At 71.4% G+C, this 55,577-nt stretch carries 51 protein-coding genes and 1 pseudogene (1 of these 52 only partly in view); 24 read left to right on the forward strand and 28 right to left on the reverse strand.

Annotation, left to right across the window (positions count from 1 at the left end; all coding sequences use genetic code 11):
- The 4 genes from OG276_RS00250 to OG276_RS00265 form a co-directional block, all read left to right on the forward strand.
- Nucleotides 1-1,849, forward strand: the 3' portion of a protein-coding gene (locus tag OG276_RS00250) for a S8 family serine peptidase (RefSeq protein WP_266901434.1). The gene continues 1,523 nt to the left of window position 1, outside the view; 1,849 of the gene's 3,372 nt are visible here — the last part of the coding sequence; its start codon lies off the left edge, out of view; it ends in the stop codon at nt 1,847-1,849.
- A gap of 271 nt (nt 1,850-2,120) precedes the next feature.
- A complete protein-coding gene (locus OG276_RS00255; RefSeq protein ID WP_266901436.1) occupies nt 2,121-3,632 on the forward strand; it encodes a phosphatidylinositol-specific phospholipase C domain-containing protein in 1,512 nt (503 codons plus the stop codon).
- Nucleotides 3,633-3,866: 234 nt separating this feature from the next.
- On the forward strand, nt 3,867-6,218 hold the full coding sequence (locus OG276_RS00260) for a M9 family metallopeptidase (protein ID WP_266901438.1): 2,352 nt from the start codon (nt 3,867-3,869) through the stop codon (nt 6,216-6,218).
- 128 nt (nt 6,219-6,346) lie between these two features.
- On the forward strand, nt 6,347-6,787 hold the full coding sequence (locus OG276_RS00265; RefSeq protein ID WP_266901440.1) for a nitroreductase family deazaflavin-dependent oxidoreductase: 441 nt from the start codon (nt 6,347-6,349) through the stop codon (nt 6,785-6,787).
- A 60-nt stretch (nt 6,788-6,847) separates the two neighbouring features.
- On the opposite strand, the gene OG276_RS00270 is transcribed toward OG276_RS00265, so the two are convergent.
- The 4 genes from OG276_RS00270 to OG276_RS00285 form a co-directional block, all read right to left on the reverse strand.
- On the reverse strand, nt 6,848-9,505 hold the full coding sequence (locus tag OG276_RS00270) for a DUF6493 family protein (protein ID WP_266901442.1): 2,658 nt from the start codon (nt 9,503-9,505) through the stop codon (nt 6,848-6,850).
- Nucleotides 9,502-10,947, reverse strand: coding sequence for an SWIM zinc finger family protein (locus tag OG276_RS00275; RefSeq protein ID WP_266901444.1), 1,446 nt, complete (start codon nt 10,945-10,947; stop codon nt 9,502-9,504). The genes OG276_RS00270 and OG276_RS00275 overlap by 4 nt, the downstream gene beginning before the upstream one ends.
- 246 nt (nt 10,948-11,193) lie before the next feature.
- Nucleotides 11,194-11,562 (reverse strand): hypothetical protein, encoded by a 369-nt coding sequence (locus OG276_RS00280; RefSeq protein ID WP_266901446.1) that lies wholly within the window; start codon nt 11,560-11,562, stop codon nt 11,194-11,196.
- Between the two features lie 130 nt (nt 11,563-11,692).
- Nucleotides 11,693-12,253 carry a MarR family winged helix-turn-helix transcriptional regulator gene (locus tag OG276_RS00285; RefSeq protein WP_266901448.1) on the reverse strand — a complete coding sequence of 187 codons (561 nt, stop codon included), beginning with the start codon at nt 12,251-12,253 and terminating at the stop codon, nt 11,693-11,695.
- 165 nt (nt 12,254-12,418) lie between these two features.
- Here OG276_RS00285 and OG276_RS00290 point away from each other — a divergent pair, with 165 nt between their 5' ends.
- A complete protein-coding gene (locus OG276_RS00290; RefSeq protein ID WP_266901450.1) occupies nt 12,419-13,549 on the forward strand; it encodes an NADH:flavin oxidoreductase in 1,131 nt (376 codons plus the stop codon).
- On the opposite strand, the gene OG276_RS00295 is transcribed toward OG276_RS00290, so the two are convergent.
- The gene (locus tag OG276_RS00295; protein WP_266901452.1) at nt 13,539-14,792 is read right to left on the reverse strand and encodes a hypothetical protein; all 1,254 of its coding nucleotides are present in this window, start codon (nt 14,790-14,792) and stop codon (nt 13,539-13,541) included. The genes OG276_RS00290 and OG276_RS00295 overlap by 11 nt on opposite strands.
- A 666-nt stretch (nt 14,793-15,458) precedes the next feature.
- On the opposite strand from OG276_RS00295, the gene OG276_RS00300 reads away from it, so the two are divergent.
- Nucleotides 15,459-15,902 carry an IPT/TIG domain-containing protein gene (locus OG276_RS00300; protein WP_266901454.1) on the forward strand — a complete coding sequence of 148 codons (444 nt, stop codon included), beginning with the start codon at nt 15,459-15,461 and terminating at the stop codon, nt 15,900-15,902.
- A 133-nt stretch (nt 15,903-16,035) separates the two neighbouring features.
- On the opposite strand, the gene OG276_RS00305 is transcribed toward OG276_RS00300, so the two are convergent.
- Together OG276_RS00305 and OG276_RS00310 are read right to left on the reverse strand one after the other, a co-directional pair.
- Nucleotides 16,036-16,377, reverse strand: a complete 342-nt coding sequence (locus OG276_RS00305) for a HopJ type III effector protein (protein ID WP_266901456.1) — start codon at nt 16,375-16,377, stop codon at nt 16,036-16,038.
- 317 nt (nt 16,378-16,694) lie between these two features.
- Entirely contained in the window at nt 16,695-17,135 is a 441-nt protein-coding gene (locus OG276_RS00310; RefSeq protein ID WP_266901458.1) for a hypothetical protein, read from the reverse strand.
- A gap of 218 nt (nt 17,136-17,353) precedes the next feature.
- On the opposite strand from OG276_RS00310, the gene OG276_RS00315 reads away from it, so the two are divergent.
- Together OG276_RS00315 and OG276_RS00320 are read left to right on the forward strand one after the other, a co-directional pair.
- Nucleotides 17,354-17,812 (forward strand): GNAT family N-acetyltransferase, encoded by a 459-nt coding sequence (locus tag OG276_RS00315; RefSeq protein ID WP_266901460.1) that lies wholly within the window; start codon nt 17,354-17,356, stop codon nt 17,810-17,812.
- 200 nt (nt 17,813-18,012) lie between these two features.
- Nucleotides 18,013-18,735 carry an alpha/beta hydrolase gene (locus OG276_RS00320; RefSeq protein WP_266901462.1) on the forward strand — a complete coding sequence of 241 codons (723 nt, stop codon included), beginning with the start codon at nt 18,013-18,015 and terminating at the stop codon, nt 18,733-18,735.
- 10 nt (nt 18,736-18,745) lie between these two features.
- Here OG276_RS00320 and OG276_RS00325 read toward each other — a convergent pair whose 3' ends face one another.
- Both OG276_RS00325 and OG276_RS00330 read right to left on the reverse strand, forming a co-directional pair.
- Nucleotides 18,746-18,979 carry a helix-turn-helix transcriptional regulator gene (locus tag OG276_RS00325; protein WP_266901464.1) on the reverse strand — a complete coding sequence of 78 codons (234 nt, stop codon included), beginning with the start codon at nt 18,977-18,979 and terminating at the stop codon, nt 18,746-18,748.
- Nucleotides 18,979-19,563, reverse strand: coding sequence for a DUF2975 domain-containing protein (locus tag OG276_RS00330; RefSeq protein ID WP_266901466.1), 585 nt, complete (start codon nt 19,561-19,563; stop codon nt 18,979-18,981). The genes OG276_RS00325 and OG276_RS00330 overlap by 1 nt, the downstream gene beginning before the upstream one ends.
- Before the next feature lie 410 nt (nt 19,564-19,973).
- Here OG276_RS00330 and OG276_RS00335 point away from each other — a divergent pair, with 410 nt between their 5' ends.
- Nucleotides 19,974-21,323, forward strand: a complete 1,350-nt coding sequence (locus OG276_RS00335; RefSeq protein WP_266901468.1) for an amidohydrolase family protein — start codon at nt 19,974-19,976, stop codon at nt 21,321-21,323.
- Between the two features lie 88 nt (nt 21,324-21,411).
- On the opposite strand, the gene OG276_RS00340 is transcribed toward OG276_RS00335, so the two are convergent.
- The 4 genes and pseudogenes from OG276_RS00340 to OG276_RS00355 all read right to left on the reverse strand — a co-directional run bounded on the left by OG276_RS00340 (nt 21,412) and on the right by OG276_RS00355 (nt 25,308).
- Complete coding sequence (locus tag OG276_RS00340; RefSeq protein ID WP_266912429.1) at nt 21,412-22,470, reverse strand: chitinase; 1,059 nt, start codon at nt 22,468-22,470, stop codon at nt 21,412-21,414.
- 102 nt (nt 22,471-22,572) lie between these two features.
- A pseudogene (locus OG276_RS00345) lies at nt 22,573-23,124 on the reverse strand (carbohydrate binding domain-containing protein); the annotation flags it as partial.
- Nucleotides 23,125-23,432: 308 nt separating this feature from the next.
- Nucleotides 23,433-24,929 carry a UDP-N-acetylmuramoyl-L-alanyl-D-glutamate--2,6-diaminopimelate ligase gene (locus OG276_RS00350; protein WP_266912431.1) on the reverse strand — a complete coding sequence of 499 codons (1,497 nt, stop codon included), beginning with the start codon at nt 24,927-24,929 and terminating at the stop codon, nt 23,433-23,435.
- A 223-nt stretch (nt 24,930-25,152) separates the two neighbouring features.
- Nucleotides 25,153-25,308 (reverse strand): hypothetical protein, encoded by a 156-nt coding sequence (locus OG276_RS00355; protein ID WP_266901470.1) that lies wholly within the window; start codon nt 25,306-25,308, stop codon nt 25,153-25,155.
- 149 nt (nt 25,309-25,457) lie between these two features.
- Here OG276_RS00355 and OG276_RS00360 point away from each other — a divergent pair, with 149 nt between their 5' ends.
- Nucleotides 25,458-25,622: a hypothetical protein gene (locus OG276_RS00360; protein WP_266901472.1), complete on the forward strand. Its 165-nt coding sequence runs from the start codon at nt 25,458-25,460 to the stop codon at nt 25,620-25,622.
- On the opposite strand, the gene OG276_RS00365 is transcribed toward OG276_RS00360, so the two are convergent.
- Entirely contained in the window at nt 25,619-26,653 is a 1,035-nt protein-coding gene (locus OG276_RS00365; RefSeq protein ID WP_266901474.1) for a questin oxidase family protein, read from the reverse strand. The genes OG276_RS00360 and OG276_RS00365 overlap by 4 nt on opposite strands.
- A 360-nt stretch (nt 26,654-27,013) precedes the next feature.
- On the opposite strand from OG276_RS00365, the gene OG276_RS00370 reads away from it, so the two are divergent.
- From OG276_RS00370 to OG276_RS00380, 3 genes are all read left to right on the forward strand, one after another.
- Nucleotides 27,014-27,178 (forward strand): hypothetical protein, encoded by a 165-nt coding sequence (locus tag OG276_RS00370; RefSeq protein ID WP_266901476.1) that lies wholly within the window; start codon nt 27,014-27,016, stop codon nt 27,176-27,178.
- Nucleotides 27,179-27,352: 174 nt separating this feature from the next.
- Nucleotides 27,353-27,577, forward strand: a complete 225-nt coding sequence (locus OG276_RS00375) for a hypothetical protein (protein ID WP_266901478.1) — start codon at nt 27,353-27,355, stop codon at nt 27,575-27,577.
- Between the two features lie 212 nt (nt 27,578-27,789).
- Nucleotides 27,790-28,068 (forward strand): hypothetical protein, encoded by a 279-nt coding sequence (locus OG276_RS00380; protein ID WP_266901480.1) that lies wholly within the window; start codon nt 27,790-27,792, stop codon nt 28,066-28,068.
- A gap of 170 nt (nt 28,069-28,238) precedes the next feature.
- Here OG276_RS00380 and OG276_RS00385 read toward each other — a convergent pair whose 3' ends face one another.
- Complete coding sequence (locus OG276_RS00385; protein ID WP_266901482.1) at nt 28,239-28,901, reverse strand: deoxynucleoside kinase; 663 nt, start codon at nt 28,899-28,901, stop codon at nt 28,239-28,241.
- A 539-nt stretch (nt 28,902-29,440) separates the two neighbouring features.
- Between OG276_RS00385 and OG276_RS00390 the strand changes: the two genes are divergently transcribed.
- The 4 genes from OG276_RS00390 to OG276_RS00405 all read left to right on the forward strand — a co-directional run bounded on the left by OG276_RS00390 (nt 29,441) and on the right by OG276_RS00405 (nt 35,110).
- Nucleotides 29,441-30,892 (forward strand): cytosine permease, encoded by a 1,452-nt coding sequence (locus OG276_RS00390; RefSeq protein ID WP_266901484.1) that lies wholly within the window; start codon nt 29,441-29,443, stop codon nt 30,890-30,892.
- Between the two features lie 50 nt (nt 30,893-30,942).
- Nucleotides 30,943-32,112 carry an agmatine/peptidylarginine deiminase gene (locus tag OG276_RS00395; RefSeq protein ID WP_266901486.1) on the forward strand — a complete coding sequence of 390 codons (1,170 nt, stop codon included), beginning with the start codon at nt 30,943-30,945 and terminating at the stop codon, nt 32,110-32,112.
- Between the two features lie 167 nt (nt 32,113-32,279).
- Complete coding sequence (locus tag OG276_RS00400) at nt 32,280-33,449, forward strand: agmatine deiminase family protein (RefSeq protein WP_266901488.1); 1,170 nt, start codon at nt 32,280-32,282, stop codon at nt 33,447-33,449.
- 245 nt (nt 33,450-33,694) lie between these two features.
- Complete coding sequence (locus tag OG276_RS00405; RefSeq protein ID WP_266901490.1) at nt 33,695-35,110, forward strand: amidase; 1,416 nt, start codon at nt 33,695-33,697, stop codon at nt 35,108-35,110.
- 32 nt (nt 35,111-35,142) lie between these two features.
- On the opposite strand, the gene OG276_RS00410 is transcribed toward OG276_RS00405, so the two are convergent.
- The 3 genes from OG276_RS00410 to OG276_RS00420 all read right to left on the reverse strand — a co-directional run bounded on the left by OG276_RS00410 (nt 35,143) and on the right by OG276_RS00420 (nt 38,837).
- The gene (locus OG276_RS00410) at nt 35,143-37,095 is read right to left on the reverse strand and encodes a DUF2264 domain-containing protein (RefSeq protein ID WP_266901492.1); all 1,953 of its coding nucleotides are present in this window, start codon (nt 37,093-37,095) and stop codon (nt 35,143-35,145) included.
- 105 nt (nt 37,096-37,200) lie between these two features.
- Entirely contained in the window at nt 37,201-37,932 is a 732-nt protein-coding gene (locus OG276_RS00415; RefSeq protein ID WP_266901494.1) for a hypothetical protein, read from the reverse strand.
- Between the two features lie 239 nt (nt 37,933-38,171).
- Nucleotides 38,172-38,837 carry a TetR/AcrR family transcriptional regulator gene (locus OG276_RS00420; RefSeq protein WP_266901496.1) on the reverse strand — a complete coding sequence of 222 codons (666 nt, stop codon included), beginning with the start codon at nt 38,835-38,837 and terminating at the stop codon, nt 38,172-38,174.
- A 105-nt stretch (nt 38,838-38,942) separates the two neighbouring features.
- Here OG276_RS00420 and OG276_RS00425 point away from each other — a divergent pair, with 105 nt between their 5' ends.
- Entirely contained in the window at nt 38,943-39,977 is a 1,035-nt protein-coding gene (locus OG276_RS00425; protein ID WP_266901498.1) for an aldo/keto reductase, read from the forward strand.
- Between the two features lie 22 nt (nt 39,978-39,999).
- On the opposite strand, the gene OG276_RS00430 is transcribed toward OG276_RS00425, so the two are convergent.
- The 5 genes from OG276_RS00430 to OG276_RS00450 form a co-directional block, all read right to left on the reverse strand.
- Complete coding sequence (locus OG276_RS00430; RefSeq protein WP_266901500.1) at nt 40,000-40,260, reverse strand: hypothetical protein; 261 nt, start codon at nt 40,258-40,260, stop codon at nt 40,000-40,002.
- Nucleotides 40,257-40,562, reverse strand: a complete 306-nt coding sequence (locus OG276_RS00435; RefSeq protein WP_266912433.1) for a DUF6247 family protein — start codon at nt 40,560-40,562, stop codon at nt 40,257-40,259. Before OG276_RS00435 ends, OG276_RS00430 begins: the two co-directional genes overlap by 4 nt.
- Before the next feature lie 103 nt (nt 40,563-40,665).
- The gene (locus tag OG276_RS00440; protein WP_266901502.1) at nt 40,666-41,307 is read right to left on the reverse strand and encodes a hypothetical protein; all 642 of its coding nucleotides are present in this window, start codon (nt 41,305-41,307) and stop codon (nt 40,666-40,668) included.
- Nucleotides 41,308-41,503: 196 nt separating this feature from the next.
- Nucleotides 41,504-42,124 carry a TetR/AcrR family transcriptional regulator gene (locus OG276_RS00445; protein ID WP_266901504.1) on the reverse strand — a complete coding sequence of 207 codons (621 nt, stop codon included), beginning with the start codon at nt 42,122-42,124 and terminating at the stop codon, nt 41,504-41,506.
- On the reverse strand, nt 42,121-43,164 hold the full coding sequence (locus OG276_RS00450; RefSeq protein ID WP_266901506.1) for a TlpA disulfide reductase family protein: 1,044 nt from the start codon (nt 43,162-43,164) through the stop codon (nt 42,121-42,123). The genes OG276_RS00445 and OG276_RS00450 overlap by 4 nt, the downstream gene beginning before the upstream one ends.
- 387 nt (nt 43,165-43,551) lie before the next feature.
- On the opposite strand from OG276_RS00450, the gene OG276_RS00455 reads away from it, so the two are divergent.
- The gene (locus tag OG276_RS00455) at nt 43,552-44,469 is read left to right on the forward strand and encodes an NAD-dependent protein deacetylase (RefSeq protein WP_266901508.1); all 918 of its coding nucleotides are present in this window, start codon (nt 43,552-43,554) and stop codon (nt 44,467-44,469) included.
- A 46-nt stretch (nt 44,470-44,515) separates the two neighbouring features.
- Here the strand turns inward: OG276_RS00455 and OG276_RS00460 are convergent, their stop codons facing one another.
- Nucleotides 44,516-45,577 (reverse strand): oxygenase MpaB family protein, encoded by a 1,062-nt coding sequence (locus OG276_RS00460; RefSeq protein ID WP_266901510.1) that lies wholly within the window; start codon nt 45,575-45,577, stop codon nt 44,516-44,518.
- A 97-nt stretch (nt 45,578-45,674) separates the two neighbouring features.
- Here OG276_RS00460 and OG276_RS00465 point away from each other — a divergent pair, with 97 nt between their 5' ends.
- The gene (locus OG276_RS00465; RefSeq protein ID WP_266901512.1) at nt 45,675-46,337 is read left to right on the forward strand and encodes a TetR/AcrR family transcriptional regulator; all 663 of its coding nucleotides are present in this window, start codon (nt 45,675-45,677) and stop codon (nt 46,335-46,337) included.
- Between the two features lie 29 nt (nt 46,338-46,366).
- Here OG276_RS00465 and OG276_RS00470 read toward each other — a convergent pair whose 3' ends face one another.
- Both OG276_RS00470 and OG276_RS00475 read right to left on the reverse strand, forming a co-directional pair.
- Entirely contained in the window at nt 46,367-48,004 is a 1,638-nt protein-coding gene (locus OG276_RS00470) for a glycoside hydrolase family 13 protein (protein WP_266901514.1), read from the reverse strand.
- A 97-nt stretch (nt 48,005-48,101) separates the two neighbouring features.
- Nucleotides 48,102-49,064, reverse strand: a complete 963-nt coding sequence (locus tag OG276_RS00475; RefSeq protein ID WP_266901516.1) for a helix-turn-helix domain-containing protein — start codon at nt 49,062-49,064, stop codon at nt 48,102-48,104.
- Between the two features lie 142 nt (nt 49,065-49,206).
- On the opposite strand from OG276_RS00475, the gene OG276_RS00480 reads away from it, so the two are divergent.
- The gene (locus OG276_RS00480; protein ID WP_266901518.1) at nt 49,207-50,235 is read left to right on the forward strand and encodes a trans-acting enoyl reductase family protein; all 1,029 of its coding nucleotides are present in this window, start codon (nt 49,207-49,209) and stop codon (nt 50,233-50,235) included.
- A 244-nt stretch (nt 50,236-50,479) separates the two neighbouring features.
- Nucleotides 50,480-51,088 (forward strand): GPP34 family phosphoprotein, encoded by a 609-nt coding sequence (locus tag OG276_RS00485; RefSeq protein WP_266901520.1) that lies wholly within the window; start codon nt 50,480-50,482, stop codon nt 51,086-51,088.
- Between the two features lie 45 nt (nt 51,089-51,133).
- On the opposite strand, the gene OG276_RS00490 is transcribed toward OG276_RS00485, so the two are convergent.
- Nucleotides 51,134-52,216: a terpene synthase family protein gene (locus tag OG276_RS00490; RefSeq protein ID WP_266901522.1), complete on the reverse strand. Its 1,083-nt coding sequence runs from the start codon at nt 52,214-52,216 to the stop codon at nt 51,134-51,136.
- 371 nt (nt 52,217-52,587) lie between these two features.
- Here OG276_RS00490 and OG276_RS00495 point away from each other — a divergent pair, with 371 nt between their 5' ends.
- On the forward strand, nt 52,588-53,622 hold the full coding sequence (locus OG276_RS00495) for a hypothetical protein (protein ID WP_266901524.1): 1,035 nt from the start codon (nt 52,588-52,590) through the stop codon (nt 53,620-53,622).
- Between the two features lie 58 nt (nt 53,623-53,680).
- Complete coding sequence (locus tag OG276_RS00500; RefSeq protein WP_266901526.1) at nt 53,681-55,060, forward strand: MFS transporter; 1,380 nt, start codon at nt 53,681-53,683, stop codon at nt 55,058-55,060.
- A 76-nt stretch (nt 55,061-55,136) separates the two neighbouring features.
- On the opposite strand, the gene OG276_RS00505 is transcribed toward OG276_RS00500, so the two are convergent.
- A complete protein-coding gene (locus OG276_RS00505; protein WP_266901528.1) occupies nt 55,137-55,379 on the reverse strand; it encodes a hypothetical protein in 243 nt (80 codons plus the stop codon).
- Nucleotides 55,380-55,577 lie beyond the last annotated feature (198 nt).

Raw genomic sequence — 55,577 nt, forward strand, 5'->3', positions numbered from 1 at the left:
CACCGAGCAGCCGTCGGTGTCCCTCGGCACGGCCCAGTGGCCGCACGCCGACGACGTGCCGCTCACCAAGAAGGTCGCCTACCGCAACCTCGGCACCACCGACATCACCCTCGACCTCGCGGTGACCGGCACCGACGCCCGGGGCAAGGCCGCCCCGGCCGGGTTCTTCTCACTCGGCGCCGACAAGGTGACCGTGCCCGCCGGTGGCCGCGCCGAGGTCGACCTGAGCGCCGACACCCGGCTCGGCGATGTCGACGGCGCCTTCTCCGCCTACGTCACCGCCACCGGCGGCGGCCAGTCGGTGCGCTCGGGCGCGGCGGCCGTCCGTGAGGCCGAGGCGTACGACGTCACCATCACGACCGTCGACCGCGACGGCGGCCCTGCCCGCGAGTTCTCCCACTCCCTGTTCGGGATCGGCGGCGCCGCCGACGGCATATGGACGGGCGTCAGCAACGAGTCCGGCTCCGGCACCCTGCGCCTACCCAAGGGCACCTACGCCCTCCACGGCGCCGTGTACCAGGACGGCTCGGACCTCACCAAGGGTGTCGACTGGCTGGTCCAGCCCCGGCTGGAGGTCTCCGGGACCACCACGGTCACGGTCGACGCGCGCACCGCGAAGCCGGTGGACATCACCGTTCCCGGTCTGGCCACGGCCGACTTCGCCCTGCCGTACTACCAACAGACGGTCGGCGAAGGCCACCTCGGCAACGGCTGGGTCCTCCCCAAGGGCTACACCGGGTTCCGCTCCGCCCACATGGGGCCGGACGTGACCGACGGCTCGCTGACACAGAGCTGGCTGGCGACCTTCATCAAGGACCCGGCCACCCAGTACAACGTTGCCCTCGGCGGCGCGACGAACCGTCTCGCCACCGGGTACACACGCCACGTGAAGGCGGGCCAGCTGGCGAAGCTCTCCGTGGACATGGGCGCGCCCGCCCCCGGCAAGTCCGGGTACGCCTACGCCGCCCCCACCCTGCCCGGCATGTCCCAGGGCGACTTCTACGGAGCCGTCCAGCCCGCTCCCGGCACCCGTACGCTCCTGCTCTCCGCCCTCGACGGTGCGACCTGGCGGAGCGGCTTCTGGCAGCTCGGCGCCCCTGACGCGGACGGCAACCAGCGCATCGAGGCGGACCAGGCCGCCCTGGAGCCGAAGCGCTACGCGGCGGGCTCCTCCCACCGCGAGACCTTCAACACCGGAGTGTTCTCACCGCTCCTGGGCAAGGGTCTGGGCGTGTTCCGCACCGCGCCCGATCCTGAGACGGGCGAGCAGACCATCACCGCCTCGGTACCCCTCTTCGGCGACGGCGCGGGCCACGCCGGCTCCTCCTCTCTCACCAAGGCCGCCACGACCCTGTACCGCGACGGAATCAAGGTCGCCGAGAACGAGGACCCGCTGAGCGGCTGGGAGCCCTTCACGGTCGACGGCGCCGACGCCGAGTACCGGCTGACCACCTCCGTCGAGCGGTCCCCCGAGATCTCCGCCGTCTCCACCCGCATCGACACGAGCTTCACCTTCCGTTCCGGCCAGGTCGCCGACCGGACCGCGCTCTCGGTCTCCACGGTGCGCTTCCACGCCCCGCTCGACATCGCCTCCCGCGCCCCCGCGGGCAAGGCCACCCGGATACCCGTGACCGTGCAGGGTGCGGCCTCGGGGAAGAACGTCAAGTCGCTGGCGATCTCCGTGAGCGAAGACGGCGGTACGACCTGGAAGCGCGTCACGGTCACCGACGGCGCGTTCTCCGTCCGGAACCCCGCGAAGGACCGGGGGATCTCCTTCCGGGCGCAGGTCACCGACAAGCAGGGCAACGTCTCCGAGGTCACGATCATCAACGCCTACCTGGGCAAGTGATCCCACTTCCCTGAGCCGACGGCGGTACGGGAGGCCGGTCCCCGGCCTCCCCCTCGCCCGCCCGCCCGCCCGCCCGCCCGCCCGCCCGCCCGCCCGCCCGCCACAAGAGGTTGCGGGCGGGCGGGGGCCGCGGCGGCATCCGCCGCCCTCATTGACCGATTGGCCGTAGATCCTGGCCACCCTTGATCCGAGTAGGACTTACATGCCTCGATCATCCATTCATCAGGTCCATCAGGGGTCACTCCCACGGCTTCGCCGACTGGCACGTCGGATGGTGACCGGTGTCGCAGCCGGCGCGGTCGTGCTCGGTGTCGCCGGCAGCAGCGCTCTCCTCGCGCCGACTCCCGCCCGAGCCCACGGGAGCAATTTCGGGGACGCTTACGGCAACATCGGGTCGGCGACGAACGCCGACTGGATGAAGGACATCGCCGGCGGCACATGGCTCGCGGCCCTGTCGCTTCCCGGTACCCACGACTCCCTTTCCATCCAAGGAGGACCTCCTGCGGAGACGCAGCAGAACTTCGGAAAGAGCGCGAACACCTTGACGGCGCAGTTGGAGCGGGGAATCCGCGCCGTTGACGTCCGGGTCCGCGTCACCGAGGGCAAGTACTTCACGATTCATCACGGATCGTCGTACCAGGACGCCAACTTCGATGACGTCCTGACAAAGGCCAAGGACTTCCTCGGCAAGCACAAGAACGAGACCGTCGTCATGCGCTTGAGGGCCGAGTGCCCCCGCGGGAACGTCGGCACATTCGATTGTGCGAACGATCCGACGAGCGTCGACAGCGCGAAGATCGAAGAGATCTTCAAGGGTTACACGGAGCGCTACCCGAACCTGTTCTACTCCCCTTCGATCGCCAAGGGATCCGTGGCGTACGTGCCGCGCCTCTCGCAAGTCCGGGGAAAGATCGTGCTGGGCAGCTTCGACAACGTCGACGGTCAGTACGGGATCAACACCTTCAACAGCCACAAGGAGGACCACTGGGAGCCGGATGGCATCCCCCAGAAGTTCGGCTTCGTCAAGGACAACATCGACAAGGCCGTCCGGGACGGCAGCGGTGAGATGTTCGTGACGTACACGTCCGCGTCCGACTACAACGGCGACCTCATGTCCCCTGCGCAATTCGCCGGCGGGTACGGATGGGCCAACGGTCAGCCCGCGGTCCAAGGCGTGAATTTCCGGCTGATGCAGTACCTGAACTCCGGCGGCGGCAACGGCCACCTCGGCATCGTCATGATGGACTTCCCCGGCTGGGCCCTGATCCAGAACATCATCGACCGCAACAAGGGCTACACCGTTGCCGGTGGCCACCAGGCGATCTGGCTGGTCAATGCCGACAAGACCTACGTCGACACCAAGTACGGCAAGTGCATGGTGCGGGGCCCGGAGTTCGACAGCACCAAGACGGGCGGTCTGGTCACCCAGCGCACATGTCAGTCGACGGCGCCGAGCAGCCACCAGTGGGCCGCCGTGACACCCTCGTACGACGGTCAGGGCTACTACTGGATCAAGTCCAGCAACGGCATGTGCCTGACCATCCCGTGGAACAACGGCACCCCGCCGTCAGCCGGGACCCAGCTCTTCTGGTGGGGCTGCGAGAACCGCTGGTTCTCCGGGAACCAGATGTGGAACATCATGCCGACGCAGGTCGAGGTCGGAACCGAGCGCCGGACCGCCTTCAGGTTCATCAACCAGTGGACCGGCCTGTGCCTGACGGTCAACCCCGACACCGCCGCCACCGCCGGCGGCAAGGTGACCCACGACACCTGCCCGAAGTAGCGGTTCAGTGTCTCGCGGCCGTCCAGGCCGCGAGACACTTCCGGGCGCCTCGGATCGAGCCACCCTGCCGGGCCGCTCTACCGACCGGATCACTGCAGGAGCGGTCTGGTGGCGCCAGGTGCCAATTCGGCCAAAAGACTTCCGGCGCGATGCGACATGTGAAATTTTACATGTCACACATCAAACGCCCGTGTTACCAGCACGTGGCCACAACGGCCCCGGAGGCCCCCGCAGATGCATCCCTTCCGGATATCGAAGGCCAACGCGCGCAGACTTCCCGCGCTGGGCGCAGCCGCCTTCCTTGCGCTCGGTCTGCTCGCGCCACAGAGCCAGGCCGCCTCCGCCGGCGCCGCGACCCCGGCCGGTCCGTACGTACGGGCAGCCTCGGCCACGGCGCCGCGGTCGATCCCGGTCCCCAAGTCGCCCGACGCGATGAGCAACGGCTCCCGCTTCCGGATCTCCTCGCAGGACAGCGCCGAGGAGTCCGCCATCGCCCCCGCGCCGACCGTGAACCCCGTACAGCCCGTACAACCGCCCAAGTCCGGCAAGGACGGCCGGCGGTCCTCGGCCGCAGCCGGGGACGAGTGCGGCGACCTCTCCGGCGTGATCAACGCGACCGGCGGCGCCCTGGTCCAGCAGCTCAAGGCACTCCCCCGGATCAGCTGTACGTACCCGCTGTTCAACCTCACCGGGGAGAACGCGCGGAAGGCGTTCAACGAAGCCCAGATGGTGACCGTCGCCCACGCGCTGCGCGAGGCCTCCGCCACCTATTCGGGCGGCAACAGCGCCTCAGTCGGCCAGTTGGTGCTGTTCCTGCGGGCCGGCTACTACGTCCAGGACAACCACGGGGACGTCGTCGGCCCCTACGGCACGGCGCTCGACGGTGCCGCGCGCGGCGCGCTGGACGCCTTCTTCGCCTCCCCGCGCAGCAAGGACGTCACGGACGCCAACGGTGAGATCCTGAACGAGGTCGTCACCCTGATCGACAGCACCCACGCGGCCGGCCGCTACGCCGGAGTCGTCAAGTGGATGCTCGGCAGCTACGACGGCACGTGGCCCGGCCAGATGAACCTCGCCATGCAGCACGTCGAGTGGGTCGTCGAGAACGGCTTCAAGGCCAAGAACGACGACCGCGGCTGGCGGGCCGCCCTCAAGGCCGACCCCGCCATCCTCAATACCTGGGCCGGCTTCATCACGCGCAACGGCGCGCAGCTCAACCGCCTGGACGTCGTCAGCAACGTCGGCCGCTTCCTCGGCCACGCCCTCGACGTCCCCGAGCTCAAGGACCGGGTCCGCCCGCTGCTCAAGGACCTGATCAACCGGTACCCGAACGTCGGCCCCACCGCGCCGATCACCATGAACCTGGGCTGGTACACGCGCCAGTACGACAGGAACAACTGCGCGGCCTACGCCATCTGCGACCTGGGCGCACGCGTGCTCCCGGCCATCCTGCCGATCCAGCACACCTGCACCCCGGGCCTGAAGATCCGCGCTCAGGACATGTCCCCCGGCCAGCTGGCGAGCACCTGTACCAGCCTGGTCAACCAGGACGCCTACTTCCACCGGGTCATCGGCGACAAGGGCGCGATCCCCGGTGACGTGAACACCAACCTCGAGGTCGTCGTCTTCGACGACTACACCAACTACTCGTTGTACGCCTGGGCCATCTACGACATCGACGTGGACAACGGCGGCATGTACGAGGAGGGCAACCCGGCCGCCGCAGGCAACCAGGCCCGGTTCATCGCCCACGAGGCGCACTGGCTGCGTCCGGACTTCCAGATCTGGAACCTCAACCACGAGTACACCCACTACCTCGACGGCCGCTACAACATGGCGGGCGACTTCGAGGCCGGCATCGTCACGCCGACCATCTGGTGGGTCGAGGGCATCGCCGAGAACATCTCGTTCGGCTACCGGGGCGAGCGCAACGCAGACGCGATCGCCGAGGCCGGCAAGAAGACCTACAAGCTCAGCGACCTCTTCGACACCGTCTACGGCCAGGACGCGGACCCCGAGGTCAACTCGAACCGGGTCTACCGCTGGGGCTTCCTGGCGGTCCGCTACATGCTCCAGGCCCACCCCGCCGACGTGGAGACCGTGCTCGGCAAGTACCGCACCGGTGACTGGAACGGTGCCCGCACCTTCCTGAAGCAGACCATCGGCACCACCTACGACGCCGGCTTCGCCACCTGGCTGACGACCGCCTGCGCGACCAACGACTGCGGCCCCCTGCCCGAGGCCCCCTCCACCCCGGTGTGCACCATCAGCGATCCCCGTCAGTTCGACGGGCACTGCCGCCGGGATGGCCTCTCTGCCACCGCCGGGAACTACAGCTACCACTTCGTGTACCTGCCGGCCGGGGTCAAGCAGCTGACCATCACCAGCAGCGGAGGCACCGGCAATGCCGACCTGTACTACGGCGGCACCAGCTGGGCCACCACGAGCAGCCACCAGGCCAAGTCCGTCAACCCCGGCAACAGCGAGACCCTGACGGTGGACAATCCGCCTTCCGGATGGCTGTATTTCAGCCTCGCCGCCGCGCAGGACTTCAGCGGGGTGAGCCTGTCCACGCAGTCCAAGTGACCCGGCCCACCGGCTGACCGCGGCCCCAGGTCGATGACCTGGGGCTCACGGCACCCTCGCCCCGGATCCGGCACCGCTTCGAATGGTGGATGATCGATGACGCTGCCATTCGTCTCCGGAGGATCCACATGACTGCCTACGACCCGGCCACTGTGAAACTGAGCCCCCATCCACAGGTCCGCGACCAAGGCATCAGGTACGAGGAATCGGACGGCACGGAGAGTACCGACATGAACGGCTCGCCCTGCTTGTTGCTGGACTACCAGGGCCGCGTCAGCGGTGCCTGGCACCGCACCGTCCTCATCCACGCGCAAGACGGTGACAGCCATCTGATCGTGGCCTCCAACGGAGGGGCCGCCAAGCACCCGATGTGGTTCGCGAGCGTCGAGGCCAATCCCGAGGTGCACGTACGGGTCCTGGGCGAACGCTTCCGGGCACGCGTCGACGTCCTGCCCGCGGAGGAGAAGGCCAGGGTATGGCCGCTCCTGCTCTCCGTCTTCCCCCGCTACGAGGAGTACCAGAAGGGGACCGACAGGGATATCCCGGTTCTCCGGATCAGCCGGGCCTGAAGGCGGCAGATGGCGCACCGCGCAGGACCCGGCGCCGGCCGCCCTCGCCGCGGGCGGCCGCTACTCGCCCCGCGCGGCCGGACCCTGCGCGTTGCGTCGGAGTGCGTCGCGGAGGCGGGACGCCTGGGTGACCAGGCGGGAGCGGCCGGGGCGGGACGCGGCCTCGGCGAGGCCCGCCGGCTCGGGCGACGCCGTTCCCGACTGCTCCACGCAGTCGGCGGCCGTCGCGAGGAGGTCTCCGGCGCCCCTCGCGTCGACCGTGCCGGTGAGCAGTGCGGGGAGCACGGCGGCCAGGACGGCCCAGGTGGTCGCGCAGGCGCCGGTCGCGGCGGAGGTGCGCAGCGAGTCGGCGAGCCGGTTGGGTTTGACCGTGCCCAGGTTCAGGAGTTCGCCCAGGTCCGCGCCCAGGCGCCCTGCGTCCAGTTCCTCCCGGGCGGCGAGGGTGAGCAGCGCGTCCGCGGCCCGCAGCCGGTCTTCGGGGTGGCGGGCGCCGAGGCCGGTGGCCACGGCGAGGTGCAGGGCCGGGCCGGCGGGGCCGCCGGCCGCGGCGAGCCCCGGGAGTACGGCGAGGCCGCCCCGCCCTTCGTGGACGGCGCAGGCCGTGATCGCGGGGAGCCACCATGCTGCCAGTGTCTCCCGGTCCTCGGGTAGGGCCGCGATCAGCAGGGCCTCGTCCCCGCCGTCCCAGCAGCGGCTGGTGGCTTTGCGTGCCTGCGCGAGCTCGTGGAAGGCCTCGGGGAACTCCCGGAGCAGAGTGGTGCGTTCCGCCGTGTCGAGGACCAGCCCCGCCGGGGTCTCCCCGTAGGCGTGCGGTACGGCCGACGCGGTGCGGCGGGTGACGGCCCCGGCCTCTCCGGCCTCGCCGAGCCAGGCCGCCAGCCTGTCCCCCTCCGGTGTGCCGAGGGCCGCCGCGGCAGGAACGGCGGAGGCGTCGCGGCGAACCCGCAGCAGGGCCTGCGCGAAGTCCACCGGGGCGGGCTGCTCGCCGAGGCGCCCGTACTCGGTGAGGCGCTCGACGAGCACCTGGGGATCCAGGGTGCCGGTCTGCCCTGTGGGGGTGGCGAGCAGGAAGGGCAGCGGCCGGGTCGTGACGTGCCGGGCGGCTTCGACCAGGCGCGCCTGGCGGGCGACGGTGAACGCCGTGTGGTGGCAGTCGCTGCGCCAGCCCCCGAGCGCCTCCGGCGCCGGGCCCATCGGGCGCGCGTCCATGACGGCGGCGGCGACGTGCGCGAGCCCGGCCAGTTCGCCGGTGTACCAGTGGGCCCGGGCGGGGTCGAGCCACCACTGGTCGGCGAGCGCAGGGCGCAGCACTGCGTTGAGGGCCGCACGGTCCCGGTGGGCGTGCCGGACCAGGCCGTCCAGGGCTCGCTCGAACTCCTCGACGGTCGTGGTGCGGGAGTTGATGACGGCGGCTACGAGTTCCACGGTCTCCGGTACCGTCCCGGGGGCCGGTGCGAGCGGGGCCGGGAGCGGGGGCGGCGGGAGGAACTCCTGGTAGGGAGCGGCGTCGTCGGCAGGGACGGCCGCGTCCTGCCCGAGGAGTTCGACGGCACGGGTCCGGTGGGCCGGGCTCAGCGACTGGGCCTGCCCGGCGAGTTCGGCGCGTAGGACGGGGTCGTCGGTGAGGTGGGCGGCGGCCAGCTTGAGGGCGCGCTCCTGGATGTCGGTGTCGGTGTGCCCGAAGGCTTCGCCCAGCACCGCCAGCAGCTCGGGTGCGGTGGCCGGGTCACGGCGGAGCTCCTTGCCCATCAGTACCAGCTGGGCGCGGACGAGCTTCTTCTCGGGGCGGAAGAGGACGGCTGCCGACATCTCGGCCAGCAGTCGGGGGGTGAGGTGGCCCGCCGCGGCGAGCCGGGCCAGTATCCGCTGGGCGTGCCCGGCCACGGGGGACGGGGCGTCGGCGGTCAGCGCGATCCAGTCGGCGGCGCGCTCGCGCTCCTCCTCTTCGGTCGGACGGAGTCCCTGCCAGATGGCCTGGTAGGGCTTCAGCTGTCCGGCCTTGCCGCCGCGCAGCAGGCGGGCCGTGCATCCGTCGAGGAGCGCGGCACGGTCCACGATGCCGGCCTCGGCAAGGCCGGCCACGGCTGCCGGCCAGTGGTCGGGATCGTCCGGGTCGCAGCGCCAGCCGAAGGATCGGACCGGCTCGGCGGTTTCGAAGAGGCGCGGCACGAGGGTGGTGACGTGGGGGTCGTCGCGCAGGGCGTGGCCGAGCGGGGTGCGGGAGGTGTCCAGGGCCATCGCCCAGCCCTCGACGCAGCCGTCGGTGGTGGGCATCGGGCAGCCGGTGATGCGGACGAGTTCGATGATCAGCGCGTAGTCCTGCTCGACGGTGGAGGCCCGGGCGGCCAGCCGGTGGGCGAGGTCGCCCAGCCACTGGGGGTCCCGGTCGGCCAGGACGTCGAGCAGGACGCCCGTGGGCAGCGTCTGCCAGCGGCGCATGTCCGCGGCGCCGATCCAGGCGGCCGCGGCCGCCGCGCCGGTGTGGCAGCCGGCTCCGGCGACCACCAGGGCCTGGCCCATCAGCGCCCGTTGCTGCCAGTTGTCCCAGCCCTGGGTACGCAGTTCGCCGCGCATCCGCTTCAGGACGACGAGCAGGTCCCGGCGCTGCGTACGGTCCAGCGCCTTGAGGAGGTCGGGCAGTTCGGCGGTGCGTCCGGCTCGTACCGCCTCGATGGCGCCGTCGGTGGGGGCCTGCGCGGGGGCGGAGGTGGTGTTCATCGTGCGACTCCGGTGGAAGCGGTGCTGACGGAAGCGGTGCTGACGGAAGCGGTGCTGGTGGCGGCTCGGGCGGTGTCGGTGGCGGCCCGGAGCGCCATGCGGGTGGCGAGGGCGTGTTTGCAGGGGCCGCGGCGGCCGCGGTGGTCGGCCCACCACTGGCAGGTGCAGCTGAGGGCGCCTCCGGACTCGCGCACCTGGTAACGGCGTTCACCGGAGGCCACCACGGAGGTGCCGGGGCGGTCCAGGGTGACCGCGCCGGCCTCCAGCAGCGCGCGGGCGGCGACGAGGCGCGGGTTGTGGCGTTCGGCTCGCCGGGCGTCGTAGGGCAGTTCGCGGTGGAAGTACGCGGCTTCGGCGATGTCGTAGCCGACCCGGCCGGCGGTGCCGAGTCGGGTGAGTGCGGCCCGCACCCGCTCGACCGGGAGGCCCGACTGCTCGGCGAGGTCGGCCGGGTCGATGCGCGGTTCCCAGGCGAGCAGGACGGAGATCAGCTCGGCGTCCTCGGCCGCCGCGTCGGTGGCGAGGGCCTCCAGGACGGCGCCTTCACCGGAGAAGCCGCGGTCGGCCTGCGGGGAGAGGGTGAGGGTGAGCCGCATGCCGGGCAGGCCGATCTCCCAGGCGGAGGCGGTGGGGTTGGCGCCGTCCGCCGCGGGACCGTACACGCGCAGGCCGGTGGCCTGGCGCAGTACCCGCTGGAGGGCGGCGAGGCGCTCGGGGCCGGGCAGGCAGACCGCGCCGGGGACGGGCCGGGTGGTGGGGCGCAGCGCACGGCCCGCGGGAACCACCCAGAGCGGCCGGCCCCCACCTGCTCCGCCCGCGGGGGTTCGCGGGAGGGAGCGCAGGAAGCGGGCTGTTTCGGCGGCGCCCAGTTCGCCGCGCAGGTCGAACCCGGTGGTGATGGCCTGGGATTCGGCGAAGCCGCGCAGCCAGCGGTCGGGCAGCGGCACCTTCTTCTCGACGACCGCGCCGTCCAGGGTGGTGACCGCCATCTCGTCGGGGCCGACCCGCAGGTGCAGGGGGTCGTCCCCGGTGAGCCGGGACAGCGCCTCGCGCAGCGGGTTGTTGACGTCGACGTTGGTGGTGCCGTGGCCGGTGTCGGCGTCGCGCAGGCCCTCGGGCAGCACGTCGAGCCGGGCGTACACACCGCAGCAGCCGGAGAAGGACTCGAAGCGCAACCGGTCGCCGTTGCCGGTGACCACCGGATCGAGGGAGGCCAGCAGGGTGCGGCGGTAGTAGCGGGCCGCGGCCACGTCCGCGACGGCGAGCAGGGCACGCGCGGCCGCCTGAGGGGCACTCAGGAACCCTGCGAAGAACTGCGGGTGGGCCTCGGCCCCGGCCGGGGTCAGCCCGCCCGCGGTCTCCAGCCCGAGGGACCGGCCCGTCGCGGCGGAGGTCAGAGAGGAGGGGCGGACATAGGCGAAGGTGTGTGCGGTTCGCGTCATGAACGGGACGTTAGGCGGAGCCACTGACAACGCCGTCGGGACTGTGGACGACCCACGTCTCACCACTCACGACTCACTACTCACGGCCCACGACTTGCGGCCCACGACCGGTCGCGGACCGGCTCCGCACCCGGGAACGGCGAAGAGGAGTCGTACCGCCGATCGCGTCCGGCCCCCGTTGGCCAGGGCTGCCCCAGTGGCACCACCCGGGTGGAGGGACGCGACACGCGATCGGCCGGTCAAGCCTTAGGAGGACCTGCGGCGCAGAGCCATGCGGACCCCGAAGAAGATCACGAGCAGGACGATGACGAGGAGCACGACGATGGCGAGGGTCTTGAAGAGCCCGCCCTTCTTCTTGCTCTTCTTTTTCTTCTTGTTGCCGGTGGTGGCCTGGACTTGGGACGACGTGGGCGTGCGAAGCACGGTCACCGCGCCGGCGCCGGCGAGGAGGGGGCTCTGCGGGAGGGCCGCGGCCGCGGGAGCCTGGCGGACGGATGCCGCGGCTGCCGTGGCGGTCGCCGCGGGGCCCAGCAGTAGCCCGGCGAGTACGAAGAGCGGTACCAGTGCGGACACCGTCGTGCGGGAACGCTTCCTTGAAATGTGATGCTTTGTCACTCTTTCCCCCTTTTTTCGATGCCCCGGCAAGGGCCCGGCGGAACCGGACGGAGGGGGCCTTGCAGCATCGTCCGCGAGTCTGACCGCCCCGGCAAGGAGATGAGCGGAGGTACGAGCCGCGGCCCGACACCTACGTCGCAGGGGGCGCGGGTGACGGCGGAGCGGGGGCCGGGGATTCGTGCGGGGCCGGCGGGTGGCATGCCGCGCGGGCGTCGTCATCCTCCGTGCGCGGCCAGTACCGCCCTTCGAGGGCCTCGGCGCTGCGATTGAGACGGACCAGGACGTCCTCCAGCTCCCGCACTTCCTCGGGGGACCAGCCGGCGACCACCCGGGCCAGGCAGGACCGGTTGACCTCACGGTCTGCGGCGAGCCGACGCCCGCCTTCGACGGTGATGCGCAGCTTACGGGCCATGCCGCCCTCGGGGTCCGCGACGCGCTCGGCCAGTCCACAGCGCAGCAATGCGGCCGTCTGGCGGTTCACGGTCGAGGTGTCGAGCCCGAAGGCCTCCGACAACTGCCCGATGGACATGGGGCCTTGTGTGTCGATCCGGCTGAGCAGCAGGTACGCCGACCGCTCCAGGCGTTCGGGATCGCGCTCGCGCCGGGCCAGCACCTGGTGCCGCGAGAGCAGCATCAGCTCCCGCTCCAGTTTCTCCAGCACTACGCCTCCCCGCTCCTTCCGACGCCCCATTATCGCGAACCCTGGAACCCGGCCACGACGGCCCCCGTACGGCCCGGTCCGCGTGAGGTGGCATCGCACGACGACCGACCTCGCAATATGCATGATACATAGCCTGTGTACTATGCACTTCTCGTTGCCACCCGACGAGTCACAGCCGCAACCCGGAGGACCCGCATGACCGTCACCACGGCCCCCGCCTCACGCGCCGCCGAGATCCTGTCCCGGCCGCTCACCCTGAACGGCCTGACCGTCCCCAACCGCATCGCGATGGCGCCGATGACGCGGCAGTTCTCCCCCGGCGGCGTGCCCGGCGAGGACGTGCAGGCGTACTACGCCAGCCGGGCCGCCGCGGGCGTGGGCTTGATCGTCACCGAGGGCACCTACGTCGGTCACGACTCCGCCGGGCAGAGCGACCGGGTGCCGCGGTTCCACGGAGAGGACCAGCTGGCGGGGTGGGCGAAGGTCGCCGCGGCCGTGCACGACGCGGGCGGCACGATCGTGCCCCAGCTGTGGCACATAGGCATGGTGCGCAAGCAGGGCGAGGCACCGTACGCCGACGCTCCGGCCGTCGGCCCCTCCGGCATCCGCGTCGACGGCACCGAGGGGACCGGCAAGGCGATGACCCGCACCGACCTCGACGACGTCATCGGCGCGTTCGCCGACGCCGCGGCGGAGGCCGAGCGGATCGGCTTCGACGGTGTCGAACTGCACGGCGCCCACGGCTACCTGATCGACCAGTTCCTCTGGGAGCGGACCAACCGCCGCACCGACGCCTACGGCGGCGACGCGGTGGCCCGTACGAAGTTCGCCGCGGAGATCGTGACCGCGGTCCGTGAGCGCGTCGCGGCCGACTTCCCGGTGATCTTCCGCTACTCCCAGTGGAAGCAGGAGGCCTACGACGGACGGCTCGCGCAGACCCCGGAGGAACTGGAGGCCATCCTGGCCCCGCTGGCGGCGGCGGGCGTCGACGCGTTCCACGCCTCCACCCGGCGCTACTGGCTCCCTGAGTTCGAGGGCTCGGACCTGAACCTGGCGGGCTGGAGCAAGAAGCTCACCGGCCGGCCGGCCATCACCGTCGGCTCGGTCGGTCTCGACGGCGACTTCCTCCGCGCCTTCGCCGGCGAGGGCGCGGCGCTCGGCGACCTCGACAACCTCCTGGACCGCATGGAACGCGACGAGTTCGACATGGTCGCCGTCGGCCGGGCGCTGCTCCAGGACCCGCAGTGGGCGGCGAAGGTCCTCGGCAACCGCTTCGACGAGCTGAAGCCGTACGACGCGTCGGCGCTCAGGTCGCTCAGCCGCTAGCCCGTAGCCGCAGGCCGTCCGGAGGGCCTGCGGCCAGACTCGCTCCGGCGGCGGCCCGTACCTCCGGTTCTTCCATCGGGTCGTCGCGGAGTTCGGCGATGCGGTGCAGGGTCTGCGGATTGTGGGGTGCCGAGGCGATGCCCAGGAGCCGTGCGCGTTCCTCACAGTCCCAGAGGGACTCGGTGTACGCGTCGTCCAGGCCGGACGGGTCGATCGCGGCGAGTGCTGTCAGGTAGTCGGTACGCTCGTACGAATGCGGGGTGTGCCGCCAATAGCGCCACAGGACGGGCACCGCGTCGGCGGCCTCGGGTCCGAAGCGTGCCAGCCTCTTGGCCGTGGTGTCGGGACCGCACCAGGTGCGCGTCTCCCACTGTTCGGCGAGTTCGGCCACCAGCCCCGGTATCGCCTCGGGCCCGGGGTGATCGGCCAGGACGTACGCCCCCAGCCGGGCCAGCCACTCCTGCCCGTCCACGGCCCACCCGCGTGCCGCCGGGACGGCGAGGGCTCCGAGTCGGTCGACCGCCCGCCGGAGCAGGGGCAAGGGCCTGCTGCCGTCCCGGGCTCCGAGCGAGGGTACGAGCGGGATCAGCCCCTCGGCGGGCTCCCGCCCGGCCAGAGCACGCAGTGCATCGACCTTCGTGTTGAACTCCGTACCGTCGGCGGCCAGGAGGGCGAGCAGCTCCTCGTCGCTCAGGCCGCCGAGGGACGGCCGCGGACGGAACGTGCGGCCCGGCACCTGGATTCCGAACCGGCCCCACGGTTCGGCGGACCACGGAAGCTCCTCCTCCCCGCCGATCCGGGCGCGCGCGACATCACCCAGGTCCTCCCACCACTCGGTCGGCCAGCTGTCCGCGACCGACTGCAGTACCGAAACCCAGTGCTTGCCCGTCCGAATGTATGCGCGGAGCCCCTCCCGGGCCTCGTCCGAACCGGCGAGGGCGAGCAGCCTCAGCACAGGGGCGACCCGCGGACACTCCTCCTCATCCCCCGCCAGCTGGTCGGCGACCGGCGCCGGCGACAGCTTCAGGTCCCGGATCAGCCGCGCCTGGTAGAGGTAGCGGTCGTCGCACTGGGAATCCCACTTCCAGTCCCGGCGGATCCCGTCGTACACGAACGGCGCGGCGGCCGCCGGGGCACACCGTGCGCGCTGCGCACCCAGCCCCCGGCCGCGCTGCAGCAGCCCTTCCAGCGTGTCGTGGCGGGCGTAGGACAGGGTGCGGGACGTCTCGTCGTCATAGCTCATCACGCCACACCCTGCCCCGGTGCGAACGCGGCGGCCACACATTATCGGCCGGTGCTCCCGGGACCGGGCTCCGTTCTTCGCCGAAGGCCCGCCGCCGGGCCTGCCCCGGCCCGGTCCGGTCCGGTCCGCTGACGCGCCCGGGCAGACGTCCACAGGGGGGCATCATCAGGGCGAACCAGGGTGGCCAGGGCGAGGAGTGCCGGGGGTACGGACAACCACGGCACGGCCACGGCACGGATCAGGGGCGGGCTGGTACGCCGTCGTACGACGAGAGCTCCCAGGGCGGTCAGGGCCGAGCCGACGAGCAGAAGCCTGAACGAGGTAAGGAGAGTGTCCCGGCCGGGGAACAACAGCCAGGAGAAGAGCGCCAGTGGGGTTCCGAAGGAGACCGGCGGGGACACCTCGGAGTCACGGGACGTCCGTCCTGCGATCGACACGAGCCGGGGAGCGAGAACGGGAGCCGGATCGGGAGCGATGTTCATCCCGATCGGCTGGACCCTCCAGCGTGCCGGACCTCCGGGTGAGGGGCCTCGGCCAAATGGCCAGGGCTGCCTCGGCCATCCGCGACATCAGGCGTTTGTGCTGGATTCGCGCAGCACCGCCTCGTCATGATGGGGCGGCCCGGATGCCCCGGTTTCTCCCGCTTCGTCGGAAGGCTTCTTCGCCATGACGCGTACCCAGCGCCGGATCGGCTTCCTCCTCACAGCGGTGTTCCTGTGCAACCTGCCGCTGGGTCACTCCGCACCGCGGGCCGAGGCCGCTGGGCCCGGGCACTGTGCGGCCGGGGTGCCCTTCAGTCGGCCCGGTTCCCCGGACGGGGTTCCGCAGGGGCAGCTCGTCGCGGTTCAGCCGGATGCCGGCCCTCGGAGCGGCGGCAATCAGGTGACGTTGAGCGGTTCCGACCTCAGCACCTATACACGGGTGTTCTTCGGCACCCTGGGGGCCGACGGATGCTTCACCGGGCAGGAGGCTTCGGACGTGGTGGTGCTCAGTGACACCTCCATCGTCGCCATCGCACCCCCGTGGCCCACGGCCGCCACCGTCTCCGTCTACGCGGGCACCGACTGCGGGCGGCTCAGCAATCCGCTCGGCTACACCTACCTCGACTGAGGCCCGCCTCTCCCCTCAGACCGCGGACGGCGGGGCGTCGGTTTCGCCTCCGGCAGCGCGGCGCACGCCTCGGAAAGCCGCGCGCCGGAGAAGGCGCGGTCGGGGCGGATGGCGCTCGCCCGGATATCGCCGTTCAGCTCTTGCGGGCCAGCGGGTTCCCGGCGAAGCTCACGCCTCCCAGGCCGTGGGCCAGGAGGTTGCGAATGTTGCCGTGATCAGTGCCGTCCGGCGTCGCCAGCACGCTGCGGTAGTACTCACCGAATGCCAGCAGCGCCTCTTGGTCGCTCAGCCCTTCCAGCAGGGCCAGTCCCAGCGTCTTGCAGGACCCTTCGTTCTCGCCCGCGGCATTGTCCAGGTCCCCGTTGCGGAACGCCTGCGGCTGGTACTCGTAATGCGCGGCGACGAAGGACAAGGTGTCGGCGAACTCGTGCTCACCTGACGCAAGGCTCGCCCGCAGCGAGTTCAGATCAGTCATGTCGGCTCCCCTGACGTGAGCGGACGACCCGATTGCCGTCCGCGACCGGACGACAATACCCCCCTGTGCTCAGCCGGTAGGAATCGCGCGGCACGTCCGAACGAGCGGCATCTGCGCAGGTCACGCTGTGCGTCGGTGCGACCGGCCGAGATCCGGTTCCGGTCAGCGCCGGCTGGGGCGGAGCGTCCAGCGGCACGGCCACCTGGCCGGAGTCACGGTCCCACCGCTTCGGCCCGGCTCGCACACGCCCGTACCGTCCGAACTCGCGCGTCCGGACGGTCTCCGCCTCGGCGGGAGTGTGCGCGGATGGTCCCCGGTCAGCGGCGACCGGTGGCCAGGACGACGAGGAACTGGCCGCCGCCGGCCTGGATGTCGGCGGTCACCGGCAGCCCCGGTACCAGCCGGGAAAAGCGGTCCACCAGCCAATCAGCCGTCTCTTGGGCGTCCTTCTTGGTCGGGCAGCGACCCACCATCTCGCGGCCGCCCTTGCGCTCCAGCCTCTCGGCCACAGCGATCAGCGGGGCGGGCTCGACCACGTACAAGCGCTCCGGCCAGGCGATGACCACCTTGACCGCACCCTTGCGGCTGTTGCACCCGCGGTGCGCGAGCCGCTCGGCGATCTTGGCCTTCCGGTCGGCCGTCCGGCTGTCGACACTGGGCCCCCGCGGGTCGTTCACCGACTCGTCGGGATCCACCGCTTCGTCGCACACCCAGCACTGCCAGCCGTCACGTTCTGCCACATCATCAAGGAGACTCACCCGAGCAAAGTACCTGCCCGGCCGCCACCCCGTGCACCAGGTCCCCGGCGGCGTCGGGTCAGACCGGTGGGGCGACGGGTTCCACGGTGCCGTGAACGTGCCCGACGCCGAGGATGACGCCGGCGCGTCGGCCGCGTCCGGGCCGCCTTCCCGGCAAAGGTCGTGGGACAACACCCGGTGGGCCGGAGCACCGCGAGCCCTGTCAGGAGAGGTACACCGTGTTCGTCACCTTCGTCCCGGTCGAAGAGATCCTGGACCTTCGCCAGCGGGTCCTGCGGCCGGGGCAGCCCCGGGCGAGCGCGCTCACCGAGGTCGACCTGCTGCCGGACACCTTTCATCTCGCGGCCCGCGCCGACAGCGGTGGCCTCGGGGCCTGCGCCACCTTCAGCACCGAACCCCTGCCCGACACCCCCGCACTGGCGGCCTTCGCGACCGAGGGGGTGTGGAGGCTGCGCAAGCTTGCCAGTGACCCGGACGTACGCGGGCAGGGCTTCGGCAAGGCCGTCCTACGCGCGGGCCTCGACGCGTGCGCCGCGCGCGGCGGCCGGCTCGTCTGGTGCAGTGGCCGACTCGCCGCGGCCGGCTTCTACGAACACCACGACTTCACCCCCGTCGGCGACCGGTACACCGTCCCCGGCATCGGCCCGCACCACCACTTCATCCACGAGCTGCCGTAAGGGCGATCCGTCCACGGAGCCGCCGGGAAAGTCCGTTGTCGGACTATGGGAACCGCTGCTAGCCTCCCGGAGGCCGTGCGAGAGATCGAGGAGGTGGTACCCGTGAACGCAGTATCGACATGGGTGCTCCCCTCCGGGGTCACGGTCGGGCGATAGGTCGTCCGGGAGCGCCGATCTGAGCACTCCCGAAAGGCACGATCGTGCACTTCATTTCCGAACAGCGCCTCGACACCGGCGTCGTCGAGCGCGAGTTCACCCTCGGCGAGATCCCCGGCACCCTGTGGACGCCCGGATCCGCCGCACCGGCCCCGCTGATCCTGATGGCCCACAACAACGGCCTGCCCAAGAACCAGCCCCGGCTGGTGGCCCGGGCCCGGCACTCCGCGGCGTCCGGCTACGCCGTGGCCACCATCGATGCCGCCGGCTGCGGTGACCGGCCCCGTTCCGCCGCCGACGAGCGGGCCCGCGACGAACTCCGCCGGGCGATGCAGGACGGCCGACCGACCGACGAGATCTTCGAGACCTTGGTCGGTTCTCTGGTCGAGAGGGCGGTCCCGGAATGGCGGACCACTCTGGACGCCCTCCTGGCGCTGCCGGAGATCGGCGGCCCGGTGGGGTACTCCGGGTGGACCGCCGTCGGCATCCACTTGGCGGCGGTCGAGCCCCGCATCGCTGCCGCCGGCTTCTTCGCCGGGGGGTTCGTGCCCCCAGCCCAGCGCGAAGAGGCCCGGCAGATCACCATCCCGCTGCTGTTGCTGCTGCAATGGGACGACGAGGGGAATCCCCGGCAGCGCGCCCTGGACCTGTTCGACGCCTTCGGCAGCAAGGAGAAGACGCTGCACGCCAACTTGGGCGGGCACGTCGGCACCCCGTGGTTCGAAGTGGAGGACGGTGCCCGGTTCTTCGGCCGGCACCTGACGTGACACCGGACCGTCAGGCCGGGTCGGCGGGGTCGTGGGTGATCAGGTCTCCCGGCTGGCACTGGAGGACGTCGCAGATCCTGGACAGCGTGGAGAAGCGGATGGCCTTGGCCCGACCGTTCTTGAGCACGGACAGGTTGACGACGGTGATGCCCACCTGTGCGGACAGTTCGGTGAGCGTCATGCCTCGCTCGGCGAGGACCCGGTCGAGGTGGATCCGGATCGAGTGGAGTTCCTCTTCGGACATCAGATGGTCCCTTCGAGGTCCTCTCGCATGCGCACGCCCTCGCGCATGATCTTCCCCATGATGACAGCGGCAAGGCCGGCGAGGATGAGCACCTGGGGCTCGGAGACCGTCGGCCCGGAGCTCTCGATGGGCACCATGCTGGCGACCAGCCAGGACTGCGACCAGCCTGCGACGAGGCCCGCGAGCGGTGTGCCGACGGTGACGAACCAGCCGAGAACGGTGAGCCGTCGCGCCACCTTGTCGGTGAACGGCCCTTGTGACACGACGGCATCGAGCAGCCGGGAGAAGAGCAGCAGCGCGAGGGAGGCGAACAGCATCCAGGGCAGTTGGCCCCCTAGATCGGCGGCGCGCTGTGCCGTGGAGGGGCTGTTCTGGCAGAGGCGCGTGGTGCTGCTGGATGCTTCCACGCCCTGGCCGATCGGCAAGCCGTCCGCCAGCGTGGCATTGGCCCAGAGGCCTGTTTTCACACAGACCGCCCCGTCGTCGAGCATGTGCGTGACGGCCGTGCCGATGAAGCTGAGCCCCCAGAGCATCGCCAGTGCAAAGGTCAGCGAAGCCAGGATCTTCGTGAAACGCGTGTTCACCGCATTCCCCCCTATCGATTGTCGATACGCCTCAGACTAGAGGACCATATCGATAATCGACAAGTCACTGACGGTCGGAGTGGCGGCGATCCACGGCAAGGGGGGGCACAGGCCCAGCCCGCGCCCACGGGTGCGGGCTGGGCCGCGGATGCAACTTCTACAAAATGTTGACGCACCTCTATCGAAATGGCGTCGACACGATGGACGATTCAAGCAAGCCTCCCCTGCCGCACCTGACCATCCGTCAGCGCGGGGAAGGCCGATCCCACCCTCGTTTCGTTGGGAGGCCACACGCCATGAACCCGATCAGCGAGTGTCCCGAACCCCCCTCGACCCCCTTATCGGAAGCCCGTGTCCCTACGCCGAAGGCAGCGGCACCCAGTCGTCGCCGGATCCTGGGCGGCCTCGCAATGGCCGCGGCCGCTCCGCTCGTCCTGGGCGCGGGGAGGAGCCGGCCGCAAGCGGGAGCACCCGCGGGCCGGGCCGTCCTGCTCAGGAACGCCGCCCTCGTGCTCACCATGGACCCCGCCCTCGGCGACGGCCCCCTGGGTACCGTCGAGGGCGCCGACGTCCTCATGCGGGACGGTGTCATCGCGGCCGTGGGGAAGCGGTTGTCCGCCCCACCCGGCACGCACGTGATCGATGCCTCCGGCCAGCTGGTGATGCCGGGGTTCGTCGACGTGCACACCCACCTGTGGCAGTCCTCGATGCGCGGCGGCTGCGCGGACCGCGACCTCTTCGGGTGGCTGGCCGACTGCAACCGGGCGACGTTCTCCCGGATCACGCCCGCGGACATGTACCGCTTCGTCCGCCTCGGCGCCCTCGACTCCGTGCAGTCCGGGGTGACCACGCTCGTGGACTGGGTGGACGCCCTCCCGTACGACACGACGGTCCAGTACGTACGGGCCCTGGCCGGCGCGGGCGTGCGCTTCACCTACGCGATGTTCCAGGGCGAGCGGGACGCCTCGCTGATCACCCGGACGAAGAAGGAGCTCATCGACCCGCTCCCCCTCGCCTCGGCGCAGGTCGCCACCCACGCGGCACGGGCCATCAGGGGCCTCAACCGGCTGCACTGGGAGATCGCGCGGGATCTCGGAGTCATGCTCAACAGCCATGTCCTCGAACGGTCCGAGCAGCGCGCGGACGATCCGATCGGCACCCTCACGGACATCGGTGCGCTGGGGCCACGGCTGCTCATGAACCATGCGATCCATCTCACCGACGACGAGATCGCCGCGATCGCCGCGCACGACGTACGGGTCGCCCACTGCCCGCTCAGCAACATGCGCCTCGGCTCGGGAATCATGCGGCTGCCCGACCTCGGCCGGCGCGGCATCAAGGCAGGGCTCGGCCAGGACGGCGGCACCAACGACTCCTCTGACTTCTTCGCGCTCATGAAGACGGCCATCGGTCTCCAGCGCGCACGCTCACTGGAGACCTCGGTGTTCCCCCAGGTGCACGACGTCCTACGGCTCGCCACGCTCGGCGGCGCCGAGGCGATCGGCATGGACGGCACGGTGGGATCCCTGAACCCCGGCAAACGCGCCGACGTCATCGTGATCAGCCCCGCAGCTCTCAACTTCGCGCCGCGGTTCGACTGGATCAACCAGATCGTCTTCAACGGCCGCCCGGAGAACGTCCGCGCGGTCTTCGTGGACGGCCGTCCCCTCAAACTCGACGGCCGTCTCGTCGACGTCGACACCGACCGCGTCGTACGGGAGGCGGAATCCGCGGCCGGCCGCTTGCGCTCCGCCTCCTGAACCGGGCACTGCCCCCGGGAGCGATGAGCGCTCCCGGGGGCAGTGCCCGCTCAATGCCGCATCTCCCCGCGAAGGTCAGGGGGCGTGATCAACGGCCCTGGAGGGACTTGACGTTGTCGCCGAAGGTCCAGCCCTTCGAGCCGTCCCAGTTGATGGACCACGTCATGAGGCCCTTCAGGGAACCGCCGAAGGCGTTCCACAACTGGCTGACCAGGCTCGGCGCCATGTGGCCGCCGCCCGCACCGGGCTGGGCCGGCAGGCCGGGCACCTGCTTGTCGTACGGCACCTTGATGGTGGTGCCCTGGATGGTCAGGCCGTTGTTCAGGCACGTGGTCTGGGCGGTGAACCCCTGGACGGTGCCTGCCTGGTAGGAGTCACCGGAGCAGCCGTACATGCTGCCGTTGTAGTACTGCATGTTCAGCCACCACAGCCGGCCGTTGTCGGCGTACTTCTTGATGATCGGCAGGTAGGAGCCCCAGATCGACCCGTAGGTGACGCTTCCGCCGGTCACGTACGCGGTTTCGGGGGCCATCGTCAGTCCGAAGCCCGCGGGCATCTGGGCCAGTACGCCGTCGATGATGCGGATCAGGTTGGCCTGCGAGGCGGACGGCGTGTTGATGTTGCCGCTTCCGGTCAGGCCGGTCTCGATGTCGATGTCGATTCCGTCGAAGTTGTACTTCTTGAGGATCGGGACGACGGTCGCCACGAACTTGTCGGCGACGGTGCTGGAGTTCAGGTCGATGCCCGCGGTGGCCCCGCCGATCGACATCAGGATCGTCGCGCCGGCCGCCTTGGCCTGGCACATTTCGGCCGGCGTCGCGACCTTGACGCCGGCGTCCATGCCGTCCTGCCACAGGGCGGTGCCGTCCGAGAGGATCACCGGGAAGGCGGCGTTGATGACGTTGTAGCCGTGCGCGGCGATCCGGCTGTCCGTGATGGGGACCCAGCCCATGCCGGGGTGGACGCCGTTCGCGGCGCCGTCCCAGTTCTCCCAGTAGCCCTGCAGGACCTTGCCCGACGGCTTGGGCTTCGTGGGGCAGGTCTCGCCGGGAGGGGCGGTGGTCGGAGGCGCGGTGGTCGGGGGCGCCGTGGTCGGCGGGGCAGTCGTCGGGGGCGCGGTCGTCGGCGGGGCGGTGGTCGGCGGCACGGTGGTCGGCGGCGGCGTGGTCGGCGAGGGGCTGCTGCCGCCGGGGCCGGCGAGCGATACGTCGTCCGCGTAGTACGCGGGCTGGCCGTACCAGCCGTGCAGGTAGACGGTCACCGAGGTGGTGCTCGGCCCGGTGGTGAAGCCGACGCTGAGCTGACCGTACGACGGGCTGTTCGGCGTCCAGGTGGACGGGGTGCCGGTGATCCCGGTGCCGGTGGCGCCCAGGTAGACGTAGCTGCCCTGGACGTAAGCGCTCAGCGTGTACTGGGAGTTGGGCTGCACGCTGATGGTCTGGACGCACTGGGCGTTGTCCTGGCCGGTCGGCGTGGCCTTGAGCGCGGAGGCGCCGGAACGGACCGGACTGGTGACGGCGACGCCGGAGCCCCCGGAGCAGGTCCAGGAGGAGAGCCCGTTCTCGAATCCGGAGTTGACCACCAGGTTGGCGGCCTCGGCCCCGGCCGCGGCGGCTCCGGCGGTGACGGTTCCGGCCACGGCGAGGCCCGCGCCGATGACGGCGGCGGCGCTCACCCCGGCGAGGGAGCGGTTCAGGACGGTCGGTCCGCGTTGGGCGCCGCTGGTCCGGTCCGCACGAGGGCCGGTGTCAGCCGACAGGCGCGAAGTACGTGATCTCCGACGGAACATGGTGCGCTCCATTCCCGCAGAGCGCCATGGGCATGACCGACGCGTGGGGGCGCGACGCCCGGCTCTGGGTGAGGTGGGGACAGGTGGGGCTGTGCCGGACCGGATCGTAGGAGCAACGACACGGCCGGTCAATAGGTCTGGACCAATAACCGCCGTATGACTCGTCCGGCGGGGACGCGATCCGGGCCCCGGACCGAGCGAGCGCCCAACCCCACTGCCCACGAGGCGAGTCCGACCGACCCCGCGCCCACGGTCGCGGCTCGCACGCGCCGACGCCCCGCGGACCGGGGCCGCCCGGAGGCCCGATCCCGGTGGTGACCTCAGGGAAGCAGGCGGGAGGCGAGGTCGCGTACGGTCGCCATGTCGCTGAACGGGAGCAGTTCCTCGCCCACGATCTGGTGCGGTTCGCTGCCCTTCCCCGCGATCAGGACGATGTCTTCGGGCCGGGCCGCGGACAGTGCGAAGGCGATGGCTTGACGCCGGTCGGCGGAGCGCTCGTACGGTGTGCCGGTGCTCTCGATGCCGGCTGCGATCTGGTCCAGGATCGCCTCGGGGTTCTCGGTACGGGGGTTGTCCGAGGTGAGGACGCACAGGTCGGAGTGGGTGCCGGCGATGCGGCCCATCTCCGCGCGCTTGGTGGTGTCGCGGTCACCACCGCACCCGAAGACCGTGATGACGCGACCGCGGGCGAAGCCCCGGATGGCGGTGAGGACCTTGTCGAGGGAGTCGGGCGAGTGCGCGTAGTCCACGATCACCGAGGTGCCGGCGGGGGTGACGAAGCGCTCGAACCGGCCCGGTACGGGCGGCATCTGGGCGAGCGCGGCGACCAGTCCCTCCAGGTCGTGCCCCAGGACCCGGCAGGCCGCCAGGGCCGCCAGCGCGTTGGACACGGAGAACCGGCCCGGGACCGGGATCGAGGCCTGGTACTCACGGCCGGCGTGGTGCAGCGTGAACCGCGTGCCGGAGGCGTCCGCGATCAGGTCCGTGGCCCGGAAGTCGGCCTCTTCGTCGAGGCCGTACGTCGTCACCGCGCCCGGCATCATCGTGGGGATCCCGGCGCCCACGGCGTCGTCCACGTTGACCACGGCGTGCCGGCACAGCCCTTGGAACAGCCGCATCTTGGCGTCCGTGTAGTGGGCCATCGTGCCGTGGTCGTCCAGGTGGTCCTGGGTCAGGTTGGTGAAGACGCCGACGTCGACGAACGTCCGGTCCATCCGGTACGTCTGCAGGGCCATCGAGGTGGCTTCCAGCACCACGCTGCCGGTGCCCTGGTCCCGCATGCGGCCCAGGAGGTACTGCAGATCGGGCGATTCCGGTGTGGTCAGCGCCGAGGGCGGCATCGGGATCACCTCGTCGCCGATCCGGCTGCCCGCCGTCCCGATCACGCCCACCGAGGCGCCCTCGGAGATCTTGAGGAGCGACTCGACCATGTAGGAGATGGAGGTCTTCCCGTTGGTCCCGGTGACCGCGACCATGTCCATGTGCCGGCCCGGCTCACCGAAGTAGCGGGCGGAGACCACGGCGGCCGCCTTGCGGGTGTCGGGGACCCGTACGAGGCACACCGCCGGCAGCAGCTCTCGCCCGGGGGGCGCCGCGGCGGCCCCCGCCTCGTCGACCAGCACCCCCACCGCCCCGCGCGCGAGCGCCGCGCCGATGGCTGCGGGGCCGCCGCCGCGGTGGCCGGGTACCGCGATGAAGAGCGAGCCCGGCACCACGCGGTCGACGTCGAAGGTGGTGCCCGCCGTGATCCCCGTCGACTCGGTGTCGCCCTGGATGACGTGGTGATCATGGCCGGTCAGCAACCCGCTCAACTTCACGGTGGTCCCTTCGGAGGCGGCTACGGCCCGGCGCACGGCCCTAGCCTGGTGGCAGCGCCGACGGGGCGTCGGTACTGCGGTGGTGGGACGGGGAGGGCGATGCGTCGCCCTCGGGGCAACAGGGCCGGGCCCGACGCGATGATCGGGCCGGGGTACCGGGGCAGAGCCCGTCGCCGAGGATGGTGCGGCGGGAAGGACTGGGCCCGGGCGCGGTGGGAAAGCGCTAGCCGTGGCCGTGCAGGACGCCGCGGCCGACCGTGGGGGCCTTGCCGTCGGCAGCGGTCCGCGGGCTGATACCCGTCCGGACCGCGGAGGCCGCACGCGCGCCAGGGGCGGCCTGCGGCAGGCACTTCCCCGTGACACGTCGTGTGCGGCTCATGGGCCGAGTGTACGTGCGCCCGCCCGGTCCGTACGCCGCGTCCGCCCGCAGGTCGAGGACATCCGCGCCGGTCGGGGCTCCGCCGTCCTGCAACCGCAGGGGCGTGACGCGCATCAGATCATCGGAGACGAGCTCCCGGGAGGACTCGGATGCACAGCCTGTCCTTCGATCGACCCGGCCGCTTCCGGCCCGGGAACCTGCACACGTCGATCGCGGCCGCGTACCGCTGCCCCGGCTCCATGATCACCACCCGGTTCGAGGTGCCCGCCCTGCTCGCGCGTACGGCCGCGCGATCGGGTGGCGGGGCGGGCTAACGCAGCGGTTCGGTCAGTTCCATGGAGCGCAGGGCTGCCGCGAGGGCTGGTCCGTCGCCGATGTCGAGTGCCGTGTCGGTCAGTTTGATGACGTGTTCGTCTCCGTGTGCCAGGGCCCGTTCGAAGACCTCCTCGGAGGTGAAGGTGCCCGGCGGGGTGAAGGCGACCGGGGCGTCGGGGGCGTACATCGCGGTGACGGCTGCGGAGGCCGTCCAGGCTGCTCGCAGGCTGGGTGCCCACAGGGCGGGCGGTAGGGCGGGCAGGGTGCGCAGCACGGCGTTGGGGGCCGTGGCGGCGTGGACCAGCATGGTTTCCTCGCCGTGGCCATGGGTGGCGTAGCGGTGGGTCGCCGCCCGCACCAGGTCGACGAGGTGCAGGCGCGCCTGGTCGGGGTCGGGGACGGATGTGGGGTCCGTGATCGTGGCCGCCCACATCGGCAGGCCCGTGACGCGACGGAGGCGGTCGGGGAAGCTGCCGTCCCGTTCGGTGATGGGTCGTACCGCGTCGAGGGCGACGGCCGCGCCGTCGCCACCCGCTCCGGGCAGTCGGGCGAGGTCCGCGACGGGGTGGTGGCGGGCGGCCCAGTAGCCGAGACCGTGCGCGAGTTCGGCCAGACGTGGTGCGGTGTGTTCACCCGCGAGCAGGGTGCGCACCGCGTGGCCCACCCGGATCAGCGGATGCGTCGAGCCGCCGTACATGCCGGGGAGGAGACGCGGCCACCACTGCGCCAGCACATCGCGCCAGGGGCGGTCGGTGATCTCACGCTCGAAGAAGTCGATCCAGTCGGCGGCGCGGCGCGGATCACCCAGCGCGACATGCCAGTTGGCGGCCGTGACCGGCTCGACGCGCGTCGGGAACTCCTCCAGCCTGCTCGCGTACAGATCGAGCCAGCGGTGCACCGTGCCGGCCTGCCCGCGAACGGAAAGGGCCTCAACGGCCATCGGCGCGTGGTTGGTCAGCCGCCCGAGCCGCTCGGGGCCCGAACCGTGCAAGCGCTGAAGCGCCTCGTCGAGAATGCCTGTCGTATCCATGACGACGACCGTAAGTCCGCAGCTACGAGCGCGTAACGGGCCGAAGACCTAAGTCGCGGCCTAGGTCTCCCGCCGCAGTGAGTTCGTCCTGCGAGGCAGACTGGAAGACCACCAAGCCGCCCGAGTGCGGTGCGGGAGCCCGCCTTGATCCGGTCGGCGAGGCGGGTGCGCAGCCTCAGGGTCACCCAGGAGGGGTACGGCGGAGGCCGCCGGCCCGGCCAGGCATCCCGACGAGGGCGCTCAGCGTGGACTCGCCTTTCGCCAGGACGGGTTGACGAGGCCGGGGATGTCGGGCACGACGGTCCGAATGGTGCGGGCGATCTTACGGTGGGCTGACGGGCGCCCGATATCCTGTGCGACATGTCCCCCAACCCACCCGACCCTGGTGGCGCACGCCCTGCGGCCGAGGTCAACGTCGAGATCCGGGCGCTCGTCGCCGCGGGTGGCGCGGGGACGGAGCGGTATCAGGAGCTCCTCGAAGAGTGGGCCGTGGCGATCCGGGCCGAGGTCGAGTCGGCGGCCTGACGCACTTCCGCCCCACCGGGCGCTGTCCCCGCGTGGGGTCCGGTGGGGGCGGAATCGTGCAGCGAGGCAGCCCGCCTCAACCCTTGAATGGGATACGGAACAGGCTAGCGGCGGGCACTGACAACGGGGTGTCTCCGGGATGCCGCACGGGCCGGCCGCGCGCACGCTGGAGGCATGCCGGACCGTACAGAGATCGTCATTCATCCCGTGTCACCGCAGGGCGGCCGGAAGGTGACCGCCCACCGCCTCGGCGTCGACGCCGACCTCGGCCGGGCGTACGACCCGGCAGACGTGTCCGAGTTCCTCCGCCGGGCCGGCCTCGAGGATGTCGACCTCAGCGAGGACGGACCGATCCGCTGGGAAGGCGGCGGACCCGAGGTGTGGACCGCCGCCACCTGACGCCGGGCGCGCGGCAGCCCTCCCGTGGGGAGCCGGGAGGGCGACGTGCCCGGGATGGTCCGGAGCCACACCATATGCACGGGCTTGGGCAAGCCGGTAGGCATGTGACAGGGGAGATTCCGGATCGCGTGACAGGCCCGGCTACAGGTCATCGAAGTCCCCGGCCTCGGCACAAGGCCAGTTCTTTCGCCGCCCGGGTGCACACTGACGGCATGCCGAGACAATTCGAGAGCGACGCGGTACTGGTGATCGACGGGACCGAACGGGCCGTCTACGCCCGAATCTCCATCTTCGGCGACGAAACGCAGGTCAAGGAATGGTTCGGCTCCCTCACTGCCGACGAGCCCGGGCTCGAGTGGGAGCTGCAGAACGCTCGCGTGGCCATCCTGTGCATGCCGGACGGCAAGGAAGGGTCCGTCAGGACCAGCGACGGCCCCAGCAGGAAGCGGGGCGATGTCGCCTTCACGGGCAGCGGCCACCCGCCCGTCTGATGTGAGACAGAGCAAAGGCCCCCACCCGCGAGGGGTGGGGGCGGCGGGGGCGCCGTGCCGGCCGGCCCGCCATGATCACGACGTGGCGGATCACCGAGGCATGAGGAAGCAGCCGGCTTCCGCTTTGCACCTATTCAGCCGAATGAGGGATGAATCGCGAGACCTCGGCGTCAGGCTCGCAGGCGGCCCGCCGCCAGGGCGTCCTTGACCTCGCGCACCACGCGGGCCGCATCGTCCGGGTCGTGCACCACGTCCGTGTGGTTCATGTCGATGACCAGGACCTCGCTGGCCGAGTAGTGCTTGTGCACCCAGTCGTCGTAGCCGGACCACAGCGTCCGGTAGTACTCGACGAGGCTCTCGTCCTGCTCGAAGTCTCGGCCCCGCAGTCCGATGCGGTGCAGGACCGTCTCGAAGTCCGCCTTGAGGTAGACCATGAGGTCGGGAGCCTTGCGGTACGGCAGGCCGTCGATCTCGCGCATCATCTCGTTCAGCAGGCCCTCGTACACCCGCATCTCGAGGGAGCTGATCCGGCCCAGGTCGTGATTGACCTTGGCGAAGTACCAGTCCTCGTAGATGGACCGGTCCAGGACGTTGTCGCCCTGCTTGTACGCCTCCTTGATCGCGGCGAACCGCGTCTGCAGGAAGTAGAGCTGCAGGAGGAAGGGGTAGCGCTTCGCCTGGATCTCCTCGGGGCTCGACGTGTAGAAGAGCGGAAGGATCGGATTGTCTTCCACGCTCTCGTAGAAGACCTCGCTGCCGAGCTCCTTCGCGAGCAGCTCGGCGACGCTCGTCTTGCCGATTCCGATCATGCCTCCGACGCAGATCACTGGCATACCTCACTTCTCCCTGGGGGTCTTCTGTTCGCGGGCGCGTGGGCCGGGCGCCCCACCCCACTCGGACGCGTGTCGGCGGTCGCTCGATTCCCCGTGAACTTCGCGATCTTCATGATCTTCTCGATCAGCGTCACGCGGTCCCGGTTCGGGTCGATACGTCGATACATCGACATCCGGACACGGACACACTCCTCGACCGGCCTGACCGGCCCGTTCCGCAGGTGCCGCGTACGGCCACGAGCCACCACCCGCGGCCGCCTTGAAGCATAAATGACGCCCCGCCTTACGCCGCCCAGGGCGCCGTCCCCCCACCCCACCTCGCCCTCCGCCGCCGTCACCACAGGGCAGAGGAGGTCTCCCTCCCCGCGTGCGCAGCGCCCGGGCACAGCCATATCCCCCGGCGAAACCTCCGCCAGATCGGCCCGTCAAAGGCATTGACTGAAATTTCCGTCAGTCCCTAGTGTGAGCGCACCCCGCTCGGCCCTGGAAGGTCAGGGCCGCTGACGGCTTCATGCAAGCCCCCGCGTACAGGAGCCCCAATGGCCCCAGTTGCCCCACCCACGCACGACTCCGCATCTCCTGCGGGCATCGAACAGCACTCGATCGACTGGGTGCCCCTCTCCGAACGACATGGCAAACCCTCGAGCGTCGGGGCCATCTGGTTCGTCGGCAGCCTCAACCTCACCGGCCTGGCGACCGGCGTCGTGACGCTGTCCATGGGGGCTTCGCTCGTCTGGACCGTGGTCGCCACGGTCCTCGGATCGCTCTTCGGGACGTTCTTCATGGCGTTCCACTCGGCCCAGGGCCCCCAACTGGGACTGCCTCAACTGGTCCAATCGAGGGCGCAGTTCGGCTACCTGGGCGCCGCGGTCACGGTGTGGGTGTTCGCCCTCGTCAACTACATCGCCTTCAACACCTCCGATGCCCTGCTGTCCGGCCAGGCCATGAACTTGCTCACCGGAGTTCCCAACGGAGTCGGCTATCTGCTGGCTGCCGCGGTGGCGACCGTGATCGCCCTGTTCGGGTACCAGTGGATCCACCGCCTGAACAGGTGGCTCACCTGGCCCTTCGTCGTGGTCACCGCGGCAGTCACCGTGTCCGCCCTGTTCGGTGGAGGGCTACCGGACGGCGTTTGGGACGCGGGCCCCTTCGACCTCGCCCCGTTCATGCTCGTCTTCGTCTTCGTAGCCGGCTTCCAGCTGGGCTGGGCGCCCTACGTCTCGGACTACTCGCGCTACCTCAGACCCGACGTCCCCGTGCGCAGCACCTTCTGGTGGACCTACCTGCCCAGCGCCGTCTCCGGGATCTGGGTGTTCATCCTCGGTGCCGTGGTATCGGCCGCCGCGCCCAAGGGGACGGATCCGGTGACCGCCCTGAAGATGTCGGCTGACCGGTTGTTCAGTGGATTCGGCACGATCGCCGTCATCGTCCTGCTGGTCGGCCTGCTCTCCATCATGGCGATCAACCAGTACGGCGGCAGCCTGACCATGATCTCGATCCTGGACTCGTTCCGGCCGGTCAAGCCGACGCGGACCCTCCGGGTCGCGACGATCGGGATCATGCTCGTGGCCGTCGGAACGGTCTCCACCCTCGTCGGCATCGACCAGTTCAACTGGTTCTTCGCCAACGTGGTCGTGGTGCTGACCTACCTGTTCATCCCCTGGACGGCCATCAACCTGGTCGACTACTTCTTCGTCCGGCGCGGCCAGTACGTCGTCAAGGAGATCTTCAACCCGCACGGCATATACGGCCGATGGGGCTGGCGGGGAAATCTCGCCTACGGCATCGGTCTCGCCTGCATGGCGCCGTTCATGGTCATCACCGGCCTCTACGTCGGTCCCGTCGCGGAGCTGCTCGGAGGCGTGGACTGCTCGATCGCCGTCGGCCTGCCGGTGGCCGGCCTCCTCTACTGGGCGTTCGCCCGGAGTCTCGATCTGGCCACCGAACGCCGGATGGTCAGGGAGGAGGGGCTGCTGGCGCCACCCCACTGAGCACCCCGCCCCGCACCGACAGAACGAACCTCCGAGACAAGGAGCACCACGTGAAGACAGAGCACAACGGCAACACAGCGGGCATGAGCCGCAGAACCCTCCTCGCCCGAACCGGAGCCGTCGCTGCCGGACTGGCGGTGGGGCCCGTACTCGGCGGCATCCAGCCGGCCCAGGCCGCGGCCTGGCGCGTGCCCGGGGAAGAGACGTCGCACAAGCGGACCTGGATGGCATGGCCGTCCAGCTACACGATCTGGGGCAGCTCGCTTTCCAAGATCCAGACCGACATCGCCAAGCTCGCCAAGGAGATCGCCAAGTACGAGCCGGTCACGATGTGCGCGGACGGTTCGTCGGCCGCATCGCAGGCCCGCAGCATGTGCGGGTCCACCGTCACCGTGATCAGCTCGGTTCCCGTCTCGGACTGCTGGATGCGGGACACCGGCCCGCTGTTCCGCGTCGACGGCGCCGGCGGCCTGGACTCCGTCGGCCTGAACTTCAACGCCTGGGGCGAGAACGCCACGACCTTCTACGGCATCCCCGCCTCCGCCTACAACAAGGACCGTGTCGTCGCGCAGAAGCTCGCCGCCTACACGGGCGTCGCGTTCGCCAAGACGTCCGTGGTCGGCGAAGGCGGCGGTGTGGAGTACGACGGCGACGGCACGCTGATGGCGACCGAGAGCTGCTGGGTGAACAGCAACCGCAATCCCGGCAAGACGCGCAGCCAGATCGAGGCCGAGCTGCTGTCCCGGTTCGGCGCCACGAAGATGATCTGGCTGCCCGGCGTCACCGGTCAGGACGTCACCGACGGCCACATCGACGGCACCGCCCGCTACATCAAGCCCGGCGTGGTGATGGTGCAGCTGAACGGCGCCGTACGGCCGGCCGTCTGGACCCGGAACGCCCAGGCCATCCACGACGTCCTGGTGAACGCGACCGACGCGCGAGGACGCCGGCTGCAGGTCCTCACCATCGAGGGCCCCGACGTCCTGCCCCGCATATCGGCCGGCAAGCGGAGCGACTTCCTCAGCTCCTACATGAACTGGACCGTGACCAACCAAGCGGTGATCACGACCCAGTTCGGCGACACCGCCAAGGACGCCGCGGCCAAGTCGGCCATCGCGGCCGCTTATGGCAGGCCCGTCGTCCAGCTCAACCTCGACAACCTCTACGGCAACGGCGGCGGTGGCGCACACTGCGTCACGATGCAGGAACCCAACCGCTGAGCAACCGGCCCGGGTCACTTTCGAGGCCCGGGCCGGCCCTCTCCGACGTGCCAACTGACTGAATTTTCAGTCATATGCAGACCGAGCCAGAGATCTATTGACTGAATTTTCAGTTCAGTCCGCGATACAAGACGCGCCTCTCTTTATTTTGTTCACTACGGAGTCCCATGAACAACAACACCTCAGCCACGTCCCGACGCAGGCTGCTCCAGTTCGGTGCTGCGGCCCTGCCGCTCGCGGCCTTCGGATCCGCTCTGCCGGCGGTCGCCCGGGCGGCCACGGCCGCCGGCGGCTCCACCGTGCTGCGGATGCCTGCGGAAGAGGGCCGGCACGTCCGTACCTTCATGGCCTGGCCGGCGCTTTCCTCCGTGTGGGGCAACAGCCTCGGCGCGGTGCGCAGGGACATCGCGAAGGTGGCGTACGCGATCTCACGCTACGAGCCCGTCGTGATGCTGGCCCGCTACGGTCAGGCCGCGGATGCCCGGTACCTGTGCGGAAGCGGCGCCTACTACGGCATAGACGTCATCGAGATCGCCAACGACGACCTGTGGATCCGGGACTTCGGCCCCACCTTCGTCGTGGGCCCCGGAGCGATCGCCGGGGTGGACACCAACTTCAACGGATGGGGGAAGGCCGGCACCTCGTACGCCCAGCCCTTCGCCAACGACGCCGCGGCCGCCGAGACGCTCCTCGGCCAGTACGGGGTGAACCGGATCCAGGCGTCGTTCGTGGGCGAGGGCGGCTCGCTGGAGACCGACGGCCAGGGCACCTTGCTGGCCACGGTGAGCTCGATGGTCAACAGCAACCGCAATCCGGGCAAGTCGCAGGACCAGGTCGAGCAGGCGATGAAGGCGGCGCTCGGCATCGACAAGGTGATCTGGGTCCCGGGCCTGGCCGGCCAGGACATCACCGACTGCCACATCGACTGCCTCGCCCGCTTCACCGCGCCCGGCAAGGTCATCCTGGACAAGCCCGGCCGCGGCGCCGACAGCAAGTGGATCGCCGTCTACGAGGAGACCGCGCGGATCCTGCGGAGCGCCACCGACGCCCAGGGGCGCGCGCTGGCCATCACCGAACTCCCCGGTCCGGACCGCAGCGCCATCCGCGGGCAAGGCAACGACTTCCTGTCGAGCTACACCAACTACTACACGGTCAACGGCGCCGTCATCGCCCCGCAGTTCGGTGACGGCTATGCCGACGGCCTGGCCTACACCATCCTGCAGTCCGCCTATCCCAGCCGGAACATCGTCCAGCTCAACATCGACAACATCGCCTCCGGTGGCGGCGGAATCCACTGCGCCACCCAGTCGCAGCCGGTCGTGCCGCCCTTCGCCTAAGCCCGCGGGAGGGGCCCGCGTACGTTCGACTCCGTGGTCATGGCCGTGGCGGGCCGCGGGTCGGCGTACGCGGGCCCTGCTGCCCGTGGTGCTCCTTCCACCGGCGGAACAGGGTCAAGTCGGCCTGAAGCAGGCCTGTTCGGTGTCTCACCGCGGTATCGAATGGCCTGCGAAATCCTCGCGTGTTACCTGCCGGTAAGCCATGATGGCGGACGACCATCAACACAGCGGAGGCTGAGGCAGCGGTGACGACTTTCGACGAACCGACCATCGTGCACGCGTTCCGGGACGACGCCCTGGGAGAGCACGACGCCGTCGGTCTCGCCGCGGCGATCCGGCGGGGCGAGGTCTCCCCCGCCGAGGCCGCCCGGGACGCCGCGAAGCGGGTGCGGGCGGTCGACGCGCGGCTGGGCGCGGTCCAGGTGCACGTCGACAGCCCGGCGCCCGCCGCCGGGGCGGGCGGTGCCTTCGCCGGGGTGCCGACCTTCGTCAAGGACAACACCGATTACCAGGGGCTGCCCACGGGCCACGGCAGCGCGGCCTTCCGGCCGAGGGCCGCCCGGCAGCACGCGCCGTTCACCCGGCAGCTCCTGAGCAGCGGCGTCACGGTCCTGGGCAAGACCCGGCTGCCCGAGTTCGGGTTCAGCCCGACCACCGAGTACGACGGCGCGGAGCCGGTGCGCAACCCCTGGCACACGGGCTACTCGGCGGGCGGTTCGTCGGGCGGCAGCGCGGCGCTGGTCGCGGCCGGCGCCGTGCCGATCGCGCACGCGAACGACGGAGGCGGCTCGATCCGCATACCCGCGGCCTGCTGTGGGCTCGTCGGCCTCAAGCCGTCCCGCGGACGCGTCGTGGCCAGTGCCCTGGGCCGCCAACTGCCGCTCGACATCATCTCCGACGGGGTCGTGAGCCGTTCCGTGCGCGATGCCGCCGCGTTCCTCGCCGCCGCGGAAACGTACCGGCGGAGCCCCGGACTGCCGCCCGTAGGCCTGGTCGAAGGCCCCTCGGCGCGACGGCTGCGCATCGGGTTCGTGCTGGATTCGCCGAACGGCGTGCACTCCGACGCCTCCACCCGGGCGGCCGTCACGGAGACCGCCGAGACGCTCGCACGGCTCGGACACACCGTGGAGCCGGTGGAGTTGGGCATGGATCCGAGTTTCACCGACGACTTCCTCACGTACTGGGGGATGCTGTCCTTCCTCCTCGGCGTGACGGGCCGGACCCTCGGCGCGGACTTCGACCGGCGCCGCATGGACGGCCTCAGCCAGGGGCTGCGCGAGGAGTACCTGCGGAACTGGCGGCGGACCCCCGGCGTGCTGCGGCGGCTGAAGCGTACGAAGGAGGCCTACGCGGCGTCCTTCCGCGGGCTCGACCTCGTGATGTCGCCGGTGCTCGCCCACACCACGCCGCCGATCGGCCACCTCAGTCCGACCGTTCCCTACGCGAAGCTGATCGAGCGGATCCTCGCGTACGTGGCCTTCACTCCGGTCGACAACGTCGTCGGCACGCCGTCGATCTCGGTGCCCGCCGCGACCGCGACCCCGGACGGGCTGCCCGTCGGCGTCATGTTCGCCGCCCGTCCCGGTGGTGAGCGCAAGCTGCTGGAGCTCGCCTTCGAGCTGGAGGCCGACCGGCCGTTCCGGCGCGTTCAGGACCAGTGACGTAGCCGGCGGGAGGCGTACGGGGTTCGCGGCTACCGCTCGGTGGCCGGTGGCCCGTGCTCCACGCGCAGGGGCTCGAAGGCGATCCGGGTCAGCGATCCGTCGTCGGCCCAGCGCACCTCGATGGATCCCTGGTCCGCCGTCACCCGGGTGAGCGCCTCTGCGATCGGCCCGGGATCCGGATCGCCGGTGCCGGTGCCGGTGCCGGTTCCGGTTCCGCTGAGCACGGCCAGCGCCGCGTACGGGCCCGTCCCCCCGGCCTCGGCGGTCAGGCGGGGCATGCTCGCCCACCGGGTGAAGGCGGTCCCGGCCGGCGCCCTCGCCTCGTCCAGCGCCTCCCAGCCGTGCACCGGGTGGAGCTCCGAGCGCAGCGGCTCCTCCGGCCCCGTGGCCCAGCCCGTCTGTTCCACGCGGGCTCCGTACGGGGCTCCGTACACCCGGTGCACGCGCAGTTCGTGCCGGCCGCGGACGAAGGTGACGCTCTCCACGCGCAGGCCCGGCACCGTGGGCGCGCCTCCCGGGAAGACCGGCCGGTGCCAGGACGCGGCCCAGCCCCAGCCGTTGCCCTCGCCGGTACCCAGCGGGTGGATGCGCCGCCGGACACTGCGGGCGCCCGCCACGACCACGGCGAGGTGGTTGTCCGGGGTGTTGGCGCCCGCGGTGGGGCCGCTGCGGGTGGAGTAGGCCTGGCGGGAGTAGAGCGGGTCCTCGTCGCGGGCCGCTTCCGGCTGATCCGGCCCGACGTGGTCGCTCCCGTGGTTGTGCAGTCGTACGATCCCGTCGGCGCGGGTGCTCTGGATCAGCAGCCCGGGCGCGGACAGGGCGCACACCCGGTCGGGTCCCTCACTGGGCGCGGGCTCCTCCGTGGCCGTCCACAGGGGGTGCGTCGCCGGGGCGAGCAGGCAGACGAAGGCCTTCGAGGCCCAGTAGGGCGAGGCCGGCCCGGAATAGCCCTGCAGGGTCGCCGCGTGCGGGCCGTGCCAGCCGAGGCCCAGCAGGCCGTCGGCGCCGACGGCGCCCCGGTCGAGGAAGTAGCGCAGCGATCCGCTGATCAAACGGCGTGAGGTGCCGGGGGCGAGCGGGGTGTGGCCGGTGACGGCTCCGAGGCCGACTGCGGACGCGGCGGCGAAGCGGTAGGTGAGGGAGCGCCCGAAGTGGATCGGTGCCCCGTCCGCCCCGAAGAGGAGGGAGAAGCCGTCCAGGTGGGCCCGCAGCCGGTCACCGTGCGGGGCCGACTGCCGGTCCGCCCGGTCCGGCCGGTCCGGCGAGTCGCCGAGGTGGCCGTCGAGCACCGGATACAGGTGCAGCGCCCATCCGTTGTAGTGGTCGAAGGCGCGGCCTTCGCCGTCGGCGTACCAGCCCTGGCCGGCGTACCAGCCCTCCAGGAGGTCGAGGGCGCGGCTGCGCACCCTGGCCGTCTCGGCATCGCCGCGGCCCACGGATTCCAGGAATCCGGCCACGGTGTACGGGAAGAGGTACCAGTTGTTGGGAGCGGGCACATGGCGCAGGGCGCCGCGCAACCACTCCTCCGTCCGGTCCTGCACCGCGCTGTCGAGGCGGTCCCACAGCCACGGCCGGGTCAGCCGGAGCCCGAGGGCCACCGAGGCCGACTCGACCATCGGCTGGCCGCCCGCGTGGATGTCGCGGATGACCGGCCAGGACTCCGCATCGTCGCGGCCGGGCGTCCGGGTTCCCACCGCCAGGCCGTCGGCGTACCGCTCCAGCCAGCCGTACGGGTCCGCTCCCCCGGCCCCGGACACGCGGAACGCCGCCGCCAGGAAGGTCCGTGCGTACCCTTCGAGCCCGTCGGAGCGCACCCCGGAGGCGGACGGCGGTCCCGGCAGGTCGAGCAGGGCCCCGCGCGGCGTGGCCCACCGCCAGGCCGCGCGCAGCAGCCCGTCGGCCACCGCCTCCCAATGCGCGCGCGTGTAGCCGGTGTACGGGCTCAACACGCGGTCTTCGCGGGGCAGTCCTGGAAGGGTCATGCGGGGATCTTGATCGAATGACCCCGGCGGGTCAAGGGAGCGGATCAGCGGTTCGAGAGAGCGGATCAGGGCGGGGCGAAACGGCCGAGCGGGGGTCGGACGCCTTCAGGCCGAGGCCTCCCAGGCCGTCGTCAGCCCGTCCAGCCACGCCGGCGGCAGCTCCGCCGTGTCCCATGCCTCCCGCAGCGCCTGCGGCTCGGCGAGGAGCCGCTCCAGTACCGCGATGCTCGTGGCGGAGTGGACGAGCGAGAAGCGGCCGTGCACCGTGATGGCGCTGCCGGCTCCGAACCTCGTGAACAGCCGCCCCAGCCGGTCTTGGTGGGCTTCGGTGAACTCCGTCAGCCGCCCCGCGTAGCGGGCCCGCTGCCTCGTGCTCATTGTGGCGAGGACGGCGGTGAGCACCTCTTCGGTCGCCTCCGGATCCAGCTCCGAGACCTCGGTGAACGTCAGGTACAGGGGCGTGAGCGCCACTTGCGCCCGCTCCACCTCCATGCGCCTGGCCCGCGGACGCTGTCCGGCCGCGTCCTCTTCCCCGTCCGGGCTCACCACGCGCAGCAGCGTCCGCTCGGTGACGGCGCCCAGTTCCGCCAGGAGGTCTCCGGCGCCGTCGAGCCATCCCGACTCGTACGGCTCGCCCTTGTCCCCCGGTGCGCTCCGGTCCCCGGTGCTCAGTTCCTCGTGCGCGAGCGCGAGCGTGCCCGCCTCCAGCAGACCGATCAGTTCGCGCGCGTCGCCGGCAGGGACCCCTGCTCGTGCGAGGAGCTGCAGGAGCGTCGTCCTCGCGTTGTCGACACTGACCTCGTCCGGCCACTGCCGTCCCTCGTCGGCCCCGCTCATCAGATCCTCTCCGTTCTCGGCCACCACACCGCCCGGCACTTCATTGTGACCGAGCACCTTCGAGGGGGCCGGGCCCAGCGGCCCCCGGTTCGTTCCCGCAGCTGCGGGAACTTGCTTCCTGAGCTGGGACTCTATGCGGCGGTGCGCCGATGTCGAGCACTTTCCCGGCATCCGGCAATCTACCCATAACCCGCCCCGGGCCGTGATGCCCGCCTTCGCGCGCTCCCTCGCACTTTCGGCTACCCCTCCCGTACGTACGCCCCCGCGCGGGCGGCGGCCGCCGCGGCGGCGGCCGAGCGGTCGGCCGCGGCCTCGTCGAGCGGGAGGGCCGTGGTCAGGAGGCGGTAGTAGAGGGGGGCGGACACCGCGCGGATCACCTCGTGCGGGTCGGTGCCCTCGGGCACTTCGCCGCGGGCCACGGCCTCCCGGACGCACGGTGCCCACTCCTCGACGCGGACGGCGTAGAAGCCGTGCAGTGACCGGGCCGCCTCGGGGTCGCTGGTGGCGGCCGCGATCACCGCCTTGAACAGGGCTCCTTGGCGGGCGTCGGCCAGTGTCCGGCACACCAGCCGGGCGTTGGCCGTCAGGTCTCCGAGGAGCGAGCCCGTATCGGCCCGGGGAAGGGACTGCTGCGCCATGTCCAGCAGCAGGTCGGACATGAGACCGGCGACGGTGCCCCACCGGCGGTAGACGGTGGTCTTCCCGACGTCCGCGCGCCGCGCGACGTCGGCGAGGTCCAGGTGGGCGAAACCCCGCTCGGCCAGGACGTCCTCGGCGGCCCGGAGCACCGCCTCCCGGACCCGCGCCGTACGCCCTCCGGGCCGCGCACTCCCCGGCCCGGGCCCTGCGCCCGGACCCGACCCCGGTTCGGCGGCGCTGTCCGGTCCGGCTTCGGCGAACTCCATAACGGGACTCCAGTTCCATTAACTGTCGAGACTTGCTACGCTCGGGCCATCTTAACGGAACCGCAGCCCCATTAGATGGAGCCGTGGGTGATGAGGGGATGCGTCATGGAATACAGGCGGCTGGGAGCGTCCGGACTCGTGGTCCCGGAACTGAGCTTCGGAGCGGGCACCTTCGGCGGGCAGGGACCGCTCTTCGGCGCCTGGGGCGACACCGGGGTACAGCAGGCGCGCCGGCTCGTGGACATCTGCATCGACGCCGGGGTCACGATGTTCGACACTGCCGACGTCTACTCCGCGGGCGCCTCGGAGGAGGTCCTGGGAGCCGCCCTCAAGGGGCGCCGGGACCAGGTGCTCATCTCCACCAAGGCCGGGCTGCCCATGGGAGACGGCCCGGGCGGGGCGGGGACCTCCCGGTCCCGCCTGATCACCTCGGTGGACGACGCGCTGCGCCGCCTGGACACCGACCGCATCGACCTCTTCCAGCTGCACGCCTTCGACGCCGGCACTCCCGTCGAGGAGGTGCTGTCCACGCTGGACGACCTGGTCCGGGCGGGGAAGATCCGCTACACCGGCATCTCCAACTTCTCCGGATGGCAGGCGATGAAGTCCCTCGCCGCGGCCGACCTGCACGGCCGCCCGCGCTACGTCGCCCATCAGGTCCACTACTCCCTCGTCGGCCGCGACTACGAATGGGAGCTCATGCCGCTCGGCCTCGACCAGGGGCTGGGCGCGATCGTCTGGAGCCCGCTCGGCTGGGGCCGGCTCACGGGCAGGATCCGCCGCGGTCAGCCGCTGCCCGCCGGCAGCAGGCTGCACGACACCGCCGACTACGGCCCGCCGGTCGAGGACGAGTACCTCTACCGCGTGATCGACGCGCTGGACGAGATCGCCGAGGAGACGGGCAGGGCCGTCCCCCAGATCGCCCTGCGGTGGCTGCTCCAGCGGCCGACCGTGTCCTCCGTCATCATCGGCGCCCGCAACGAGGAGCAACTGCTCCAGAACCTCGGCGCGGTGGGCTGGACGCTCACCCCGGAGCAGATGGCGAAGCTCGACGCGGCGAGCAGCCGCACGGCCCCGTACCCCTACTTCCCGTACCACCGGCAGGAGGGGTTCGCCCGCCTCAACCCTCCGGCGGTCTGAGGGGCGCCCCGCGCTCCGGGCTTCAGCCGAGCCAGAGGAGGTTCAGGACGGACAGGCGGTGCAGGGGCCTGTTGATCCAGTAGGTGAGCGACAGCAGGCCGACCGACGCCAGCCGTACGTCCTGGCCCTCGGCGTCGTCGGGGTCCCACTGGTGGAACCCCCAGGGATCGGCCGCGGCGGCGTCCAGGATGTCCCAGACCATGTCTTCGGCGTGCTCGGGCAGGGTGTCGAGGACCTTGGCCGCGGGCGCGGAGAAGCGTATCGCGTACGGCTGTCCGGTCACCGGCGGCTTCTCCGTGCCTCGGTCAGGTCCACGAAGGTGCTGTCGTCGTGGCCGGAGGCGACGAACGCGTCGACCGCCGGCACGGAGGCGAGGCGGGCCTGCCAGACCTGGAGGGTCTCGTACAGCGCGGCGAGGGAGAACGTGCGGCGGGACGCCTCCAGCGCGGCGGCCCACTCCCCCTCGAAGGCCGGGACCCACTGCGGGGCACGACGGTCGGCACGCAGCCGGCCGAGGAGTTCGGCCGGGGCTCCCGGCGCGGGGGCGTACGGCGTGACGGTGGCGTGTTCGGGCTGCGCGCTCATCGGCTGTTCCTCCCGGTGGGTCGTACCGCCACGGTACGCGTGCGGGGAGGCCTTGGACGCGGCCACGGACGGATCCGCCCGCGAAGGTGCGCGGGACGCCCGCTCAAGGCGAGCCGTTCGTCAGCAACAGGTGGAACGTGTGGTCCCGGTGTACGAATGTGGCGGTGTCGCAGTCGCCGCCGTCGAAGTACACGGGCCGCAGCGGTTCCTCGTCCGAGTAATAGCCGGTGAAGCGCAGGAAGTCGGGGCTGACGGCGGCGCAGGACCACGCCGGGCCGTCGTCCGCACCGAGGAGTTCGCGGATGAAGCCGCGCACCAGCCTTTCGGCGTCCGCCGCCGGGTAGTGGTGGCCGTAGGGGCTGAACGCCTCGCGGAGCATCCAGCTCAGCCGCGCCGGGAGGCCGGGAGGTTCGAGCGGGGTGAGCGTGGCACGGAAGCCCGCGCGCAGGAGCGGACGGCCGAAGGGCTCGTCGGCGTCAGCATCCGCGTCCCCGTCTGCACCGCTCAGGGTGTGCCAGTCGCGGCGCGCGTCGGCGGCGCGCATCAGCCGCTCGAACAGCGGGCTGCGCAGGAAGGCGTGCAGGACCTCCCGCCGGTTCGCGGCCGTGACGGGCACCTCGCACTCCGCCGTGAGCAGCAGGGTGGTGCTGTTCATGGCGCGGTCCACGGCGGAGAGGAAGGCGTCGACGGCCGGAGGTTCGGGATCGGGCGGCCGCAGCGGCTCGGTGAACTTCGGGGAACCCATGGCAGCAGTCTCGCCGACGGCCGGCTCCGCCTCAACGGCTTGTGCGGCGGGTCAGCGGGGACGGCGGAACCAGGGGATCGTACGTCACGTCACCGGGTGCGGGGGGACTTCAAGGCCGTCTCATTCGGTCCCGCTGATCACGCCCCACGTCCCGCGGACCGGGGACGGAACGCGGGACCGCCCCGCCCGTGCCCGCTCACGACCCGGGGGCCTGCAGGAATGCGGCCACCGCGGCCCTGGTGAGGATCTGGTAGCGGTGCTCCGCCGTCTGTGCCGTGAAGTGGCCCGCGAGTTCCAGGGTGATCGAGCCGTGGGCGGCCGCCCAGATGATGTCCGTGACCTCCTCGACGTCCACGGCCGGGCGCAGGACGCCGGTCGCCGCGCAGGCCCGTACGGCTTCGCGGAGGACTTCCAGGCTGGCGGCGGCGACCTCGCGGGCCTCGGGGGTGGGGGTGAAGCCGGGGATGAGGCCGGCGAACATGACCTGGTAGAGGTTGCGTTCGGTCAGGGCGTTGGCGCGGTAGGCACGGCCCAGGTCGGCCAGGTGGGCGGTCGGGTCGGCGGACGGGGGGACGGCCTCCAGGCTGCGGCGCAGGCGGGCGAAGCCCTCCTGGTACAGGGCTTCGGCGATGCCGTCCTTCGCGCCGAAGTGGCGGTAGAGGACCGTGGTCGAGCAGCCGGCCGCGGTGGCGATGCGGCGCATGGTCAGGGCGGAGGGGCCCTCTGCGGCGAGGAGTTGGGCGGCCAGGTCGAGGAGGGCGGCGCGCAGCGCTTCCTGGCCCTGGGCCTGGGTGCGGGTGTAGAGGTCGCCGCTCATGCCTGCTGCCAGTCGCCGAGGGGGCGGTAGATCGGGATGCCCGCTTCGGTGAGTGCGGTGCGCTTGGCGAAGTACTCGTCGCCCATCGGGTCGAGGCCGCGCAGGGGCATGGTTCCGCGCCAGATCGTCAGGTCTTGCGGTGCGAGCTGTTCGGCTCGTGCGAAATGCCGTTCGGCTTCCGGCCCGCGGCCGTTGCGGTGGAGCCACAGGGCCAGGGCCGCTTCGGTACGGGCCTGCTGCTGGCCGGCCGTGGCGCGGCGCGTGTGCCGGGTGACGTCCCCGTCGGTCAGTCCGCTGTCCCCGGTGAGGACCCAGCGGTCGAGTGCGGCGAGCGCCGCGCCGGAGTCCAGGCCCGACAGTTCGCGGAACAGGTCGGTGGCGAACTGGGTGTCGTTGGGGCGGGCCACCTTCCCCTGTTCGTCGATCCACAGGACGGTCGGGACGTTCAGGACGTCGTAGAGGTCACAGACGGCTCCGTCCGTGTCGATGAGGGCGGGGTGGGTCACCGCGGCCTCGGCGATCCACGGCGCGGCGTCGGCGGTGCGGCGGTCCACCGCGACGCTGAGGACGCTGAAGCCGTGCTCGGCGAGTGCGGCGTGCCGGCGCTCCCATTCGGGGAGGTCGTAGCGGCAGCCGCACCACGAGCCCCAGAAGAGCAGGGCGACCTTGCGGCCGCGCAGGTCGCTGAGCGAGTGCGGTACGCCGTCCACGTCGGGGAGGGTGAAGTCGGGGGCGGTGGCCCCGGCGAGGGTCTGGGAGCGTTCCTGCGCGGAGACTCCGAGGGCGATGACCCCGGCGTCGGTCGCGACCGGGCGGTCGAGGATCCCGGCGAACTCCACCGGGTCGAGCAGTCCGTCGTGTTCGGCGCGGGCGGCGGCGGACGCGGGCACGCACAGGTCTCCCCGGCACCAGCCGTGCGGCTTGCGGACCCAGCCGAGAGCCTGTTCGGCCGCCTCGGGGGTGAGGAGGATCCGGCCAGCGGGGCCCGTCCGCGCGGGTACGGCCGTTTCCCTGCCGTCGTCCAGGATCGTGATCTGCATGGCGTCCACGGCAACCCCCGATGCGCTCGCACAAAAACTTGGTGCTGCGAAAATAACAGCGTTATTGACCGTGCCGCAAGGCCTCCGGGTCGGCGACCGGCAGTCAAGTGGTCCATGGGCAAGAAGAGTTCCGCACGCGAGGCGTAACCTGCCGCGGCCCTCGCCGCACGCGATCTCCCCGTTCACGCCCGGCCGTGCGAGCGGCTCAAGTGCCGGCGGTGCGACTCCGGCCCGGGGCGAGGAGGTACGCCATGGCCATGCCGCCGAGCTCGTCGGCGTAGCGGCGACCACCACCACGCAGCCGCCACGGTCTGTGATCGCCCCCTCCGGCTCGGCCGGGACGGGCCGCCCCGTGCCGATGTCCGGGCGCTTCCGTACCCTGGCGGCATGCGTACGCGTCCCACTCTGAACTGGACCCCGACCGCGGACCTGCCGCCCGGCACCACGGACCCGGGGCCGGTCGCCGACGCGCTGCGGGCCGGCGGGGTGCTGGTGCTCAGCGGGGCCGGGATGTCCACGGAGTCGGGCATCCCCGACTACCGGGGCGAGCGTGGCAGCCTGCGCCGGCACACGCCCATGACGTACCAGGAGTTCACCTCCAGCGCCCGGGCCCGGCGCCGGTACTGGGCACGCGGCCACCTCGGCTGGCGCACGTTCGGGCAGGCCGCGCCCAATGCCGGGCACCGGGCCGTCGCGGCGTTCGGGCGGAGCGGGATGCTCTCGGGCGTGATCACCCAGAACGTCGACGGACTGCACCAGGCGGCCGGCAGCGAGGGAGTCGTGGAGCTCCACGGAAGCCTGAACCGGGTCGTGTGCCTCTCCTGCGGAGCCCTCAGCCCCCGCCGGGAACTCGCCCGACGGCTGGAGGAGGCCAACACCGGCTTCGCGCCGGCGGACGCCGCACTGAACCCGGACGGCGACGCCGACCTCACCGACGAGCAGGTCGGGGACTTCCGCCCGGTGCCCTGCGCACTGTGCGGCGGCATCCTCAAGCCGGACGTGGTGTTCTTCGGCGAGACCGTCCCGCCGAAGCGGGTCGGACACTGCCGAGGCCTGGTCGACGCGGCGACCTCGCTGCTGGTCCTGGGATCCTCGCTGACGGTGATGTCCGGGCTCCGGTTCGTCCGCCAAGCGGCCCAGGCGGGAAAGCCCGTACTGATCGTCAACCGGGACCCGACCCGCGGCGACCGGCACGCCGCCACCCGGGTCGCGCTCCCCCTGGGGGCCACCCTCACCGCCCTGGCCGACGGACTGGGCGTCCCCCTCGACCCGGAGCAGCAGGCCACGCGGCACACCACCACGTGAGGTGACGCGCCGCGCGGGGCTTCCCGGGGGTGGGGCGTCCCGCCGATCAGGCCAGCGGGCCCAGCACCTCCTGGGATTCGATGAGTCCCTGGTCGCTCGGGGGCTTCCCGTCGCCGAAGACGCGTGCCGCCTGGCGGGCCCGGAACTCGGCGTGCGCCTCGGCGGGCTTCGCGTAACCGTGGCGGGTGCGGGCCTGCTCGGGGGTGAGGACCTCCTTGGTGCGGGGAGGCACGCCGAGCTTGACGGGCGCGACCACCTTGACCGTGGAGGGGGAGAGCATCCCCAGCAGGAACAGTTCGACCCGGGGGTTGAGGTGGGCGAGCGCGAAGGACGTCCGCATGACCGGTACGACGAGGACGTCCAGGAGGCGTGACTGCCGGATCTGCGCCATCTCCCGCATCCAGCGCGGCATCGTGGCGATGGTGGCGATCCGGTGCGTCCTGGCGACGACCATCCGCGCGGGCTTCATCCACCACGGGGTCGGCGGGAGGACGAGGTCGGTGTTCAGGAGGTGGTTCATGGCCTGCCGGGCGATCGGGCTGGCCTCCAGCCGCGGGCGCATGTGCTCGAAGTAGGCCCGGATCCCCGCACGGTCGCGCGGGACGTCGTCGGGCGAGCAGGTCTGGAACTCCGCGGCGAGGGCGCAGGACTCCCAGTACTCCTTCTCCTCCTCGGCCGTGAGCTTGCCCGGCCCGTACTTCTCGTACGCGTAGAGGATCGAGTGCCAGCCGGTGAGCTGTATCCACAGCTGCGAGGCGGGGTCGTTGGCGTCGTAGGTGCCTTCGCCGTAGGGCAGGTGACCGATGGCCTTCGAGTGGACCTTCACCAGCACGTCCGCCGCCTTGCACACCTGGTCCGTGCCGGCGAAGGCCACCATCGCGAAGTAGCGCAGCGTGCGGTCGTAGCGGGTGCGCGAGCGGTCGTAGATGCCCTGGGTGCCGTGGACCGCGGCGACCAGCGGCGGGTCGAGCTCCTCCACGACCACAGAGCGCTGGAAGCCCACCGTGGGCGCCGTCGGGTAGCTCCACACCTTCCAGACCACCGATCCGGGACCGAAGAACCCGTAGTCGCCGTGCGGTTCGACCTCTTTGCCGTGCAGTCGGGCCATCGGACCGCTCCTCGTGTTCCCGGCAGCGGGTACGCACCGCTCCCCCAATAAGACAGGACTGTCTTAAATTAAGACACGACTGTCGTAAGATGCCAAGGTGTCGACACCGACGTCTTCAAGCGACAGGCCGCGCAGGCGGCGCCCCTACGCTCCGCGCGTCCCGCTCGCCGAACGCCGCGAGCAACTCCTCGACGCGGCCCTCGCCGTGATCGTGAGCGACGGCTACGCCCGGATCTCCATCGACGCGATCGCCAAGCGGGCCCAGGTCGCGCGCTCGGTGGTCTACGGGGCCTTCGAGGACCTCGACGACCTGCTGCTCACCCTCCTCGACCGGCAGCAGGAGCTCGCCTTCACCCGCCTGCTCGCGAGCGTTCCCGACACCCTCCCGACCCGCGATCCGGTCGACTTCGCCTGCGAGGCGGTGCACCGGATGGCCGCCATGCTGCGGGAGGATCCGGACACCTGGCGCCTGATCCTGCTGACGCCGGCGACCACTCCCCCGGCCGTCCACGCGCGCATCGAAGCGGACCGGGAGCGGTTCCGGCGCAGGGTCGCCTCGTGGATCGAGTCCGCGCCGGCCGCCGAAGGGCCGGCGCCGGACCCCGAGGTCCTCGCCCACGCGCTGGTCGCCTCCGCGGAGCACTTCGCGCGCCTCGCGCTCACCTCCGCCGACGCGATCGACGCCACCCGGCTCGCCGGCCAACTACGGCTCCTGCTCGGCGGCATCTGGTCCGCGCCTTCGGCCTCGCCGTCACCGTAGCGGCACGCCCCTCGCGCGCACCGGCTCCTTCAGCGCAGCCAGACCGCGGTGTCCCGGGGCAGGGAGCCGTCCTCCAGAGGCCCGCTGGAGAGAAGGACTTCGGTGTGCTCCGGCAGCGGAACCGGGTCGCCCGAGAGGTTCACCAGGCAGCGTACGGAGGACCCTGCCGCGGTGCGGGCGAAGGCGAGTACGCCCGGCCGGGCGGACAGCCAGGTGAACTTCCCTTCGAGCAGCGCCGGTTGGGCGGCTCGCAGGGCCAGGGCCCGGCGATAGAAGCCGAGCATCGAGTCCGGGTCGGCGCTCTGCTCGCGCACGCTCCGCGAAACCCACTCGGCCGGCCGGGGCAGCCAGGACTTCGCCTCCGGTGCCTCGTCTCCCCACGGCAGGGGTACCCGGCAGCCGTCCCGGCCGAGGTCCTCGCCTCCGGTCTGGAAGAAGGTCGGGTCCTGGCGGAGTGCCGGCTCGATGTCCTCGACCTCTTCGAGGCCCAGCTCGTCGCCCTGGTAGACGTAGACGCAACCGGGAAGGGCCATCGTCAGCAGGGCCGCGGCCCGGCCCCGGCGCCTGCCGAGGCCGAGGTCGGCGGGGACGCCGTGGACCCGGCGGCCGTCGAGCGCGTACGAGGTGTCCGCGCGTCCGTAGCGGGTGACGTGGCGGGTGGTGTCGTGGTTGGACAGGACCCAGGTGGCGGCGGCGCCGACCGGCGCGTGCTCGGCGAGGGTCGAATCGATGACCGTGCGCAGGGCCGTCGCGTCCCACGGGCTCTGGAGGAAGGCGAAGTTGAACGCCGTGTGCAGTTCGTCGGGGCGCAAGTAGCGGGCGAAGCGCTCCGGATCGGAGGTCCACACCTCGCCCACGAAGACCGGATCGTGGTCGTAGCCGTCGAGGACCTCGTGCCAGGCGCGGTAGATGTCGTGGACGCCGTCCTGGTCGGCCCAGGGGCTGGGCCCGCTCTCGTGGTCGGGCAGCGCCGGGTCCTTGACGAGGTTGTCGGCGACGTCGATGCGGAAGCCGTCCACGCCCCGGTCGAGCCAGAACCGCAGGATCGACTCGAACTCCGCGTGCACCTCGGGGTTTTCCCAGTTGAAGTCGGGCTGTTCGGGGGCGAACCGGTGCAGGTACCACTCGCCGGGCGTGCCGTCGGCCTCGGTGACCCGCCGCCAGCCGGGGCCTCCGAAGACGGACTGCCAGTTGTTGGGCGGTTGTTCGCCGTGTTCGCCGCGGCCGGGCCGGAACCAGAAGCGCGCACGCTCGGGCGAGCCGGGGCCGGCCGCGAGGGCCTCGCGGAACCAGGGGTGCTGGTCCGAGCAGTGGTTGGGGACGATGTCGACGATCACCCGGATGCCCAGGTCATGCGCCTCGGACAGCAGCGCTTCGGCCTCCGCCAGGGTGCCGAACATCGGGTCGATGTCCCGGTAGTCGGCGATGTCGTACCCGCCGTCGGCCATCGGAGACGGGTACCAGGGGCTGATCCACACCGCGTCCACGCCGAGCCGGCGCAGGTACGGGAGCCGTGCTCGGATCCCGGCGAGGTCACCGATCCCGTCACCGTTTCCGTCCGCGAAACTGCGCGGATAGATCTGGTAGATCGCGGCACTCCGCCACCAGGCGGCCGGCGCTGCGGATGGGGGTTCGGGGGCCGGGGTGAGGGCCTCGGGGGTCGCCATGTGGCGAATCTAGGGAGGGCTCCTCGTCCGAGTCAACCGTTTGCCTGAATCTTTTGATCGAATCGATCGATGTGATCGGAAACGTGCGGGGATCCGCTCACGCCGTCGCCGGGGTCGGGGCGGTCCGGGAGCGGAAAGTACGGCGGTATGCGTCCGGCGGGACGCCCACCGTGCGGGCGAAGTGACGGCGCAGGGTGGTGCCGGTGCCCATGCCGGTTGCCGTCGCGATGGTGTCGACGGTGTCGTCGGTGGTTTCCAGCAGTTCCTGGGCGTGGCGGATCCGTTGGGTGAGCAGCCACTGCAACGGGGTGGTGCCGGTCACCGACTTGAAGTGGCGCCCGAGGTGACGCGAGCTCATCCGGGCCCGGCGGGCCAGGTCCTCCACGGTGAGCGGCTCGTCGAGGCGTTGCAGCGCCCAGGGGAGGACGTCGGCGAGCGGGTGGTTGCCGGGGACGGGCACCGGGGTCGTGACGAACTGCGCCTGGCCGCCGTCGCGGTGCGGCGGGACGACCAGCCGGCGGGCGATCTTGTTGGCGACCGAGGAGCCGTGGTCGAGGCGCACCAGGTGCAGGCACAGGTCCATGGCGGCGGCCTTGCCGGCGGAGGTCAGCACGCTGCCGTTGTCCACGTAGAGGACGTCGGGGTCCACGGTGACGAGGGGGTGGCGCCTGGCCAGTTCCTCCGTGTGCGCCCAGTGCGTGGTCGCACGCTTGCCGTCCAGCAGGCCGGCCGCGGCCAGCACGAAAGCGCCCGTGCACAGGGAGGCCACGCGGGCGCCCGCCCGGTGAGCGGCGCGTACCGCGTCGATGAGCTCGGCCGGCGGGTCCCGGTCCAGGTCGGCCCAGCCGGGGACGATCACCGTGTCCGCTCGCGCGAGGTGGTCGAGTCCGTGGTCGGGCTCCAGGCGGAAGCGGTCGATCCGTACGGCGCCCGGTCCGCAGAGCGAGAAGTCGTACCAGGGGTTCACGAGGTGCGTCAGGTCCGAACCGAAGACCTCGCAGGCCAGGGACAACTCGAAGTGCAGCATGCCGTCGGTGACGGCCAGCGCGACAGTGGGCATGTCCGGAAGTGTACGGGTCGTGTCGTTCCGGACAGTGGCCGGTGGGAGCTGTTCCGCGACACGATGTTCATGACGGAGCGCGGCGGGCCCCGAGGGCCTGCCGCGGTCATGCGGGTACGGACGATGACAGGGGAACGGGACCATGGGATCAGGTCAGACGGTGGCGGTGTTCGGCGCGTACGGGCACACCGGGCGGTTCGTGGTGGCGGAGCTGGTGGAGCGCGGGTTCGTCCCGGTGCTCTCGGGCCGCGACGGCGAGAAGCTCAAGGCGCTGGCCTACGAGACCGGCCTGGAGGCCAGGCCGGCGACGGTCGGCGACCCCGACGCGCTGGACCGCGCACTGGCCGGCACGGCTGCGGTGATCAACGCCGCGGGGCCCTTCGCCTCGACGACCGGCCCCGTGATCGAGGCGGCCCTGCGGGCCGGGATCCCCTACCTGGACGTGGCCGCCGAGCTGGAGGCCAACATCGACACCTTCGCGCACTTCGCCGACCGGGCGCGGGACGCCGGCGCGGTGATCGTTCCGGCGATGGCCTTCTTCGGCGGCCTGGGCGACCTGCTGGCCACCGCCGCGATGGGCGACTGGACCGAGGCCAAGGAGGCTCACATCGCGTACGCCCTGAGCAGCTGGCACCCCACCGCCGGGACGCGGCTTTCGGGCGCGGTCTCGCGGGAGCGGCGCGGTGAGCGGCGCATGCGCTACGCGGGCGGGCAGTGGGAATACCGCACCGACGCCGCGCCGACCCTTGAGTGGCGGTTCCCCGAGCCGATGGGGCCCCGGCAGGTGATCGGGGAGTTCACGATGGCCGACGTGGTGACCGTGCCCAGCCATCTGTCGATCCCGGACGTGACCACCTACATGACGGTCGAGGCGGTACGCGACATCGCGGCTCCCGGCACGCCGGCGCCGTCCGCGGCCGACGACAGCGGACGCTCCGACCAGACCTTCCTCGTCGACGCGGTCGTACGGGCGGGCGGCGCGGAACGCCGCGCCGTGGCCCACGGGCAGGACATCTACGCCGTCACGGCGCCCCTCGTCGTGGAAGCCCTGGAACGGGTCCTGACCGGCCGTACGCGTACGGTCGGCGTCGCCTCCGCGGGCGAGATCTTCGACGCGCCCGACTTCCTGCGCGCGCTGGCCCCGCACATCACCCTGGAGCTGCTCCCGTAGCGGAGACGGCCCTGCGACGGGGGGCCGCCGCTGCCGGCGCGGCCGCCCGACCGGCCCGGACGCTCACCGCCACCGCGGAGGCCCTGGCCCGCCGTACGCTCCGGGCCTCCGGTCTCAGCCACCCCGACACCGCGGCAGGAAAGTGTGACGTCTTGCGAACGGCCGGGGGCGAGGTCGCCCACGGACGACCGAGCTGATCGATAATTGGCCGGCGCCCTGCCTGCACGGTTGAGAGGAGCCCTTGATGACCACACCGCGGGACTTGTTGATCATTTCCATGGACGCGGAGTCCGGCCGGACCGTCGAACAGGGCGACCTGTCGCTCGCGCTCGCGGGGGCCGAGGCGGTCGACCTCCTGGCCGCCCGGGCCATCGGGCTGGACGGCGATCACATCGTGCCGGGCGAGGATGCGGAGCTGGGCGATTCCCTGCTGGACGCGGCCGCGGCGTCGCTCGTCCGGGAGGCGCCCTACGAGTCCGTCGCCGACTGGCTGTGGCGCAGAGGGCTCGGCCTTTCCGCGAGCTACGAGGCCGTGCTCGAAGAGGAAGGACAGCTCGTACGGCAACGCCGGCGCGGGTTCTCCCTCCGGGCCGGTGAGCTGGTGCCGGCCGATTCGCCGGCCCGCCGTCGGGCCGAGGAGCGGTGGAGGTCGGAGGATCCCGTTCTCGTTCTCCTGGCACGGGCCCTGGAGGGCGGCGACGAGCCGTCCGGCGACGCTCCGGACGTGTCCGACGACGGGGTCGCGACGGTGTTGGCCGCCGTCAACGACGCAGTGGTGGAACTGGCCTCCGTACGACAGCGCCGGGCCATCGAGAACGCGGCCTTCGACAACATCTGGCGCGGCGGCGGCTGACGCCGAAGCACCCGCGACTGCTTCGCGATGGGGCCGTGCCCCGGCTCAGGGGGCCGGCGGCGGGGCGCCGTCGACGGCCCACCACCATGCGATCGACGCGATCGGCGGGGGTGTGAGGGGGACACCTTCCGGTGGGCGGAGCGCGGTTGCGGCTCTGCCCGGCTGGTGGTGACTGCCGTTCGGTTGGTAGGGGTGGTAGCGGGAGGTGGCCCCGCACCAGTCCCGCACGCCGTGGACGTACTGGGTGAGTGCGTCCAGGAAGCGTTGGATCCGCGGGTCCGCCGGGGCCATCGCGGTCTGCCGACCCAGGTCCGTGAACCGGCGCATGATCGCGTTCCTGAGCACGGAAGCGGCTTCCAGGCCCTGCCCGGGGCCCAGGCCTCGGCCGCGCTGGGCTTCCAGGAGTGCTACCAAATTGCCGCTGCGGCTGCCGCGTTCGCTCTCCTTCGCGAAGGAGTGGATGTCGGTGTCGACGACCACGATCCCCGCCGCCATCTCGGTCAGCGCACGGATCCGCCGGTCCTCCCACCGGGGTGCGGGCAGGGCGGCACCGACCGCGTCGAGCAGCACGGGTACGGCCAGGGCGGCCCCGGAGTGCAGGCGGGTGAGCAGGTAGTCGCTCACGTCCTGGGGCTCTCCCCGTGCGGTCGTGTCGGCGCCGATGCGGGCCTCGGCGAGGAAGTAGCCGCGCATCGCGTCGACCCATCTCCTGACCTGGACGGGGGTGGCCATCGCGTCCACCCGGAGCCGGATGTCGCGCAGGGCCAGGGCGAAGGGGTCTGCGTCGAGGGGAACCTCCGGGGCCTCGATCGTCCGCTGGAGCCGGGCGACCATCGTGAGCATCTCGGTGGGGGTGAGACTCGGGAGGTCCTCGTCGCAGAGGTCGTCGAAGGCGAACACCCACACGGCGAGATCGCTCAGCAACTGGGTCGCGAACGGGTCGGCGTACGGTGCGATCCGCACCGCGATCCGGTTCAGCCCATGGGTCAGCCGCGCGCTGCGGTCCGTCCCTCCGCCCAGCCCGAAGCGGTTCATGAACTCCGCCGAGCCCACGTCGTGGTCGTCCGCTCCCGCGCCACGGCCAGGGCCGTGTACGCGGTCGGCTTCGTGCGTCCGTGTTCCTGACATCAGTGATCACCTCGTGTTCGGCAGTGGACGGGCTCACGCGGTGGCAGGACCAGGCACGGCACACGGAACCGACGGCGGGGCTGCGCATGCGGACGGCCTTCACGGGGGTCGCGGAACGCACTCGGTCGACCCATCTCATTGAACGCAGGACGTCCCCCGGGCCACAACGGGCTACCGGGAGCACTCGTGGGGCGCCAGGAGCACGACGCGCGCCGCCGGAGCCACCTGCCGACGGCCCACGACCCACGGCCCACGGCCCACGGAAGCACCGCACCCGGGGTTCCCACGGACGGCAGAGCAGTGGGGCCGGAACGTGCCTACGCTGGAAGGGATCACCGTCTCGGCTCGGATCCTCCGGATGAGGTGAGGTCATGACAACGAAACACGGAGCCGCACTCCGCCGAAGGCGTCGGATGCCCGTGGTCGCCGTTGTCTCCGCCGTCGCCGCCACCTGTCTGGTGTCCGGGTACGCGGGTCCAGGCCAGGGAGCTTCCCCGGCGGCGGCCGCCCCGCTCGCCGCCGGCCCGCAGGACGGTTCCTGCCGGACCGCTCCGCCGGACAGCTTCTGGCACGCTCCCGTGGACACGCTTCCCGTACACCCGAGCTCGGACCGGTACGTCGCTTCGATCGGTGCCACGGAGCCCCTGCACCCCGACTTCGGGGCGGGGCTCATCGACGGCGAGCCCTTCGGCATTCCCATCACCGTCTCGGACACGACGGTGCCGGAAGCGAAGGTCTCACTGGACATCGCCGAGGAGAGCGACGCGTCGGGGTACCGGATTCCGCAGGACGCCGGGATCGAGAACGGTCCGCAGAGCTCCGGTGACCGCCACGTCGTCGTCTGGGACCGCGCCCTGTGCAAGTCGTACGAGCTCTGGAACGCGACGCCGCAGGGCGACAACGCCTGGCGCGCCGGCTCGGGCGCGGTCTTCGACCTGCGGAGCAACGAGCTGCGGCCCGCCGACTGGACCTCGGCCGATGCCGCCGGCCTCGCCATCCTGCCCGGGCTGGTGCGCTACGACGAGGCGGCGGGCGGGCTGGTCGACCACGCGATCCGGATGACCGTGCCCCGTACGGATCAGAGCTACGTCTGGCCGGCCAGGCACCAGGCGGGCTCCGCGGCGGACGAATCGCTGCCGCCCATGGGACTGCGGATGCGGCTCAAGAGCTCGGTGGACACCTCGGCCCTGGGCCCCCAGGCCTTGGCCGTCGCCGAGGCGCTGAAGAAGTACGGGGCCATCGTCGCCGACAACGGGTCGGCCTGGTACCTCACCGGTGAGGAGAACCCCGGTTGGGACAATGACCAGCTCAACGCTCTCAAGGGCTTCAAGGGTTCGGATTTCGAGGCCGTCGACGCCTCCGGGCTCCAGCAGTCGCCGGACTCCGGGGCCGTGGCGCCCCGCTGACCGCAGACGGCGTCCCGCAGACCGTTGGCCCCTCTGACCGCTGAGAGGAATGGCCCTCATGCGCGCTGAGACTTCCGCCACGGCGCGGAAAGGGGCCTTCATCGCGGTCGCCGTCGCCCTGTTCTGCATCCAGCTCGACTTCTTCGCGCTCAACCTCGCCATCCCGGGGATCGCCGCGGAGCTCGGCGTCACGGTGTCGGCCGCGCAGTGGACCTTGTCCGCGTACATGCTCGCCATCGGCTGCTTCTTCATCGTCGGCGGCCGGGTGGGGGACGTGTTCGGCCGGCGCGGCACGCTGCTGGCGGGAACCGCCCTGTTCACCGCCGGCACCGTGGGATGCGCGCTGGCTCCCGGCCTCGGTCCGCTGGTCGTGGCCCGGATCGCCCAGGGGGTGGGCGCCGCGTTCGTCTTCCCGGTGGCCGTGTCCGTGATCACCAACACCTTTCCCGAGGAGTCCCGAGCCAAGGCCCTGGGCGCCGTGTTCGGCGTCGCCAACACCGGGACCGCGATCGGGCCCTTCGTGGGCGGGGGGTTCACCGAGGGGCCCGGCTGGCGCTGGATCTTCTGGCTGATGGCGCCGCTGAGCCTGTTCTCGCTGCTCACCGCTCTCGCGTACGTCCCCGACTCGCGCGACGCGTCGGCGCCGCGCGAGCTCGATCTGCTCGGATGCGCCCTGATCGTCGGGGCGCTGGCCGCCCTCACCCTGAGCGTGGAACGCGCGGACGCCTGGGGGTGGAGCAGTGCCCGCACCCTCGGCGGCTTCGCGGTGGCGGTGGTGGGCGGCGGGCTGTTCCTCGTACGGGAGCGGCTGGCCCGGCACCCGCTGATCGATCTGCGGCTGTTCCAGGACGTCCCGTACGTCCTGGTCACCGGGATGGGCACGCTCACGAACATGGGCTACGGGGTCACCGTCTTCCTCGCCACCCTCTACCTCCAGGGCGTACGGGGGCTCTCGCCGCTCCTGGCCGGCACCGTCTTTCTGGCCCCGGCGCTGCTGGTGGCGCTCAGCGGGCCGCTGGGAGCGCGGCTGGGCCGGCACCTGCGGCCGACCACGGTGATGGCACTGGCCGGAATCGGCGCGGGCACGGGGATGTACGCGCTGACCCAGGTCACCGCCTGGTGGCTGTACGTACCGGTGTTCGCGTGGTGCGGCCTGGGGCTCGGGCTGGGCTGGACCTACGCCAGCGTGGCGACCCAGCAGATCGTCCCTCCGGCCAGGGCCGGGGAGGCATCGGGGGTCCTGCTGACGTTCCTGGTCACCGGAGGTGCGATCGCGCTGGCCGCGGCGGCCGCGGGGATCTCGGCGATGACGCCGCAGCGGTCGCCCGAGGAGGCCTACGACGCCATCCTGCGGCTGGGCGGTGTGGTCGTACTCGCCACGGCGGTGCTGGTCCTGGCCGTACGGCGTCGGCTCGGGGCGCAGGGCAGGACCCGCTGAGTCCGCTCACACCGCGGGGGCGGCGGACGTCACCGTCCGACCGCCCCCGCGCGCCGGCCCGGGCCGGAAGTTCTTACTAGGCGCCGAGGTGGGAACCCTTGACCCACTCCGCCTCGCCGTCCTTCGCGCAGGAGGAGGTGTAGACGGGGCCGAAGGGCGCCGGGACGGCGGCCGCGGACGAGCAGTTGGACGAGAAGGCCTTGTGGCCGCCCGAGAAGTAGTCGATGTCGACACCGTCGTTGGCGAGGGCCGCGCCGGCGCCACCCAGCAGGATGCCGGCGGCGAGGACGGAGGCGGTGACGGCAGAGCGAATACGCATTGGTTCCCCTAAGGACTCAGGATCTGGGGACGCTCCCATGGCTGGGTGCGTCAGCCGATTCAACGCCCGGCGGAGCCGACAGGAACGACCGTTCACTCGAACGCCGCGGGCGTAACGTTTCGACACCCCCACGCGACCCCCACGAGACCCGGCGCGCGGCCGAGTTCACGCCCCCGTGCCGCCTCCGGGTCGGGCATC

The organism is Streptomyces sp. NBC_00086, from assembly GCF_026343255.1.
Taxonomy (GTDB): Bacteria; Actinomycetota; Actinomycetes; order Streptomycetales; family Streptomycetaceae; genus Streptomyces.

What these genes read in the sequence shown, in the direction of transcription:
- OG276_RS00255 (WP_266901436.1), top strand. Translation starts at nt 2,121, where the DNA reads ATGGTGACCGGTGTCGCAGCCGGCGCGGTCGTGCTCGGTGTCGCCGGC.
- OG276_RS00260 (WP_266901438.1), top strand. Translation starts at nt 3,867, where the DNA reads ATGCATCCCTTCCGGATATCGAAGGCCAACGCGCGCAGACTTCCCGCG.
- OG276_RS00265 (WP_266901440.1), top strand. Translation starts at nt 6,347, where the DNA reads ATGACTGCCTACGACCCGGCCACTGTGAAACTGAGCCCCCATCCACAG.
- OG276_RS00270 (WP_266901442.1), bottom strand. Translation starts at nt 9,505, where the DNA reads ATGAACACCACCTCCGCCCCCGCGCAGGCCCCCACCGACGGCGCCATC.
- OG276_RS00275 (WP_266901444.1), bottom strand. Translation starts at nt 10,947, where the DNA reads ATGACGCGAACCGCACACACCTTCGCCTATGTCCGCCCCTCCTCTCTG.
- OG276_RS00285 (WP_266901448.1), bottom strand. Translation starts at nt 12,253, where the DNA reads ATGGGGCGTCGGAAGGAGCGGGGAGGCGTAGTGCTGGAGAAACTGGAG.
- OG276_RS00290 (WP_266901450.1), top strand. Translation starts at nt 12,419, where the DNA reads ATGACCGTCACCACGGCCCCCGCCTCACGCGCCGCCGAGATCCTGTCC.
- OG276_RS00295 (WP_266901452.1), bottom strand. Translation starts at nt 14,792, where the DNA reads ATGAGCTATGACGACGAGACGTCCCGCACCCTGTCCTACGCCCGCCAC.
- OG276_RS00300 (WP_266901454.1), top strand. Translation starts at nt 15,459, where the DNA reads ATGACGCGTACCCAGCGCCGGATCGGCTTCCTCCTCACAGCGGTGTTC.
- OG276_RS00305 (WP_266901456.1), bottom strand. Translation starts at nt 16,377, where the DNA reads ATGACTGATCTGAACTCGCTGCGGGCGAGCCTTGCGTCAGGTGAGCAC.
- OG276_RS00325 (WP_266901464.1), bottom strand. Translation starts at nt 18,979, where the DNA reads ATGTCCGAAGAGGAACTCCACTCGATCCGGATCCACCTCGACCGGGTC.
- OG276_RS00335 (WP_266901468.1), top strand. Translation starts at nt 19,974, where the DNA reads ATGGCCGCGGCCGCTCCGCTCGTCCTGGGCGCGGGGAGGAGCCGGCCG.
- OG276_RS00355 (WP_266901470.1), bottom strand. Translation starts at nt 25,308, where the DNA reads ATGAGCCGCACACGACGTGTCACGGGGAAGTGCCTGCCGCAGGCCGCC.
- OG276_RS00360 (WP_266901472.1), top strand. Translation starts at nt 25,458, where the DNA reads ATGCACAGCCTGTCCTTCGATCGACCCGGCCGCTTCCGGCCCGGGAAC.
- OG276_RS00365 (WP_266901474.1), bottom strand. Translation starts at nt 26,653, where the DNA reads ATGGATACGACAGGCATTCTCGACGAGGCGCTTCAGCGCTTGCACGGT.
- OG276_RS00370 (WP_266901476.1), top strand. Translation starts at nt 27,014, where the DNA reads ATGTCCCCCAACCCACCCGACCCTGGTGGCGCACGCCCTGCGGCCGAG.
- OG276_RS00375 (WP_266901478.1), top strand. Translation starts at nt 27,353, where the DNA reads ATGCCGGACCGTACAGAGATCGTCATTCATCCCGTGTCACCGCAGGGC.
- OG276_RS00380 (WP_266901480.1), top strand. Translation starts at nt 27,790, where the DNA reads ATGCCGAGACAATTCGAGAGCGACGCGGTACTGGTGATCGACGGGACC.
- OG276_RS00385 (WP_266901482.1), bottom strand. Translation starts at nt 28,901, where the DNA reads ATGCCAGTGATCTGCGTCGGAGGCATGATCGGAATCGGCAAGACGAGC.
- OG276_RS00390 (WP_266901484.1), top strand. Translation starts at nt 29,441, where the DNA reads ATGGCCCCAGTTGCCCCACCCACGCACGACTCCGCATCTCCTGCGGGC.
- OG276_RS00400 (WP_266901488.1), top strand. Translation starts at nt 32,280, where the DNA reads ATGAACAACAACACCTCAGCCACGTCCCGACGCAGGCTGCTCCAGTTC.
- OG276_RS00410 (WP_266901492.1), bottom strand. Translation starts at nt 37,095, where the DNA reads ATGACCCTTCCAGGACTGCCCCGCGAAGACCGCGTGTTGAGCCCGTAC.
- OG276_RS00415 (WP_266901494.1), bottom strand. Translation starts at nt 37,932, where the DNA reads ATGAGCGGGGCCGACGAGGGACGGCAGTGGCCGGACGAGGTCAGTGTC.
- OG276_RS00420 (WP_266901496.1), bottom strand. Translation starts at nt 38,837, where the DNA reads ATGGAGTTCGCCGAAGCCGGACCGGACAGCGCCGCCGAACCGGGGTCG.
- OG276_RS00425 (WP_266901498.1), top strand. Translation starts at nt 38,943, where the DNA reads ATGGAATACAGGCGGCTGGGAGCGTCCGGACTCGTGGTCCCGGAACTG.
- OG276_RS00435 (WP_266912433.1), bottom strand. Translation starts at nt 40,562, where the DNA reads ATGAGCGCGCAGCCCGAACACGCCACCGTCACGCCGTACGCCCCCGCG.
- OG276_RS00440 (WP_266901502.1), bottom strand. Translation starts at nt 41,307, where the DNA reads ATGGGTTCCCCGAAGTTCACCGAGCCGCTGCGGCCGCCCGATCCCGAA.
- OG276_RS00445 (WP_266901504.1), bottom strand. Translation starts at nt 42,124, where the DNA reads ATGAGCGGCGACCTCTACACCCGCACCCAGGCCCAGGGCCAGGAAGCG.
- OG276_RS00450 (WP_266901506.1), bottom strand. Translation starts at nt 43,164, where the DNA reads ATGCAGATCACGATCCTGGACGACGGCAGGGAAACGGCCGTACCCGCG.
- OG276_RS00455 (WP_266901508.1), top strand. Translation starts at nt 43,552, where the DNA reads ATGCGTACGCGTCCCACTCTGAACTGGACCCCGACCGCGGACCTGCCG.
- OG276_RS00460 (WP_266901510.1), bottom strand. Translation starts at nt 45,577, where the DNA reads ATGGCCCGACTGCACGGCAAAGAGGTCGAACCGCACGGCGACTACGGG.
- OG276_RS00470 (WP_266901514.1), bottom strand. Translation starts at nt 48,004, where the DNA reads ATGGCGACCCCCGAGGCCCTCACCCCGGCCCCCGAACCCCCATCCGCA.
- OG276_RS00475 (WP_266901516.1), bottom strand. Translation starts at nt 49,064, where the DNA reads ATGCCCACTGTCGCGCTGGCCGTCACCGACGGCATGCTGCACTTCGAG.
- OG276_RS00480 (WP_266901518.1), top strand. Translation starts at nt 49,207, where the DNA reads ATGGGATCAGGTCAGACGGTGGCGGTGTTCGGCGCGTACGGGCACACC.
- OG276_RS00485 (WP_266901520.1), top strand. Translation starts at nt 50,480, where the DNA reads ATGACCACACCGCGGGACTTGTTGATCATTTCCATGGACGCGGAGTCC.
- OG276_RS00490 (WP_266901522.1), bottom strand. Translation starts at nt 52,216, where the DNA reads ATGTCAGGAACACGGACGCACGAAGCCGACCGCGTACACGGCCCTGGC.
- OG276_RS00495 (WP_266901524.1), top strand. Translation starts at nt 52,588, where the DNA reads ATGACAACGAAACACGGAGCCGCACTCCGCCGAAGGCGTCGGATGCCC.
- OG276_RS00500 (WP_266901526.1), top strand. Translation starts at nt 53,681, where the DNA reads ATGCGCGCTGAGACTTCCGCCACGGCGCGGAAAGGGGCCTTCATCGCG.
- OG276_RS00505 (WP_266901528.1), bottom strand. Translation starts at nt 55,379, where the DNA reads ATGCGTATTCGCTCTGCCGTCACCGCCTCCGTCCTCGCCGCCGGCATC.